Here is a 57,671-nt window from a genome sequence, read left to right as displayed (position 1 = left end):
ACAAAAAGAACAGTCATTCCCTCGCCAAAATCACCGCATTAGTATATACGTAAACCAGAAACCATTGAAAAATCCGATTACCATCCGTCAAATGCTTCCTACCGACATCCCGTTTGGCATGCAGCTGGTACAACAAGCAGGCTGGAATCAGCTGGAAGCCGACTGGCACCGCGCGCTCGCACTCCATCCGGAAGGCTGCTTCCTCGCCGAGCAGGTCGGCGGGTCCGCCGCCGGTACTGTTACCACCTGCATTTTGGATGGCCGGCAGCCCGGTGGCCGGCACTCCGGTGACCGGCAGCCTGGGGCGGTTGCCTGGATTGCGATGGTACTGGTGGATGCCTCCATGCGGAACCAGGGCATTGGTCAGCAGCTGATGGAACGCGCGATCGCGCATTTGGATGGCATGGGCATAGAAACGGTACGACTGGACGCTACGGTTTTCGGCAAAGGATTATATGAAAAACTTGGCTTCCAGGAGGAATACGAGGTGGTGCGCATGAAAGGTGTTTCCAAGATGCACGAGCGCCTGGACGACGAAGCCATGCCGTGGACGCCGGAGACGTCGGTTCCCCCTGTTCTCAATCTCGATTTCCGCATAACGGGCACCCATCGGGAGGCGTTCCTGCATTCATTGCTCCGCTCAAACACATTTTACTATTCGATGTTCGAAGACGACCTCGCCTACGCGGGCTCGCGTAAGGGGCGCAATGCGGTCCAGCTCGGTCCGGCCGTCGCGTCAACACCCGAAGCCGGCCGGCAGATCTGCGATGCGATGCTGCATCATTTCCATGGTCTGCCCGTTTTTATCGACATTCCGGTTCCTAACAAAGCGGCATTGCGTTGGGCAAAAGCCAATGGCTTGGAAGAACAGCGGCGGTTTATCAGAATGTACAGAGGTAAAAAAATAGATGATAAACCGGAACTGATCTGGGCCAGTTCGGGCCCTGAAAAAGGTTAGGAAACAGGCTTTGCAAAGAGCCAATAATCATTGTTGGTAACCGATCCAAACCGTTCGATAATATTCCATTTGTATTCGGACAATTGGCAAAAAATAGTCACGAGGTTTCACTTACTTTAAGCAAATCCATGTTTATTTGTTGACCTCAAATTAGTTTGATGCAGCATTCATGATGAAGTTTAAATCCTCTGTGAAAGACCTGTTCCAAAACCCGGCGCAATGATTTATTTTCCAACATTCCGTTTTCTTCGCAGTGGACTACTGGCTATTATACTATTGATCAGCCAATTATCCAAGGCTCAATCATTTTACGCGGTGCTCGTTGCGGATACCAAAGATCCTTCATTAGGTGCGAGTTGCGAAAAAGACCTGGAAGAAATGTCGGGGATGCTGCGGAACATTTCCAAAAAAATCGAATACAATTACCAGGAGCTGATTTGCAATCAGGACAAATTCGGGAAAGGCGGCATTCAGGAAGCTATTTCCAAAATACAATGCAAACCGGAGGACATCATTTTCTTTTATTATACCGGCCACGGAATCAATACCAGCACCGAAAAAAGCAACTTCCCTATTCTTTATCTGAAAGACGAAAATATGGAACTGGAAACGGTTCACCGGTTGCTAAAAAACAAAAAACCACGCTTTTGCCTGACCCTGGGCGATTGCTGCAATAACCTGTTTCCGGGCAGGCGCGGAATGCGTTCGGCCACGCCCGTTCTGAAAGGGATCAGCGTGACGCAGGATACCAAAATCCTCCGCAAGCTCTTCGTGGAAGCCAACGGCGATTTGCTCATCAGCAGTGCAAAAAAAGGCGAAAGAGCCACCGCACATCCCAATGAAGGCAGTTTTTACAGTAATACATGGATGCAGGCGATGGCCTATGCCGAAAACCACAATACGCATGTGTCGTGGGAAACCCTCCTCGCCGATGCCGAAAACCGTTTACAGGAAAGCCTGAAAAGCCTGCCGGATTCCCTGAAACACCATTCGCAATGGGTGCGCAGCTTTCCCGAAACGGTATTGCCGTGCCCGGAATCCAGCTTTACGGAAATCAATCGGTTCCTGAATGTACTTGCCGACGAAAAACTGGGCTTCAATGAACGTAACAAATTGCGGGCTCTGGGGCAAAAGGGCTTTTTCGGCCCTTCGGCACAGGTAAGCATCTACATGAGCGACCCTGAGAAGCCGGTGGAAACCCAGCCTATCGACCTCTTTCTGAAAAGGATCGTGAACACCGCCCCGCTGATCGACGAGTTCAATTTCGTGGAGCGGCTTTCGACCCTGGGAAGTGGGTGTACCTACGACCTGGTGACATTGCAGGAGATCCGTAAAACGAAGTAACCCATTTACCCGCCCCTACCATGATGAAATACATTTACATTTTCCTGCTTCTTTTTTCCGGCATCGGGCGACTGCATGCGCAACCCGAAATGGATCAGAAAAGATTGGCAGAGTTTCAGAAACTCACTCAGCAGCGCGTCAACGACCTGCAACTTTATATTTCCCTCATTGCTGACAAAAGTCTCTCGATCGAGCAACGCGAACAAGCCGTGGAGCTGGCGGTAAGCCTTTTCGAAAAAGATTATATGGTGAATGGGAAAAGGCGCACACCTTACGTGCAGGTATCCCGCCGGAATGGCACGATATCGTCCGTACCCGTGCGGATCTACTTCAAAAATCTGATGAATGTGAAGTTCGACAAGGTGGAAATCACCTATTACGACGCTGCGGTCGTGTCGGAGTTTGAGAAAGGTACCGACGGTAATTACCACGCTACCGCGACGTACTACCAGCAGTTTAAGGGGATGGACAAAAAGGGCAACCTCATTTACGGTAGCCGCGACCGCAAGGACATCCGCGTGACCGCGCAAAGCGCCGCCGTATACGCACAGGCGGGTAAGGAGGATTTGAAGATATTCTTCGGCGATATCACCGTGAGGGATACCGTCCCGATTCCGGGTTTCTGATGGCAACCAGCATGACCAACCTTTGGCTATTTACCCTGCTCGTTCCCCTTTCGGAACTGCATGCACAGGTCGCTGCTCCGCGGGCTGATACGATAAAAATCAACGTGCGGAAAGGGCTATCAGAAAGTTATATGAATGGGCAAATCAAACATGTAAGCGATTTTATAAATCGTTTCAATGCGTCGACAAGTGATAATGCAGGAGGAATGCGCATGTTTGAATTGTTTAATGAAGATGACCAGCGGCTATCTGTCTCAGGAAGAATCCACGATGCGTATGGCTACAAAGTCAACCTATTCATTCAAACAGTAACCGAGAAACACACAAAGATGCCGAAACGCGGGCCTGTAACTGCGAAAATCGGACTCAAAGTGGGCTACAATGGCACGTTGGATACGCTTACCGTGCATTTACGCAAGGATTATACCGCCGACAGCGCCGCCTATTGGCACGTAACCAGGGTAATAGCCCCTGCCCAATTACCAGAAGAGAAACTGAATACACGCAAAAGCCACTCAGCAGAAAACAAGGTGGAGCTGCCGCCCAATGCCCACGAGGTGAGTTTCGTGCCGCTGCTGCGCGGGTTGGACGATTACCAGAGCCTCGCGCCTTTTACACCCTGCCTGGAATGCCGCGATGCTGCATGGCGGAAAGTCGAAAACGCATTGCAAAGCGGCCGCATGACTGCCGAAGCGGTGGTATCCAACAAAATTTACCTGGCTGCCGGAGATTGGGAAATCGAACTGAGCGAGTTTATACGGGAAAAGGAGAATTCAGGCTGGCTGATCAGCGACCTCATCGAAAAAAATGCAGTTATGAAGTGATAAGGTTTTGTATGCCGGGAGGATTAAGTTACAAAACCTTTAAAATAAACGCTGATGAAAAATAGTCCGATTTTAAACCTGATGTTCAGAACCTTGTTCGTAGCGATGTTCGCGTGGTCTGCGGCGGCTGGAAGCCCGGCGGCCGAAGCATCGGAACGCCTGGGCTCGTTAATCGACCTTTCGGCCAGAGCGAAAATCGACACGGCACTGGCATTCATCGGCAAGCTGCAACATCGTGTATCAGACAGCGAATTCATACGGCTCCGCGACCAGAGCGATTCCCTTTTTACAACAAGCGGATATATCAATCTCGAAACCTCCGACGGCCAGCACCTGCGCCTCACCCGCGGCGAATTCCTCACCCGCGCCCGCGACCGCCAGGCTACCTACAAACTCAAAAAAGCCACATTGGTATTGAACGACCTGTTCCGCAAAGGCCCGAACGACCGCTGGTATTGCCGCAGCACCACTTTCCACGAAGTAAGCCGGTTTGACGGCGACTATCCGATCCCCGAAAAAGTCACGTCGGTGAAACGAAAACCGGTACGTGAACGGGCAGCGTCCGAAAGCTACTGGCAGATCATCGAGCTCACATTAACCGAAAAGTAACCTGACTAAATCCATATTTACCGTAATCCAACTATCAGAAATGAGATCCTCCATTAAAATTGCCGCTTTATCCATGCTCGCATGGGCCGCTGTTTTCCCAGCATCCGAATCCCTGGCCCAAACCCGCCGGATGGGATTAAAAATGGACGACGCCAAATACCTGCGCCTCCCGCGCAAATCGTCCAATGTCAGACTCAAAGGCGCTATGCCCGCATCGTACAGCATCCGCGAGTTCCTGCCGGAAATTGCCGACCAGGGAGCGGACGGAACCTGCGTGGGATGGTCGGCCGCGTATTACATGCGCACGGCCATGGAAGCCGGCAAGCAGGGACTGAGCAATCAACCGGCCAAAATCGCGACAACGGCATTCTCCCCCAGCTGGTTGTACGGACAGGTCAAATCCGGCCTTGACAATGGCTGTGCAGAAGGCGTTTTCCTGGAAGACGCCCTGGAAGTGATGAAAACCAAGGGTACCGCACTCCTGAGTTGTGCACCCGCGGATTGCGACGCCAAGTACGACCAGTGCGATGAAAAAGCGGCTAACTACAAAATCGCCGATTATGCGACGCTCTTCAATCCGAAAGACAAGGATGCGACGCCTGAGCAGCGTATCAATGCGATCAAGTCCGCACTCGTGGAAGGTAAAAACGCCGTACTGATCGGGATGATGGTGCCGCCTTCGTTCATCGAGGAGGCTACCGAACACTGGCAGGCAGCACCCGGCGAGAGCGTCGACAATACCGCAGGCGGCCACGCTATGGCCATCGTAGGCTATGACGACAGCGTGAAAGGCGGCTCGTTCCTCATTGCCAACAGCTGGGGAAAAAACTGGGGAAGCAACGGCTACACCTGGGCCAAATACGACGACCTCGTCCGTTTTACCAGAAATGCCTACCAGATCTTCCCCGAACCACCAGCCAAACCTCAGCCACAGACCATTACATTGAAAGGCAATGTCGACTTCTCGATCGGAAGCGGCGGCATGGCTGTGCATTCCATGGTTTACAAGGGAATCCAGGTAACACCCGACCAACCAAACAGCAAAACCGAAATGATCACTTATAATATGAGCCAGCCGTATGCATCGGGCACGCGCTTCAAAATGATGATCAGCAATACAAAACAATCCTACGTGTACATCCTCGGCTCCGACCAGGAAAATCGTGTGTCGGCGCTGTTCCCCTACAACTCCGAGGAAGTGGTAACCAGCGCCATGGTACCCGCTAACAGCACCGTACTGATGCCATCGGCCAATACCTCGTTCACGCTCGACGAAGTGAAAGGGGAAGATTATTTCGTGGTATTCATATCTCAAAACGAGCTGAACCTCGACGAGCTGGCCAACAAAGTCAAAAAGGCGGAGGGTACCATCGTACAAAAGGCTTATGCGGCATTGGGTGAAGAATTTATATCTCCCAAAGAAATCGCCTACGAATCGGGTAAAATCGCTTACGAAGTAAAAGGAGATCCCAAAGGAAGTGTGGTACCTATTCTTGTGAAAATAGTACACCAATAATAAATGATTGATTATTTTTAAATCAAATTCTCACTATCAATCCCCTTCGTTTTGGACAAGTCATTCTCTACCAGTCAAAATAAAGGCAAAAAGACAGGCAACGACGGAAATACTTTCTTCCTGAAAGCAATTGCAATGCCCGCTTTGACGGTACTTTTTTGCGTTTTCTTTTCCTTCACAGCCAACGCACAGGACAAAATCATTCAAAAAAACGGAAAGGAAATCAAAGCAAAAGTTTTGGGCACCGATTCCCAATACATCCGCTTTAAAAGGTATGACAATCCCGGCGGTCCCGACTATTTTCTTTTTCGAACCGATGTACTGCGAATCGAATATGAGAATGGAAAAACGGAGCCCAAAACCGAACCGGAAAAAGTAACGCAGGAGCCGGCAAGAAACACGCCGGTGAATACGGAGGCGCTGGAACGCAAAATTGCAAAATACCAGAAAAGAAGCATGACGTTCCTCACCGCGGGCAGCGTGGCCATTGTAGCCGGAGCCATTACGATACTAAAATTGACAGGCGACTATAACAAATACAAAACGGCCGTTCAGGGCACCAACGACTCGTACACAACGTGGTACCAGACGAATTACAAAACCGCACCGCCTGCCGCCGACCTCCAAAAACAGGAAAGCTTCTCTGCATTTGCCTCGCCCGGTATTTACGGCGGGGCAGCCGCGTTGATCGGCGGCCTTGCGCTGGACTTGATCGGGCTTAGAAATATGCAATTAGCTCAAAAAACCCGGACGGAGCTCGCCGGAAAACAGAAAGAGCTTTCATTGCAGCCATTCTACGATGCATCCTACCAGACGACCGGTCTGAAAATCGCGCTTTCGTTTTAGCCCTGCCCTGTATTACCTTTTACAACGTTCCATGAAACACATTTTTACCCTTTTTGCCCTCACCTGTTCGGCGTTATGCCATTGGGAGCCGGCCGTTGCGGGCGACGCCGACACACTTTACTTGCGCACGCGTGAAAAGAAAGTGGTGGAAATCAAGGAGGTTTATCCCGACCAGGTAAAGTACAAATCTGCGAATGGAAAGGGCCTCGTAACCGTGCCCGTCAGGGATATTGCCGAAATTGTGTACAACAATGGCATCAAGGATGTTTTCAACGCCTTCCATGCCGCTGGAAAGCCGGAGATCAAATGGCTGAGCAATATTGCTTACAGCGACAAGCCCGAGGTTAGGCTGAGTGCCTGTGTAGCCAACGAGCCCGAAAAAATACAGATCGAAGTAAATGGCGCACTGGCCCCGGTTGCCACGCGGTCATTCAAAACGGTGAAAGAAGAGGGCTGCTCCGGCGGCGTGCAGATTTCACAGCAAATCGCATTGAAAGAAGGGAAAAACAACATCAGACTGATCGCCAGCAATGGATCGGGTGCCGGCCAATCCGAAACCCTTTCCATCTTATATGAAAAAGCCAAAAAACGCATTGCGCTGGTGGTGGGCAATTCGAAATACCAGTCGGGCAGCAAATTACAGAACCCTGAAAATGATGCGAAAGCCATCTCCCAAAAGCTAACCGGGCTCGGTTTCACGGTCATCGAGCGGATCGATGCCAACCAGGGCGACCTCCGGGCTGCCGTAGCGCAGTTCGGCAGCAGCGTGCAAAGCCAGGATTTCGAAGTGGCGCTGTTCTATTATGCCGGCCATGGTATTCAGGTGGCTGGAAAAAATTACCTGATGCCGGTGGACATCAGCCCGCAATCCGAAATGGAGCTGAAAGTGCTGGCCGTTGCCGCCGACGAGATCCTCGACCAGATGTCCGCCAGCGACGAAAACTCGCAAAGAACGAACATTATGATCCTGGACGCCTGCCGCGATAACCCGCTGAGCCGCACCTGGACACGCAGCTCGGGCACGAAAGGGCTCGCAAGCATGAGCGCGCCTCCGGGCACACTCATTACGTTTTCGACCAAACCCGGGTCGACTGCATTGGATGGTGACGGCAAAAACAGTCCGTATACATCGGAGCTGTTGAAAGCCCTGGACGTGCCTGACCTGCGCCTGGAAGATATTTTCCGTACCGTGCGGGTGCGGGTCATGGAACTGACCAACCGGCAGCAGATCCCGATGGAAAACAGCCTGCTCACCCGTGAACTGATCCTTAACCGGACCAGGTAACATTTTCGTTCAGTATGCTATGAAACGGTTCCTGGCCGCCCTGTTCTTTGTTTTACCGCTGCATTGTTCGTTTGGGCAAGAGCTGAGCCCGTATTACAAGATCAAAGCGGCCGACCGGGTGAAGCAAGTCCTGAAAGACTTCGAATCGGCATTCGGGCTATTGACAAACCCATATATTATTGATTCCGAGGAGCGTGACGAGGCCACGTATCGCATGCGCGCAAGCCTGCGCGACGATGCCCGTTTCGAAAATGACCTCGTACCCGACAACAAGGGCACCAAAACCATTGACTTCAACGAATACCAGCGAATCGCGTTCATCAGCTACAAAAAAAGCGGACTCACCTACCATGCCGACTGGGAAGAGGCTGAGTTCAAGGCCATTCCCGAAGGTTATCTCGTACTGTTTTACGGTTCCAAAACGCTTTTCGGCAATTATCAGGGTGCGAAACGCCTGCAACTCGAAAACGTACCCTGCCGCGCCGGGGTGTTTATCAAAGTCGCCGAAAACCAGGTTACCGAAGCCCGGATCGGGTTCATGGACACCGATTGGAAAGATAAAGGCAAAGGGACCATTTCGCTCACCGACCAGCGTAACCCACTCGAATTCATAACCCTGCCCGAGGTGATCGACAAGCTATCGGGACAAGTGGCGCGTGCCATTCCCAAAAGCGGCGTCACCAGGCTGGTGATCGAGGAGATCACGTTCCAGGGCCTGGGCGTGTCCAATGATTTTTCCAAACAACTCACCGGCACATTGAAATCGGCCCTGACGCGCGCGAACAGCGACATTCAGATCGGCCTGGGCACAACACGAAGCCTCGATGCATTGCTGAAACTGAAAGGCGGTTATCAGAAGGCCGGCAACTTCCTGAAAATCGGGGTGCAGCTGTTTGACGGGCACGACCAGCCGGTGGGCAATGAATTATTGGCCGAAATTCTGCTGCTCAACATCCCGAATGCGGAAATCGAGCCAGCCGAACAGCTCGTACGCGAGGCGCAGCGCATGCGGGAGATCACCGATCAAAAAACGACAAACAGGGAAACAACAGCGCCCGAACTCGTGCTTGAAGTGAGTACCGACAAAGGGTATGGGCCTCAGTCCTACCGCGAGGGGGATATTATGCGTTTGAAAGTAAGGGCCAACAAACCCTGCACGGTTCGGATGATTTACCGTGATGCGGCCAAAAATATCGTGCGGCTGCGCAATGACGATTTCAGGATTGCTGCCGATGCCGTTGATAAATGGATTGAAATACCTGAAAAATTTGAATGCGCTGCGCCTTTTGGATTTGAAATGCTGCTCGCTTATGCCACCGAGGGGAATTTCAAGCCGATTGAAAAAACACAGGAGCAAAATGGTTTTACCTTTATCCTCGACGACCTGAAAAATGTGGTGGATATTACCGCTTCCGGTAATGAAAAAGAAAAGATTGCCAAATGCACGATTCCGATTACCACGCAGGCGAAAAGAAAAGTGTTTTGAATGAATTGAAATAAATAAGTTAATGTCGATTTGAATGACGGATTCCTGCAAACGCTATCGTGATTCTGACTTAGTATTTTACGAAGAACTGCTTCATGAAAAGCGCGAAGCATTTTCTTGTTTATACATGCAAACCTATCAGCAATGCATTCCCTATGTGCTGAAACGCGGTAGCAATCAGGAGCAGGCCGAGGATCTTTTGCAGGAATGCCTGGCCATTTTTGTGAGTAAGGTACGCGACGGCAGTTACGTACACCAGGAAGGCAGCCGGATCACGACCTATTTTCACCGGATTTATATTAATCAATGGAAAAAAAGCCTCGATCAGCTCACGCGCCGCGCCGAGGTTAGACTGGAAACCCGACTGGCGGCAGACGAAGACGACGAGGAAGCCTACAAAGGCGCCACCGGCGGAGCGTTCCGGATCGCGGGTGTGGACGACGAGGGAAATGCATTCAGCGCAGACCTTCCCGAAGCCATTTCCCAGGCCTACGACGAAGATGAACGCAGCTGGATATTCAAAAAGCTTGACCGGGCGTTTCAACTGCTGGCGGAAGACTGCCGGAAAGTACTGAAATGGTTTTACGTCGAAGATCGCTCCTTACGCGACATTGCCGGCGAATTGGGCATGACCGAAGCCTCCGCCACTGTAAAGCGTTTCAAATGTGCCAAGTACCTGAAAGAGAAATTTCATTTGTAATGATAAGAATCGGCGGAAACGCGTATCAATCTAAAAAGTACTACCAGCGAATCACGATTTGAGCATATGGAATTATCGGAAGAAACCTTTGATGAAATCCACCAATACCTGAGCGGCCGGGGTACGCCGGAAGGGCGCGCCGCATTCGAAAACCGGATGAATGCCGACGAGGCGTTGGCAAGTGAAGTCGCATCCCAGCGACGCATCCGAAATGGCTTGAAAGCGAATGAATACAAGGCGCTATTCAAGGACATCCATGCTCAATTGCAAAGCGAAGGGGCTCTACCTGCCAACTCACAAAACGAAAACGACGATACCAAAATCCTGCCGCTCACTCGGGATAATACGAGGACGAACGCGCGCTGGCCATACCTGGCTGCTGCCGCAAGTGTGTTGATTGCCGTCGGGCTGGTTTGGTATTTCAATTTCGGTCCGAAAGATACCCAGATAGCTTCCGATACGCCTCAAACACCGGTTATTAAAGATACCGTCACGCAAATCCAGCCTGAGAAAAAAACCGACACAGCAAAAACCACCGCACCGGTGCAGCCACCCGTCGAAAAGGCTCCGGCCAGTGTCAATACCAGTGAATTTTTCGCCGCCTATTTCGATTCGAATGCAGTGTTCGAGAGTCCTTTTTCCAAAGACAAGTTGGGTATAAGCCCCTCTGCCCTGGCACAATGGCGCTCGGATACGGCAAATGTGCAGCAGGGTATCCGCCATCTTGCCAAGCGTGAAACCGGGCAGGCTTTGGAAGCACTCGGGCAGGTTGAAGCAAGCCGGTACCAACAGCTGAAAGGCGTAGCCGACTGGTACAAAGCCCTCGCCTATTTGCAGCGTAATGACCTCAAAAACTGCAAAGAACAACTGAAAAAGGTCATTGCTGATCCTGAAAACACCTATAACAAACAGGCCGGGGAATTACTCGCCAAAATCCAGTAGTCTATATCTCACCTTCCACCGATATGCATTCAATGAAGCGATTTTTAGTTTACACACTCCTTGCAGCGACCACTTTCGGTTGCCACATCGACATGCCTCTGAAACCGGTGGCCAAGTTTAAATTCACACCGGAAAACGGCTGTCAGGCACCTTGTGAAGTTACATTTACGAGCGAGTCGGAGAATGCCGCTGGCTTGCAATGGGATTTCAACGACGGAAGTCCGTTGCAGACCGCATCAGGAAACGAAATTAAACACACATTTACATCGGGGAAAGTTTATGAGGTTAAACTGATGGTCAAAGGCGTCGACGGCGGCACGAGCGGGGAAACCCGGTCGGTTAAGATCGACGCCGCGGCAGCATCGGCACCGGAAGCTGATTTCAAATACACTATTACGAACGACAGCATCGCTCCCGCGACGGTTACATTCAATAACCAGTCGAAAAACGCTACGACTTATACCTGGGACTTTGGCGACACCGGTTCTGATACCAACACCAGCACGGCTCAAAATCCCGTCCACACCTACTCCAATGCAGGCAGCTACGTGGTTACTTTGACGGCCAAAAACGACGAAAATGCGACCGATACCCAATCTTATACGATCGTAATCAAAGCACAGGTACCGAGCACCAATGCGGTCAGCATTTCAAATGGAAGCAGCTTTACAACGGATATTTTCGTGGATGGCAGCGGTAACATCTACATCTGTGGTGAAGCCGCGGGCACGATCCAGTTGGGTAATGGTAAATCCTACACATCACAATCCGGCTCCCGGGACTTCTTTGTGGCCAAATACAACAGTGCCATGCAATGTCAATGGGTAACCGGCGGTGGAAGCATAACCGATGACCACGCTAACGGCCTCGCAGTGGATGCCAGCGGCAATGTGTTCGTAACAGGTTTCCTGGCAGGCGCACTCGTGGGGGAAAGCATAACCCCCAAAGGCGGCCTTGACGGCTTTGTCGCCAAATTTAACGGTTCGACTGGCCTCCGTCAGTGGATCAAAACATTTGGCGGCTCCGACAAAGACCAGGGACGCTCTATTGCCTATTTCAACAACAAAATATACCTGACAGGCTTCGTCACCGGCAATATTGATTTTGGCGGAGCCACGTCATCGGCAAACGGTACTGACGGCTTCCTCGTGTCAGTGGATCCATCCACCGGAGCATTCGCTCAGCCGACGATATTCGGAGGTAGCAATGAACAACAGGTTGAAGATATGGCTTTCGATACGGATGGCAATATCTATCTCACCGGGGCATTCGCGGGGTCGATAGCATTCCAGGGTATTGCGCAGCCTATTTCCGCGCCGGCAGGGTACGATGTATTTGTAACTAAATGGGCCCCAAATTCCGGTCAGTTCCAGTGGGCAAAGCGGGCAGGTTCCGGCGCCGACGATTTTACCTACGACATTGTGGTCGATGCTTCAAAGAATGTATACGTGACGGGCATGCACGATGGAAATATCACCGAACTGAGCTTGCCGGCCTCTACATTTAAAAATGTGTACCTGGGAAAATGGAATGCTAACGGAGAAGTACAAAAAGCAAAAAATGGTTTCAATGAATTGAAGGACGATTTCCACGGCGGCATTGCGCTCAGTACCAACGGCAATATCCTGCTCGCCGGCTCATTTGAAGACAAAGCTCGCTTCCCGATGGCGACAGGTCAGGAGAAAATTGGTATAGGGAACATTGACATCCTCATTACCGAAGTTGATCCCACGGAACTCAATGCTACCGGCCGGTTCATGGTGTCGGATGGCGGCACCGGGAACGACCGTGTGAACAGAATTTGCGTCGCCTCAGGTTATGTTTACGCGACTGGCTGGTTCAGAGGTACCGCTACCTTCAACAATGTCCAGTTAATCGGCGTCGCCGACATAGACAACACCTTCATCGTCCGCTACAAGCTGTAAAACACTTTCCGTTTTTGAAACACTAAAAAAGAGCAGACGAAACGCCTGCTCTTTTGTTTTTGGATGTGAAGCCGTTGCTTACACTTGACAATGCGTAGACGACCGGCTTGCGTTTTTGTTGCAATCCGGTTTAATTCAGATTGCATTGTCCCCGCCACGACAGCCCGGTCGTCATAGGGGAAATCAAACCAATAGCTATCATGAAAGAATTTGCATTGATCTTCCGGCTCGACAACCAGACCGACTTTCGCCCTACGCCCGAGCAGATACAGGAGCGTATGAACTGGCTCGCGGGCATTGCCGCGCAAAACAAGCTCGCCGACAAGGGTAACACGCTGTCCAATGAAAGCGCCAAAACGGTATACGCGGATAATGTGGTTACCGACGGCCCTTTTACCGAAATCAAGGAGTTTGTAAGCGGCTATGTGATCGTCAGAACCGAGACGATCGACGAGGCCGTGGAGCTTGCGAAGGCCAACCCGATATTCAAAATCGGGGGAAATATCGAGGTGAGGGAAATCGTACAGCGTAAATAGCTTTCGCAATGGCTGAAAACCCCGAAATACTGCCCGGCCTTTTCAGAAAAGAATACACCAAAATGACGGCGGTACTGTGCCGTCATTTTGGATTAAAACACATTGAAATCGCGGAAGATATCGTCAGTGAAACTTTCCTGAAAGCGAGCGAAACCTGGCCATTGCAAGGCGTACCGGACAATCCGACCGCCTGGCTATACACCGTGGCCAAAAACAAAACGAAGGATTATCTCAAACACACGCGGATCTTCGAAACGCAGGTCTCTCCTGCCCTGCTGCGCAGCACGGGCGAATCCGAGCCCGCATTCGACTTTACAGCCGAAACGATCGCAGATAGCCAGCTCGCCATGATATTCGCAGTTTGCAACCCGGCCAATTCCCCTGAAAGCCAGATTAGCCTGGCGTTGCAAATCCTCTGCGGTTTCAGCATTAGCGAAATCGCAGACGCGTTTCTTTCCAAACCCGAGGCCATCAAAAAGCGGCTCCTGCGGGCACGCGCCAACCTGCGGAACGATCAGTTCCGGATAGGCCCGCTATTGCCTGCCGATGTACAGGCGCGGATCGATGCCGTGCTGCGCACCCTGTACCTGCTTTTCAATGAAGGCTATTTTTCCAAATCCGGCAATATCCTCATACGCAGGGATCTGTGCGCGGAGGCCATGCGCCTTGCGCACATGCTGACCGAAAACCCGCTTACCAACTCACGCCAGGTGGAAGCTTTGCTTGCATTGATGTGTTACCAGAGTTCCCGGTTCGAGGCACGGCTGAACGATCATGGCCATACGGTTCTCTTCGAGGCGCAAGACCAACGCATGTGGGACAGGGAGCTGATCGACCGCGGCCATTACTACCTCGTCAATGCCTGTTCGGGGAATGCAGTATCCAAGTACCACATCGAGGCGGGCATTGCCTACTGGCACACCACGCCACCCGGCACACCGAAATGGGAGCACATTCTGCACCTATATAATCAGCTGATCATCATCGAGTATTCGGCTACGACGGCCCTCAACAGGACGTTCGCATATGCCAAAGTACATGGCCACGAGGCGGGGTTGACGGAAGCGCAAAAGCTCGGGCTGGAAAACAATACCTACTACCATTCATTGCTCGGCTACCTCTACGCCCCCATTTCCGCGAAGCAAGCCGCTGAACACTACCGCCGGGCCATCGACCTCTCCAAGTCACCGGCAGAAATACGGACGCTCGAATGCGAGTACGCAAAACTGACGGCCGCTACGCGATGATTTTCGCTTCCAGCACACCGTCGATCACCTCATCCAAAGCCTCATTCAATGCTTTGGGTGATTCGAGCATCGGGTAATGGCAGGTACCGGCGATTTCGATCAATGTGTAACCATTCACTGCATGCTTCTCCAACGCATCCACGTTCGTAGGCATGTAATTGACGTTGATCAGGTTCAGTTTGGGTTTGAGCAATGGTAGAGCCGCCCGCTCGATCCGGTCCATCACGAAAAATTGCGGCAGAGTTTGCTGGCCCATGGGCTCGTAAGAATTCCGGAATGCATTTACGACCTTATCAGTAATCCATAGCGGTGTTGCAGCTGACACGAGTACCATCCGGGCGTATTGCTCATTGGTGTCGGCATAGGCAGTTTTGGAGCTTTCAATGATTGCCTCCACCTGACTGTCGTATTCAGCGGGGAGCGGCGTGGCGAGATTTTTAAAATTGTCGATGGCGATAAAACCGATAATCGGGCCAGGATAAGCGGCCGCCGCCATCAGGCTCAGGTTCGCGCCGAGGGAATGCCCAATCAGGATCACGTCGTCGAGGTGCAGCTCCTTGATGAGGTTGACCACGTCGTCGGCCATGCTTTGGAGCGTCCATTCGTCGCGGTTCGTTCCCGACTCGCCGTGCCCGGCCAGGTCCATCGTCACGACCTTGTATTTTTCTTTGAAAAAAGAAACCTGTTCTTTCCAGTAACGCTGGTCGATGAATGAGCCGTGGACAAAAAGCAACGTAGCCGGGCCGTTGCCGTACAGGTTATAACTAATTGGGGTCCCATTGCTGATGATCGTGTTCATAGGGTTGTTGTTTGAAGTGAATATTAATTTACTTCAAATAAACCACACCCGATTGACAACCTATTGTCAGGAAGGGTTCAGAAAATTCGATTATGTTGATCGTCAGAATTGGTGTTACATGCCTCCGGCATTTTTAATGATTTTGGAAATGCCGCAAGCTACCCATATTACATCGCTAACGCGATTGGGCGTCCATGATAGTAGTGCCGTCAGGCACGCAACATGGGTAGAAGATAACGGCAGGGGTGCATTGTAAAAATCCCGTAGAGATGTAACAACAATCACAATACGCTACAAAATCTTCATAAACGCAACCAGCGCTTTCTTCTCGGAGTCGGACAAACTCAGTTTATCAAAAGGTAATGTCTGGTTTTCCAGATTAAACCCCAATCCATTCCCGCCGCCGCGATCGTAGAAATCCACCACCTCTTCCAATGTCTTGAAAACACCATTGTGCATGTAAGGCGCGGTGAGCGCCACGTGACGGACGGTGGGTGTTTTGAATGCGTAACGATGCGGCTCGCGTTTCGTAAGGACAAATTTGCCGACGTCCGGATCGACGATTTTGCCCTCGGCGGTAGCAGGCGTGCCAAGCACCTCACTCTCCGTTTCAAGATAAGCAGGCGGCACCGTCCCGTTGAATAGCGGAAAGAAATGGCAGGTAGCGCATTTAGCCTTCCCCATAAAAAGGTTAAAACCGGCTTTTTCCTCGATAGTCAATGCATTTTCCGAACCACGGAAATGGCGGTCGAGGCGTGAATCGAGCGACGACAGCGAGCGGATGTAGCTGGCGATCGCGTTTTTGAGGTTGCTTTCTGTCACCCCATCAGTATAGGCCTCTTCGAAAAGCTTGCGCGACGCATCCTGCTTCCGCAATGCCGCCACGGCGTCGGGTAAAGAGCCGTGCATTTCATCGGGGTTGCGGATCACGTCGCTCGCCTGGTCTTCGAGGAAAGTTACGCGGGAATCGGCAAACTGGGCGGCCTGGAAAGAGGCATTCAGTAAGGTAGGCGCATTGCGGCTGATCCGCTGGCCATTGAAACCAACCGCAAAGCTCTTGGGCTCACCATCGGTAAACGCTCTGTCGGGCTGGTGGCACGTGGCGCACGTACGGCCGGAGTTCCTGGATAGTACCGGACTGAAAAACAGCATTTTACCCAATGCAATGCGCTGGGTAGTCATGGCTTGTTCTTCAAAGTTGATGAAGTAATTGGCATTGAATGCTCCGGAGTCCGTAAGCGTGCGTGCCGACGGAGATAGCAATCTTTTGTCTGTAAAAACGGGGATTCCCAGCGCCTTTTGCGCATCGAGCAACCTGCCGCTGAGCGGATTGGCATATTCCCGGATAAAAACCAACCTGTCGAACGCATTGAAGTCCCGCGCGTTGCGTACGTAGGCGATGGCAACATTGAATGCGCTGTCAAGCTGTGCTGCTAGTGCATTGTCAGCATTTTGGGAAGTATAATGTACCAACTGCGCCTGCACGCCCGCGAGCGCCGAGACTACTTCGGGCAGGGAGTGAAATGCAACGGGCGAATCGAAACCGGTGATGCCCATTGATACAACCCGGAAAATTTCCAGCCGCATGGCATCGAATACATGGCTGTCTGTCAGCTCGTTGGTTTCTGAAATCTTGCGCAGGCGGTTCACGTTGGCACGAATCACATTAGCGGCATGCAGCATGTCGGGGTAAGCATCCGCCGCGACTTCGGGAAATACCATTTCTTCCAAAACCTGAAAACCCTGCGGCTCATTGATGCGCAGATCGTCATCGACTTCGGGGATATTGGGGCCGTTGAGGGCCCGGGTGGTTTCGGGGCTGTAATAGGCCGAGATGAATTCGACCCGCTTGTAAGCAATGCGGGCACGTTTGAAAGATTCCTGAACGTCCGCGGGACGTTTTCCGCGGATATCGGCCTGCAAGCGGCTCACGGCGCTGTCGAGTGCCGTGATGTTTTGCATAAAAGTATGTTTCACCGCCTTCGCAGGCGCTTGTTTCGACACCGGGCCTATCAGCCACCAGATCAGGCACACGATCAGCGGAATGACGATGATCAGGAATAGGGAAAAGAGCAGCCTCCTGTGGCGGTAGATCAATGAATTGGGGTTACGCTCGAATTTCAGCATGTTGCAGGAGTGGGTATTAATGCAAAAGGAAAACTCCTGACCCGAAAATTCCGGCCAGGAGTCTGAAAACTATGTAATTAACGAGGCAGACCTTCAATGAGGATGAGCTGGCTGGCCTGGTTCTCCGATTTACGGATAGAACCGCCGTCGACACCTTTATATTTATCACCGCGCCATGTGTGCGCCTGAATGCCGAGCATGAATGTGTTCGGACGGCCTGTGACATCCGACACGTCGATCATCCCGCTGCTTTCCCATGAACCGAATGCAGAAGTACCGCCTACATTGTATTTGGCCGCATCCGCCTCCGTGCGACGGTGGTCGATTTCGAGAACCGGGGTCAGTTGTTTGGTATTCAGATTGTATTGGTACACATAACCGTCGTGTTTTTCGTCACCATAACCATTCGGGTCTTCCATGATATACACGTAATCGAAAGTGGCGCAAACATTGTCCGGGTTCTGGAAAGTTTTGGCGATACCGTTGCGGTCGTCACCGTCGAGCAATACTTCCAGTTTACCTTTAAGCGGATCGTTCGCATCGAGTGTAACACGGTAAATGCGGCCATATTTTGAGCGCACATAATCCGCATTCACACCTTTGTCTTCCTGGCCTGTTACCGCAAAAATCACCTCACGGCCTTGCGCGGCTCCGCCCTTGCGGTAATCCACGTCTTCCACGCGTCCGAATTTGATGGCTTTCAGATCATTCACCTTTCCGTTGATCTGCGCACCGGTCAAAGTTTTGTGGTTATCGATTTTCACAAACTCCACATCATAGGTAGAGCCGGTTTTCATATCCATTTCCTTCTGATTATCGTCAGCGCGTTTCAGCATGTAAAGCGACCCGTTGTCGAGGTCGCCCACGGTATTCGACAAATACATCGCCACCTGGCCGCCGTTCACATCCGAATCGTCGTCACCGATCACGATCACGGTTTTACCCGGATAGGCCGTTTTAGGAAGCGGGACAGCATTTTCCGCGCTCCAACGGCCAAGGCCGGCTACTTCGCGGGAGATATTCGCCTGGCTTACGTTCGCATCCACGTTGAGCGCATGCGTGCGGGACTCCTGGCCGCTTTCACCGGAAGTCAGGAACACCGGACCGAAGCCATGCTCGGCGGGTGTTACCAGCGTAGCAGAGCACAAACGCCACGTTCCACCATCTGAATTGAGCACATACTCCCCTTTTACCGGCTTGAAGCCCTTGTCGAGCGTAATGCGCGATACGGAGAAGTTATCTTCATTATTCACCAGGATTGTGTAGTTGCCATCAGCATTCTGGAAAAGTCCCGCACCATCAGCCGATCCGCCGAAAACGTAGGCAGGTGATTGTTCAAGCTGGTCGTCACTGCTCAGGAGTGAAAAAAGCTTCACATTGCTTGCCGCAACGCGTCCGGAAGTAGCGCCGGGGAGCAATTTGGCCAACACGGGTGTTACCGAGCGGTTTTGCAGGGTAATGTCCGGGCTGTTAGGATCGCGGTGGTCGGTACACGCACCGAGCGCAAGCAAGCCTGCCAACGCAGAATAAGTAAATAAAGGCTTCATGGTGAACATAAACTGATTAAGTGAAATAGTAGCACAAAGAACAGCCATTCACTTTTCGCGGAGTTTATGCATTTATTATGAGTTTGTTAAGAAGGGCCTGCGGTCGGCGGTCAAAAACCCTCGCCACGCCATTGCATACCCGCCTCACCGCCCATATCTTTGCGCGCTTACCATCAATCCTATGCCGACACTTCAAAAAACAATTGTCACAACACTCATCGCGGGAGCGCTTCTCACTCCATTTGCCACGCAGGCGCAAAATAAACCGAGAAAACTACCATTCGTTCAGCAGGAATGGTCGAAAGACTACCGGCCGTTCCGCATTGCCGGAAACCTTTATTACGTAGGGACTTACGACCTGGCTTGCTACCTCATCGCCACGCCGAAAGGGCACATCCTGATCAACACCGGCCTCGAAGAATCGGTACCGCTCATCCGCAAGCACGTGCAGGCGCTGGGCTTCAAGTTTGAGGATATCAAAATCTTGCTGGCCACACACGCACATTACGACCACGTTGCCGGTATCGCGGCGATCAAGAAGGCTACCGGGGCCAAATTCATGATCCAGGAAAAAGACGCCAAAGCCATGATCGACGGCGGTGCTTCCGACTACGCATTAGGCAGCCATGGCGCTACTTTCGAACCGGTCCAGCCCGATCAACTGCTGAAAAACGGAGAAATCATAAAGCTCGGCACCATGCAGGTGAAGTTGCTGCACCACCCCGGCCATACGCCCGGTGCCAGCAGTTTTTCATTTACGGTAAGGGACGAAAAACGTGCCTACAAGGTACTGATTGCCAATATGCCGAGCATTCTCGACGAAACCAAGCTCTCCGGGATGCCCGGCTATCCCGAGGTGGGCAAAGATTACGCAAAAACGTTGGCTGTGATGAAAAACGAGCAGTTCGACATCTGGCTGTCGTCCCATGCGAGCCAGTTTTCGCTGCACGAAAAACACAAGCCGGCTGACCCGTACCGCCCCGAAGCATTTTTTGACAAAGCAGGTTACGATAAATCCCTGGCCGGATTAAAAAAACGTTACGACGAGAAGTTGAAACAGAAATAATGAATACGCCTGCTCAGGCCGGAGAGAGTGAATCGACATTCTCTCCGGGCAGGAAAATGTAGAATGTAGTGCCGCTCCCCTCCTCAGTTTTAAACCAAAGCTTGCCGCCGTGCGCTTCCACGATCTGTTTGGAAATATATAATCCCAAACCAAAAGCCTGTTCCCCGGCCGTACCAGGTCGCCTGGAAGCCGTAAAAGGATCGAAGAGGTTGGGAATGGCCTCTTTGGGAATGCCCAGCCCGTGATCCTCCACGGAAATCGTGATACCCTTATCAGACTCCGTCATTTTGACCCGGATTGTCTCTCCATCCGGACTGAACTTGATGGCATTCACGATGAGGTTATTCAAAACCCGCAACAGCTTGTCGGGATCAGCATTTACGACCGCCTGCGAGGGATCGTCCAGAATGAGCTTCTGGTTCTTTTCGGCGGCGCGAAATGTCAGCAAGGTCACGGCGTGGTCCAGGAAAACTGGTAAATCGACCGGCTTTTTGTGCAATTCGGTTTCTTTGAAATCAAAATCCGTTTGCAACAAGTCGCTGATCATGTGCAGACACGTCGTGCTCGATTCCCGGATCAGCTCTACATACTGTTGCGCCTCCCCGGCCGTAGTGTCCTCGTCTTGCAGCAGCGAACACAATGCATTAATGCCCCCGATCGGGTTGCGGAGGTCATGCGCCAGAATCTTGATCAGCCGCGCGTAGTTCTGGTTGCTTTGTTCCAAAGCGTCGGTGGTCGATTCCAGTTGCCGGAACTGCATGGTCAGCACGCGGTTGGTCTTCTTGCTCAGCTTCCAGTTTCGCCAGAGCACTACAATGCTCAGCAAGGTCAGCACACACACCGCCACGGCCAGCGTCAGCATCTGCGCATTGTACTGCGATTTCAACTCTGCCGAAGCCAGCTGCTGATCCTTGACGGCATATTCGATGTAATCGATACCCGATACCCGGTCGATCTCCGCCTGCTCTTCGAACAGTTTCAGGAGTTTCTGGCTGTAAATGAATGCTTCCGCATTCTCCTTCCGGCTCGCATAATAGTCGTACAGCTTTTTGCATACATCGCGCGCGTACAGGCGATAGTTTTTCTGTTCGGCGAGTTCCAGTGCTTTGTTGTAAAACTGAATAGCCCGGTTCCGGTCTTCCGCTATATAATGATCGCCGAGATCGAGTAAAAGGTCCATACTGAGGTAATTCAGCTCCAATGCCAGGGCTTTGTTGAGCGTTTCCTCCAAAAATGCCAGTCCTTTTCCCCGTTGCCCGGTGTCGATGAGTTCCGCCGCTCTCAGCTGGTCGATCGCCAGTTCGAGGCGTACGTCCCGGTACTTTTCGGCAATCGTGTATGCGCGGTCGATAAGCGCCCGGCGGCGGGTGCTGCTGAATTTCTGAGGGTACAGCAGCATGTAATTGTAAATCACCAACGCCGTAATGGAATCGTGCTCGATGCGATCGCCCAACGCCATTGCCCGGTCATAATTGGCCTGCGCCTTATCATGCCGCCCGCTGATATTGTAAACCGAACCGATATTCATGAGCGTCTGCACGATATTCGAAGAATCGCGCAGTGTAACATACTGGTTATACGCATCATTATAATAGCGCAGCGCCAGCTGGATATTACCTTTGATATCAAAAACCACTCCCAGGTTATTGGTAGCGTCCGCCCGGCCTCTTTCATAGTCGTTGCGGTAGGCTATTTGACGCGCTTTCAACGCATAATAGAGCGTGCTATCCGCATTTTGTTCATAAAAAAGTAGGGAAATCCGGTTTACAACATCCACGTAGTTCGAACTATCACGGATGGCTGGCAGGCTCATTTGCAGCTCGCGGATCTTGCTAACCTGCCCCCGAACGGAACAGGACGGTCCCAGGAACGCCATCAAGCAAATGAAAACACCTCTGATGTAACAAGTTAGCGTCATAATTAGTCCTGAATCACTCCGAATAAATATTACAAAGTTTCGATATAAATGCAAGAAAAATAAAAAATGCGCCCTCGGGAGGCGCATCCACCGTCTGGGGCGCAGGATTGATCCTGCCGCCCCTTGTAACGGTGTTCTGTCATCGGTTTTAGTTAAGATCTGATCATCAATCTTGTCTGTCGATTCAAATCGACGGGATTGATTCATATTTCTAATCGTCTATTCATATCCGTCGACTCAAGTCGACGGGAATTGATTAAAAGTCAATCGTTTAATTTCTTATCCGTCGACTCAAGTCGACGGGAATTGATTAAAATTCAATCGTTTAATTTCTAGCCGTCGACTCAAGTCTACGGGAATTGATTAAAATTCAATCGTTTAATTTCTAGCCGTCGACTTAAGTCGACGGGAATCGATTGGTTGATTAATAGCCGGGGTTTTGTTTGAGCTGCGGCGACGAGTTCAGTACCGTTTGCCCGATCGGGAATATCTCAGTATGGTTGTCGGCATCGGATGTTTTGTCCCACCAGGTACCCTTATTGAATACGCCCCAGCGGATCATGTCGGTACGCCTGCGGCCTTCCACGAGGAACTCCCTGCCCCATTCGTCGAGCATTTCCTGGTCGGTAAGCTGGCTTCCGTCGGCTTTGTAAAGGCTTGGCGAGCCGGTCGGGTAGTTGCGCTTGCGGACTGCATTCAGCAATGCGGCTGCACCAGCCTTATCACCCGCACGGTACTTGCATTCAGCCAGTGAATAGTAGATTTCCGCGAAACGGATCTCTGCATAGGCCGAAGCAATCTTGTTCAGGTCGTCGCTTGGGTAGAACGGATACTTCACCGGGAAAATCCCCGAGTTGTTATCGGCATTGTTCATGTTAGAAGTCTTGTCGGCAATCGGAGTGCCCGGTTTTGCATCAAGAAACTTGCCTACCTGGTCGCGGAAATACAATGCATATGGCCCTTTGAAACCACGGACGGTGTCGGGCTTGCCTGCCGAATTGGTGTAAGTCAGGTAGCCGTGCAGGAACATTCCCTCGCGCTTACTGTTACCCAGGTTTTTGTATTTTTTCAAGCGGACATCATCCGGGTATTTCCGGAATTTCACGAATGGCTTGCCCAATGCATGCGGATACTCCTTTCCGTCCACATCAAGGCCCGGCTGCATGGCATATTTAGGGTTGGCATTACCAAAATCGGTGAAGCCAAAATAGTTCGGCGCCAGGTTGGGCAGCATCCAGAAGTACATTCCGCCATCATATTGCCAGTGGGTAAGCCCGAAACTACCCGGGAAACCGAATACCGTTTCTTTGGAAGTGGCATTGTTATAGTCAAACGGCGCATCCCAGCGCGATTCGAGGGCATAAGTACCATATTTGCCGTCGATCATTTCCTGGGAGAGCTTGGCGCAATCAGCAAAACGGTCGGTACCGGTATATACTTTCGAATTGAGATATAACCGCACCAGCAACGATGCCGCGCCGCCCTGCGTCCAGCGACCTACCGCATTGGCGCCGAGGCTTTGTACCGTCGGCAGTTTCGGCAGCGACTCTTTCAGCTCCTGCTCAATGAATGCAAATGCCTCCTGGGGCGTCACTTGCGGTCCGCCGGTGGTTTCGCCTTTCACCTTCGTCACGATTACGATATTGCGGTAGAAGTCGAGCAGGCGGATGTTCAGCCATGCACGAAGCGTGCGCAGCTCGGCGATCATCCCGTCGAGCTCCGCCTGAGTCATGTCGAATTTGGAAGGATCGGTGATCCCCTGCAAATCTTCGAGGGAGTTGGTAGCGAGGGTCACACCTCCGTACAATGCATTCCAGGGATCGGCGGTGAAGCCGTCGTTGGGCGTCCAGGTGTGGTAATGCACGCGCTGGAACTGCCCGCCGTCGAACCAGTCGCCCTGGCGGTTGGGAGTCATGATCTCGTCGGAGCTGTTTTCCTGCAACATGAACGTGTTACCGCCCTGAATGCTCCAATAGCTGTGCTCGAATGCGCGCAGGAAATCGCGGGTTACATCTTCACGGGTTTGGAGGAAATTGCCGGACGTGATCCGGTCGTACAGTTCCTCATCGAGGTTGGTACAGCCTACCGTGGCCAGCATCAGCACGCCTGCTCCGATAAGCGACCATCCGGTCCGGGTTTTATGTTTGAATATATTAATGCTTTTCATTGTATTTCAAAATGTTAGAAGGTAAGCTGAACGCCCAGCAGCAACTGGGTTGTCGACGGATAATAGTTGAGCGTACCGTTGTTGTCGCTGTTTTTGTTCACGCCGGGGTAAAGGCCGTTCACGTTGATCAGGTCGGGGTCCCCGCCGGTAAACTTCGTGAAAGTGGCCAGGTTACGGGTCGTCGCATAAATCCGCACCGATTGCAGGAATTTCGTCTGAACCGGCTGGGTATAACTCAGCGTCACATTGTCCACTTTCAGGAAGCCGCCCGGTTCGAGGAAGTAATCCGACAGGGACGAATAGGTCGCAGGGCTCGTCAGTTTCGAATATTTGCTGCCGTCGTAAGCCGATTTCAGCACATTGGCATTCTCCTGCGTCGCAGGCGTTCCCAGGTAAAATGCATACGTATTGAACAGCTTATAGCCGAACGCACCGCGCAGGAATACGCTCAGGTCCCATTTTTTGTATTTGAAATTATTGGAAAGACCCATCGTAAACTTCGGCAGACCGTTTCCTACAAACTGCTTATCGTCGTTCGTCGCCTGGTTGCCAGGGATCACTTCACCCTTTTTGTCGTACACCAGCAACACGCCCTGCTCGTTTACGCCAGCCGATTTGAGCGCGTAGAAGCTCCCGATGCGGGTGTCTTCCTGCAAGCGCTGCAACGTACCCGGGCTACCCGGAGCCGGCATGCCTACGACATCGATGTACTTTTGCCCTTGGAAAAGCGCGTTGGAAAACGATACGAATTTGTTGTTGTTGTAAGCGCCGGTGAAGCCCAGGTCATAAGAGAAAGCGCCTTTGTGGAGTACCGAGGCATTCAACTGCAACTCGATACCGGTGTTACGCATGGTACCCACGTTTGCGAAGGTCTGCCCCTGAATGTTCGGCGGGTTGGATACATTGTAATTGCCCAACAAGTCGCGGTTGGTACGGATATAGTAGTTCAAGCTACCGGAAACCTTGCTGCCGAAGAGCTCAAAATCCAGACCGGCATTGAAGTTCGCCGCCTTTTCCCACCGCAAATCGTAGTTGGTGTTCTGGCTAGGGCCCCAAACCTGGTAGTTGATGCCGTTGTACAGATAGTAGCCGTAGCCACCGTAGGTATCGAGCGAAAGATAGTTACCGAAATCCTGGTTACCCGTCTCCCCGTAATCCGCACGCACTTTCAGTTCGTTCAGCCAGGGAATATCTTTCAGGAACCCCTCCTGGGTAGCACGCCAGGCTATGGATGCCGCCGGAAAGTAGCCCCACTTGTTGGAATAGCCGAATTTCGAAGAACCCTCGCGGCGCAAGCTGGCCGACAGGTAATATTTCTGGTCGAAATCGTAGTTCAAACGACCGAAGAACGCGATCAGCTTAGAAGAGTTTTTATAAGAACCTACATTATTAATGCCCTGCTGCAAGTTCCACAATCCACTACCCAGGTTATTGTAGGTCAATACATTGGAAGGGAAATTTTCGTTTTTCGCATTAAAACCCGAAGATGTGAAATACTGGAACGAATACCCGCCGAGCAACTTCACGGAATGCTTGTTGAGGTCAAGGTAATAGTTGCCGATCCATTCGAAGCTCTTCTGGTCGTTTTCCTCCAAAATCTGCTCCCCCGTGTTGCGTTTGCTGCCATTGATAACGGTTGTCAGCGTCGAAGGCGTAAACAAATACCTTCTCATCGAAGAATTCACTTCACCGATCGTCACCACGGTGTTCAGGTTTTCGAGGATATTGATTTTCGCGGAACCGTTCATATCCAGGAGCTTGTACTCGCGGTCCGATTTGACGCCCTTTGCGACTTCAACCGGGTTGTTGGCAAAAAATCCGGATGTCAGATAAGCATACTTGCCGGCTGAGTCGCGTACGGAGAGCGTCGGGTTCAGGGTCAGTGCGTAATTGAAACCGCTGTAATCGGCATCGCTGTTTTTGGTATAGCGTGGCGCAGCAGTAAATGCCAGCTCGACGAGGTTATTGGCCGTCTTGTGGTTGATATTGATCCTTCCGCCGTACTCGCGCTTGCTCGAACGGAGGTCGAGGCCGTTCGCATCGCGGTAATCGAGGGAAGTGAAGTAGTTCGTTTTGCCATTACCGCCCGAGAATTGGAGGGTATGCTTGTGCGAAAACGACGGGTTTCGCTTTACTTCGTTCATCCAGTTGGTGTTACCCCCGAAATCTACGCCGCGCTTGTGGGCCAGGAAATCGTCTTTCGAAAGTACTTCCAGCTGGTTGGTAGCCCAGTCGAAAGTGGTATAACCGTCATAGAATATACGCGAGCTTTCCGAACCCTTTTTGGTCGTGATCACGATCACACCGTTGCTGCCGCGTGTACCGTAAATGGCCGATGCCGCGCCGCCTTTCAGGACGTCGATCGACTCGATCTCGTTCTGGTTGATGTTGTCGATATTACCGCCCGGAACGCCGTTGATCACAAACAATGGCCCCAGACCCGCACTGCGCGACGAAGCCCCGCGTAACTGGATGTTAGGCGAAGAATTCGGATCGGCAGCCGCCGTATTGGTCACCGAAAGCCCCGCTACCTTACCCTGAATGGCCATCAACGGGTTATTGCCGCCCACACGCAGCAAATCCTTGCCCGAAAGGTGCGTAATGGCGCTGGAAACCTCCTTTTTATTCAAAGAGCCATAGCCGATCACGACTACTTCGTTCAGGGTTTTCTGGTCCTCGGCGAGATTTACTTCCAGGTAAGTCTTGCCCGCGAGGGCTATTTCCTGGGTTACATAACCTACATTGGAGATCACCAGCGTAGCATTCGCATTGCTCACTTCCAGCTTAAATGTTCCGTTGGCTTCGGAGACGGTCCCGTTGTTGGTACCCTTCTCCAAAATAGCCACGCCGGGCAAAACGTCCTTGGAATCCAAAATTTTACCCGAAATTTGCACGGTGTTCTGTGCGCTGGCTTGCCAGGCCGAAAGTATCAGCAGCAGACAGCCCAGCCATGCGGTTGCCCGCGCCAGGGAATGCCCGACCGGCAGCAGGCGTCTGCCCTGGCCGGTAGATTTGTATAATTTCATTTTCATGAAGGATAGTTAGGTGAAAGGCTCCGCAGCGTTGTTACTTTTTAATTATAATATTGGATTAATTAAGACCGCTGCGAAGTTCCGGGTTTAGCAGATAACGGAATGATCGTTTTGTCTCAATTTTGAATCAAAATGTCTCACCCCTGATTTTTATGATTTAACTAAGATTTTAGTGGATATCTTTACATATTGGTTGTGTCGGGTCGTGTGTTTATATGTAGCTTAAATTGGTGAGAATACTTATTTCCATCCTGCTGTTCCTCTCCGTGGCCACGCAGGCCATCGCGCAGGATATTCCGTTCTATTTCAGGAATTACCAGGTCTCCGACGGCCTTTCGGGCAATGCCGTGGGCAAGATGGTGCAGGACAAAAAAGGCTTCATGTGGTTTGCGAGCCGCAATGGCCTCAACCGCTTCGACGGCCATAATTTCCGGATTTTCCAGAGCATTGCAGGGGATTCCCTGAGTATCGGCAGCAACTCCATTTTTGCATTATATGAAGATGCCTCCGAAAAACTCTGGGTAGGCACGCACCGAGGCGTATACCGCTACGATCCAGTAGCCGACCGCTTCGACGCCTTCAAACTGATCCCTGCGGGAGAAGTGCTCGAAATCCGGGGCGACCGCAACGGCAACATCTGGATCGTCTCCGATCGCACATTGTACCGCTATCACATACGCACAGGCCGCGTCGCGCGCATTGACCTCGGTGGCGACCAGCCTGTTTCTCTGCATATATCGCCTGCCGGAGCGGTGTGGGTGGCATGCAGCAATGGCGTTCTGCGGCATTACCACCAGGATACCGGGCGTTTCGAGGCGTTCAACCTGGAAGAAATGTCGGGCATCAGGGATGTCTACGGTTCCACCACTGTGCATGCCGTGGGCGACACCGCGCTGCTGATCGGCACGATGAAGAAAGTCCTGCTGCTGAATTTTGCCAAAAAACAGGTCCGTAACCTTTCAGCTGCCGGTTTGCCGGACGGCGACGTGCAGGTGCATACCATTTTCCAAAAAAACGACCGCGAGTTCTGGCTCGGTACCGAATCGGGACTGCACATTCTCGACCTGATCTCCGGCCGCTCCCAGCACATCGTGCGTGAGCAATTCAACCGCTACTCCATTACCGACAATATCGTCAACTCCATCCTGCGCGACCGCGAGGGCGGAATATGGATTACGACGCAGTTTGGCGGCATCAATTACTATTCGACCCAGTTCAACAACTTCCGCAAGTTTTTCCCAAAACCCGGCAACAGCATCAGCGGGAGCATTGTGCACGAGATCACCAAGGATCAAAACGGCCATTTATGGATCGGTACCGAGGATGCGGGACTCAACCGCCTCGATGTTCGCACGGGGCAGTTCAAAGCATTCCTGCCCGATGGTCGGCCGGGAAGCATTGCCTACCGCAACCTGCACGGAATGGTGGTCGACGGCGACGAGCTTTGGATAGGCACCTACGAACACGGGCTCGACGTAATGGACCTGCGCACCGGGCGGGTGGTACGGCATTATAATTTGACGTCCAGCCCGCGGTCATTGAGCAGTAATTTTATAGTGACCATCTACAAAACACGCTCCGGCGACATTCTCGTGGGCACCTGGGGGGGCCTATGCCAATACAACCGCGATACCGACGATTTTACACGGCTGCCGTTCTTCAACACACAGGTTCAGAGTATTCACGAGGACGACGAAGCGACGATCTGGACGGCGAGCTACGGAGGCGGGGTTCGGTATTTCAACCCCAAAACACTGAAAAAGGGGTATTTGCGATACAGTGCCGATCAGCCCGGCGGCCTGCCCGACAACTACGTCAACAGCATTTACCAAAGCTCCGACAAGAGCATCTGGCTTTGCACCGAGCACGGCCTATCGCGCTATAACCCCGCTACCGGGCAATTCCGGAACTACCGCAAGACCAACGGCCTGCCCGATAACCAGGTTTTCCGCATCCTGGAAGACAATGGAGGTAATTTTTGGATCACTACCTCACGCGGGCTCGCGAAGCTCGACGGTCGCACCGACCACTTCACCAATTTCCACATGGGCAACGGCCTGCCTACCGACCAGTTCAACTACAACTCGTCGTACAAGGACCCGGACGGCACCCTGTATTTCGGCACCGTGGCGGGAATGGTGGGCTTCAAGCCGTCGGAGTTGCTGCGGAATGCATTCGTCCCACCGGTTTACATTACCCGGTTGCAGGTCAATAACCGCGATGTCGACGTACGGCAGGAGGATGCGCCGCTGAAACAGTCGATCATGTATGCCAGCGAGCTCACCCTGCCTTACCAGAGTTCGAGCCTGAGTTTCGATGTGGCCGTGCTGAGCTACGTTATCCCCGGGGAGAATTCTTACCAATACCAGCTCGAAGGCCTTACCAAAGAATGGGTGCCGTTTCACGGCAGCCGACGCATCCATTTTTCAAAGCTGCCTCCGGGCGATTATACCTTAAAAATCCGCGGCGCCAACAATGACGGCCTTTGGAATAACCGCGAAACCAGGCTGCGCATTACCATTCTGCCGCCCGTTTGGGCGACTGGCTGGGCCTACCTTTTTTATGTGGTGCTGGTTGTGAGTATTATTGTAGTGATTTTCCGTTATTATTTCCTCGCCCTCCATGAGAAGAGCCGGCGACAGATCGAGACAATCGAAATGGGTAAAGAGCGGGAGATTTATAATGCCAAGATCGACTTTTTTACCAATGTGGCGCACGAGATCCGCACGCCGCTCACGCTGATCAAAATGCCGCTCGACAAGCTGCTGGCGACCAGGAAGTCGGATCCCGAAATGATTGAGAGTCTGAATATGATTGATAAAAACACCTCCCGACTGATTGACCTGACCAACCAGCTTCTCGACTTCCGCAAAGCCGAGGCCAACAATTACAGCCTTAATTTTACCAAAACCGACATTAACGACCTGCTGAGCGACGTTTTCTCGACGTTCCGTCCGGCGGCCGAGCAAAAGCAATTGCAATACAAACTCGAACTGCCGCGCATTACCTTACAGGCATTCGTGGATGAAGAAGCCTGCAAAAAGATCACCAGCAACCTGGTGAATAATGCGATCAAATATGCCGAGAGCAACGTCAAAGTGAAGCTTTCGCCGTTCAACAGCGACGATTTGCTCTTCCACATCGAGTTCACCAACGATGGCCCGCTCATCGGCTACGACGACCGCGACCGTATTTTCGAGCCATTTTACCGTGCCGAGGGCAACAGCAAGGAGCAAGGAACCGGCATAGGCCTCCCGCTCGCACGCTCCCTCGCGGAGTTGCACAAGGGTACGCTCGAACTGAAACGCTCTGAGCTCGACCAAAACACTTTCCTGCTTTCGATACCCATTCACCAGGATTACGAGCTGGATTTGAACAGGGAATCCGACGAACCCGCTGACGCCGATAACGCTCAAATGGCCGAACAAGCGCCAGCCAGTCCCAACAAACCCAATGTGCTGCTGGTAGAAGACAATACTGAAATCCTGGGCTATCTGGGGCGGGAGCTGGCCTTGGAATACAACATTTTCAGGGCCGGGGACGGACGGCAGGCCATCGACCTGTTGCAGGAAGAGAATATCCACCTCGTGATCAGCGATATTATGATGCCGGTAATGGACGGCATTGCGTTGTGCCGGGAGATGAAAAACGACGTCCGTTTCAGCCACATTCCTATTATTTTACTGACAGCCAAAAACTCGATCAGCTCGAAAATCGAGGGCCTGGAAGTGGGTGCGGATGCCTATATCGAAAAGCCGTTCTCGCTCGATCATTTGTCGGCGCAGATATCCAACCTGCTGCAAAACCGCGATATCATCAAGGATTACTTCGCACGCTCGCCGCTTACGCATATCAAGGGTATTGCATTCTCCCGGGCAGACAAGGATTTTCTAGAACAGCTCAATGCGATTATCACGGCTCACATCGCCGACAGCGACCTGGACGTGGATATGCTTTCTTCCAAAATGAATATGAGCCGCCCTACTCTTTACCGGAAGATCAAGGGTATTTCCGACATGACGCCCAATGAGCTGATCAACCTTTCACGCCTCAAAAAAGCGGCCGAGCTGCTGGCAGAGAAGAATTACAAGATCAACGAGGTGGCGGATATGGTGGGATACAGCGTGCCGACCAACTTCTCCCGCGATTTTCAGAAACAGTTCGGTGTAAGCCCGTCGGGTTACGTGAATGCGTTGTAAGTTATCCGATTTGTGATACATTTGTGTATTATTTGAATTAAGTCTAAATAGTGATCAAATGAATCATCACTCCTCTCCGGACGATGAGCAGCCTTTGCGGGAATACTTTTGCAACCTTTATGAGCGGTTCTGGCAGCGGATTTACCGCTATTGCCTCTCGCACCTCCGCGATGAGGAACTGGCCAAAGAAGTAACGCAGGAGATTTTCTTCGCGCTCTGGGAAAGGAGGCATTCACTTGCAATACGCGGGCAGGAGGAAAACTACCTCATCCGCGCCGCCAAATACAAGGTCTTCGATCACTACCGCCAGCAGGCCCACGAGGCCCCGCACGAAACAGCTACCGAAACGGCATACGCCGAAAATCTCACGGAGAATCAGGTGTATTTCAATGCATTGGTCAGTAAAATCAACGAACTGGTGCTGTTTCTGCCCGGCCAATGCAGGAAAGTGTATGAGCTAAGCCGTGAAAACGGGCTCAGCAACAAGGAAATAGCTTCTTCCTTACAAATATCCACCAAAGCCGTAGAGTACCACATTACCCGAGCGCTCCGTCACCTGCGCGCGCATCTGCCCGAATATTCCGAACATTTTTCCAACCGGACTTAGGGTAACGCCCTTCCCTCCCGACTATCTCAGTGAAAAGCATTCACTGAATCATGGAAATCACTCCCGAACTGCTTCGGAAATACCACCGGGGCCTGTGCAATGCCGCCGAACAGGCGGCCGTCAGGCAATGGCTCGAAAGCTCCGAATTCGAACCGCACGACGACCAGCCGTCCGAAAACGAGCCGATCGCCGGTTTTGAAATATGGACACGGCTGGATAGTCAGATCGATGAACGTACCGAGACAGGCGGGCAGGAAACCGCCCAAAGTGGTCGCCTGCTTTCCTACCTGAGCGCCGCACTCGTGGTACTGGCCATTGGCGCCGCGTTGTATTTCTTAAACCAGAAACGGGCGGTCAGGGCAGTAGCGCAGCACAAGACAGCGCTCCAACCGACGCTCATCACCATTCGTACCCGCGCGGGCGAGATCAGGAAGCACCACCTCCCCGATGGCTCTACCGTTACGCTGAATGCATCGAGCCAGCTCACCTACCCGGCACTTTTCCCGGATTCAATCCGCAGTGTGCGGCTGAGCGGCCAGGCATTTTTTGAAGTCGAGCGCGACACGGCAAAGCCATTTGAAATAGAATCCTCCGGCTACATTACCCGGGTACTCGGGACCGCATTCGATTTGAAGGCTTACGCGGGTGAACCTGCGAGCCTGCTCGTGCGCGAGGGGAAAGTGCGCTTTTCCACTTCTTCCCAAAAGGTGTTTCTGACTGGCGGCGAAGCGGTGTTGGCCGTTGGCAAGAAACTGAGAAAAACCGAAGTTCAAAACGGCACGGCCGGTGCCTGGATGGCACAAAAGCTGATTTTCGACAACGAGCCGCTCGGTGAGATTGCCCGCGACATCAGCCGGCGGTACGGCGTAAAAGTCGAGGTGCGCGACCCGGAAATAGCTGCGCAGCTGTTCAAAGGAAAGTTTCAGAATCCTTCCTTAAAAGTGCTGTTAGACGACCTCGGCTATGTCCTGAATTTCAGGTACACAATCAATGGCAATACCGTGGTGATCTACTGACGAGTGCCCTGTTCCAAGCATTACCTATCCATGTACATAAAAAACCCGATGCGCAGTCGCCAAACCTGCATCGGGAAAATTTAACCGCTTACACAAAACGATTAACGCTTTTAACAAAAGTATGAAACATTTACGAAGACGCTCCCTCCTGTTGCGCGCCTGGTTGCCCCTCCCGGCATTACTGACTGCCTCGCTGCTATTCCTGGGGCACATTGCATTCGGCCAACAATCCGTACTTGACAAAAAGGTGAGCCTCCATTACCAACAAACCAGCCTGAGTTCCATCCTGGAAAGCATTGAAAAACAAACCGGTTGCAGCTTCTCCTATTCCGCAGACCAGCTCGATACGCGCAAGAGATACAGCATTGACGCCGAGGGTAAAACGCTTGGCGCCGTGCTGGAAGAGTTACTCGGCACCACCGCCCGTGCCATGAAGGTACGCGGTGAGCAGATCATGATCCAGTCGCTGCCCAAAACCGGCAAAGGCTCCGTAAAAGGCAAGGTGCAGACACCGGACGGCAAACCTGTGGAATTCGCCAGCGTGGTGATTAAAGGAACCGGAAAAGGTGCCCAAACCGACGAAAACGGCTTCTTTACCATTACCGACGTTCCCGAAGGTGCACACAGCCTGTTGGTAGAGCACATGGGTTTCAGTTCTGCCGAGCAGCCGTTCACGGTGCGGGCCAATGAACAGACCGCGTTGCAGACGGTGACCATGCAGGAAGGCGATAAAAACCTGGCCGAAGTGGTCGTTTCGGCGGGGCGCGTACGTGAGAGTCTCAACTCTGTACCGGCCTCGATTGCCGTCCTGAAAGCCAAGGAAATTCAGGAGCAGGCTACAATCAACAATTCCATCGCCGCGATCCTCGGCAATACCATTCCCGGCCTGGGTATGCCGAACAACAAAGCGACCAACACCGGCCAGACCCTCCGCGGACGCAGCCTGCTCGTGCTCGTGGACGGTATCCCGCAATCCACCCCGCTCATGAACGGTAACCGCGATATTCGTTCCATTGATCCGGCCGTACTCGAACGCGTCGAGGTCGTGAAAGGTGCAACGGCCATTTACGGCAACGGCGCCGGCGGCGGGCTGATCAACTACATCACCCGAAAACCTACTGAGAACAAGGCCATTGGCGGCATTACGCAACTGGGTACGCATGGCAATGTCTTTCATATGGCCGACACGCCCGGCTACCGCATTTCGCAAATGCTGCAAGGAAAAATCAACAAATTCTCGTACGTCGTGAGCGGCCTGCTCGACCGCACGGGTGTGTACAAAGACGGCGAAGGAGACGTAATTTCGACCTCCAACGGCCTGGGTGAAACGCGGCTCTACAATGCCTATACCAAGCTTTTTTATGATTTCAATGCCCGCAACGAGCTCGAATTTTCCTTCAACCTGTTCAGCAGCAGGCAGTATACCAAATATGTGAATAAGGCGGGCGTCTACGGTGAAACCCCTACCATTGCTGTGCCTGGCGAAAGCCCCGGTGACGCGGAAGGCACGCCGTTCAACTATAATCTTTCCCTGCGGTACCTCCGCCGCGAACTCTGGGGTAAAACGAGCATGGACGTAACGGCTTATATGAACGGTTTCGAATCGATGAATGCCTACACGGCCTCCACCACCGGATGGTACGGTCCGGGGCAAACGCAGATCACCTCGCGCAAAAAAGGGCTGCGGGCCAATTTTTATACTCCATTTAATGTAAACCCCAATTTCGGCGGGGGCGTAACCTACGGAATCGACATACTGGGCGATGTGACCAACCAGGTTCTCACGGACGGCCGCGTGTATGTGCCCGACATGAATATGACCAGCATTGCGCCCTACGTGCAGGTAAAGCTTGATATTGTGAAAGACCTGACGCTGAAAACCGGTGCGCGTTTTGAGAATATCGGCATCGACGTGAACGATTACAGCACGCTCGCCAAAGGCCCGAACGGCGAAGGCGCCGTGGCCGTAAAAGGCGGCAAGCTGGATTACAAGGCATTAAATATGAATGCCGGTGTCCGCTATTCGAAATACAGCCTTTTCAATCCGTTCTTCAACTTTTCACAGGCATTCGGAATCAGCGAGCTGGGGCGCATTCTGCGCTCAGCGACTACCAATACCATTGCCAACCTGAATACAAAACCCATTATCGTGAACAACTACGAAGCCGGGTTCAGCAGCCAGTACAAGTTTGTTCAATTTACAGCGGCCTATTTCATCAGCACTTCCAAACTGGGTGCGGACATGGTGACCGTTAATGGCGTCATGACGCCGCTTCGTTTGCCGGAGGAAATCAAAGGCTATGAATTCACCCTCGATTTTCAACCGACGGATAAATTGTCATTCGGAGGAAGTTACTCTTACGTAGAGGGCAAAGCCGACCAGAACGACAACGGCCATTTCGACGACGCTGAAGACCGCTACCTCACCGGAGCGCGCATTACTCCGCCCAAAGCCACGGCATTTGTCAAATACCAGCCCACCGACAAGCTGAACCTGAACCTTTTCTGGGTTTACTCCGGCAGCCGGAAGCGTTTCAACAAACAGGCCAACGGCAGATACGGCAACGGCGAAGGCCCGGTAGATGCCTACGATCTGATCAACCTGAATGCTTCCTACGAGTTCAGCAAGCACATCCGCGCCGCCGTCGGGATAGAAAACGTGCTCAACAAGACTTATTTCAACACCGTGAACCTGTTCAGCGGGCAAGATCTGGAATATACCCGCGGCAACGGGTCGCGGTTCAGTCTGAATTTGTATTACAATTTTTAGAATTACGGGAATGTATTGGGGAAAAGGCCTGCCGGTTGAGCAGGCCTTTTTTTGTGCGACCGGCTTCGGTTGAAGTCACCCTCGCGCTACTTAGGGGTATGATTTGAAAATTGCTTTCTATCCGTTCATCAACGATCCTATGTCCCTATCCGACCTGCTCCTTCGCTATTGCAGCCAGAACAACATCCGCTACGCCGGCAAGCGCATTGTAGTGGCCCTCCACCTCGACCAGCACAACGACTACACCGACGGCGACAGCCTCTGGCGCTCGCTACGCACCAGCGGCGTGAAGATCAGCCCGGCTACGGTGTACGAGGCATTGAATTGGTTGGAGAATGCAGGGTTTGCGGAACGGAAGATGGTAGATGGGAGGAAGAGTTTGTTTCGGGTCAAAATTTTAGGTACGTCCCTTTCATAGAACGAGTCGTTCAGCGACCAGGTTACGACAGCCGTGTAAAGTTCCATGGCCGGATCAAGCTTATAAGCTTTTGCTCATTACCTGTCCAGCTCCATGGGACGCCGACTGAATGGACGATGCTTCGCCCTTGCCCCTTACCACAAACCCCGGCGTACTCATCGAACCCGGAATGATGCCTAAAACACCCTCTCCGGCCGGAGTTGCGCCTTTTCGATGGACCATCACCTCAGTACCATCCGCAAGTCGCTCTTTCCAGGCAAAATTGTGGTGGTTCTCGATCCGCATCGCAGGCGCGACGTTCAGCGCCTCGGCGATCTTGTTATGGATTTCGTGGTGATTTGCCGAGGCATAGTCTCCTGCCAGATTCATTGCGAGCCAATATTCCTGCCCTTACGGGTCGTGCTCAATTTCGAGCTCGAACGCGAGTTGCTGGGCTTCGGAGCGAAAATCACCGTATTGGGCCCAAGGATTCTCAAAAAGCAGATGCAAAAAGAACTCACGCGGGCGGCGGAACAATATAGTGTACCAGTTTTCACAATTAAAGAAACATGCAGGGTAATATAACCGCACGATTCCAACATTAAAAATGGTTTATGCAGGCTGTAAAAACCGTCCAATGAATAAGTAGGAAACGGGCATATCCGCCTTTAAAATCCATACCGCTCTATCCAACATAATGTTCCGCTATCTCGAAAAACTCGCCTCGTACCATTCTGAACTCGGTGTCATAAAAGGCACTTCCTTTTTTATTGGCCGTGTTTTGCAGAGCAACCGGCGGATAAACCATCCGAAAGTCAAATTTCCGATTCATTTAAGACCTAAAACAACGGACGAAAAGGTATTTGTGCAGGTTTTCATTAAAAATGAATACGACGTCCCTCTGGGTTTTGTTCCGGAAACAATTATTGACGGCGGGGCCAATATCGGCCTGGCCAGCATTTTTTTCACTACAAAATTTCCGAAAGCACAAATCGTAGCCATCGAGCCGGATCCTGAAAATGCGGCAGCGGTAATCGGTAATACGAAACATTACCCCAATATTCACGTAAAACAGGCAGCTATATGGCCCCGCCAAACGGTTGCGAAAATTTCCGATAAATTCGGTGTCGGGAAATGGGGAATAGTCGTCGAAGAAATGGATGATTCCGATGGAGAAGAGGCTGGCGAACCCAATACCTGTACGATCGACTCGATTATGAAAGAATTTGGTTGGAACCAGATCGATTTACTCAAACTCGATATCGAAACCGCAGAGAAACAACTCTTTTCGGAGAATTATATGACCTGGCTACCCAAAGTAAAGGTCATTGTGATCGAGCTGCACGACTGGATGGTACCGGGCTGCTCAAAACCGTTTTTCACGGCAATTAACGAAGCATTTACACGCTATCGTTTCGCGCAGACCGGCGAAAATATCATGATCCATAATCTGGACCTTTTTTAGGCATTTGCATTGGGTCAATCAAGGAATTTATCCGGGATTGACCTTTGCAATGAGCAATATGCAGCCCGGGAGCTGCGATACCTATCCGATTACACCGGCTTCATGGGTAACCAGCTCTGCCACTTCGTGTTCACGCGTGGTAACGGTAATATCGGGTGTATGCTTCCACAGATTAGATAAATACCTCTTGTAAATCATGTACTTAACAATTTTACCACTCAAAATTGTATCCAATACCCGTTTTCTGACCAAGCCGTTGAACATTTGTTTGTAGCGCAGATCAAATCGCTCTTTCAGTCTTGAATCGCTGAAAAAATCGGACAGATTTACCTCCCTTGTTTTTTGATAGATACCATTTGGCGTGATCATAAAATCGCCGGTAACCCTGTTGAGAATCTCGATATCGCGCTTTTGAAGATGGATATACATAAATTCATCACGGTGTATATGCCCTTCATTTAAAAAATAGCGGTAAAGAACGCCATTTTCCCAGGCAAATATTTGGGAAGTATAATTATTATCTCCCAGGCGATCCATGCGGTATTGGAACGTATGAGGAGCCACATCCGCCATCCACGTTTGATTGAAATAGCATCTTAAACCGGCATTCTGACCTACGTAAGGCATGATGCGCTCGTCGGTACCCTGGTTCATATTCCAGTTAAGAACATCCCCTATTGTGGAATAATCAAAACATTTTTCATAAAGCCGGTTGCATGTTTCATTATTCCGGACCAGCGTAAGATGGCCCCAACGCTGAATAATATCATGTCCGTTCAGAATCTCAGGGGTAAGGAAGTTCGATAGTCTGCCAAAAAAGACATCCATATCGCAAAACCCCCAAAAATCGTATCCATCCAGGTAGTCCTCGAATATTGCACCGTACAATGGCCGGAAATCGCAAAATTTGTAAGCGCTGTTGATTTTTATTTTCAGATTCAGCTTAGCCTGAATGAATTTCGCCAATGCCGGAATGTCTTCAAAGTAAAAACAGCTTACGTTATCGGCGAGATTAGCAGGAAGATCATTATCGCCTACAATCAACCAATCAAATTCTGGGTTGGCTTGGCAGGTTTTCAGCCATAGATCGAAGTTGGAAGGTAGCTTACCGAAGTAAGGTAATATAAATACAATTTTCACGATAGCAGGGTTTATAGAGGATGAGTAGTTATTCTCTTAAAGAATATATTTGGGTAATATTATTGATAACCACAATTATATTTTCGAAAAGAATTAATGCTTGAAAAGTAGCTATTTTTTTCTAAATAAAATACTCACTTTCATATATAAGTTTTACAATTCCATGACGAATAATCAAACAACTTATTATACGGTATTGCGAAAGTGAATCCACATTTCAGCTCATCCATTTTGGCATGTTCCGGCACTTCCTGTAACCATCCCATAATTATGTAATACGGACTAAAAATTATGTAGCAAAACTGGCGGACAAACAATGATCTTTGTAGCGTTAAAAGCTGTCCGTCCCGCCCATGAAAGGTTGCATACTACTGGTAATCACGGTGTTTTGCCTGCTCGTTTCAGGCCGGCAGGGTTACGCATGCGGTAGCAAACACGCCTTCATTAAAAAAGAGACAAGGCATATACAACCTCCCAGGAACACCTGCCGTACCCACCATAAATCAGAAGATTGCAAGCAATGCATGCATCACTGCGGCGAATCCGGTTGCGATTGCGCACATCCTGCTACCGCTTTTGCGGTGAAAACGCAGCCTGTCCATCTCTTAGAAAAACCTTTTAACGGAGTGGAAAATAATATCTCCTGGTTTTTCCGGCAAGTCGCTCCAAAGCCCGTCTATCTCGCGCTTTGGATGCCTCCCAATATAAGCTGCTAGGCGCCTGACAGCCACAGGTGCGCCTGTTCGGGAATGGTCTCCGTTCCCACATCATTTTATTTTAACAGCTTAAACTCATTCCGATGAAATCAATAAAAATATTGATGGCAATGGTGCTATTGCTATCCGCCGTATTGTCACAAGCGGCAATCAAAAACGCAGTAACTGAAAATGTAAAAGTGAGTGGTTCCTGTGCGCTATGCGAAACGCGTATCGAATCGGCCGCATTTGAAAAGAACGTTTCCGAAGCAAGCTGGAATAAGGAAACAAATGTTGCCTCGGTAACCTACGATAGCAAAAAGACCTCGCTGGACGCGATTCTGAAAAAAATCGCATTAGCCGGCTTCGATAACCAGAGCTACCTCGCACCCGACAAGGCCTATGCAGAGCTGGAAGCATGCTGCCGGTACGAGCGCACGGGCAAAAGCGAACCCGCAGAGGCAAAACCAGCTGCGCATGCGCATCATGCCAGTACAACGGGCGACGCGGCACCCAAACCGGCAGAAGCCGATCCCCTGAAATCGGTATTGGACGCTTACTACGGAATCAAAGATGCCCTGGTGGCATCCGACGGCAATACGGCATCCTCGAAAGCCGCCACTCTGGTAAAGGCGATCAAAGAGGTGAAAATGAATGAGCTCGGCCAGGAACAGCATAATGTGTGGATGAAAGTGATGAAGGACCTGGATTTCGATGCCGACCACATTTCTGAAACCAAAGATGTAGGCCACCAGAGAGACCATTTCTCCTCGCTTTCGGAGAATATGTATAAAGTCATCAAAGCGGCGAAGCCTTCGCAGCCGGTGTACTACCAGCATTGCCCGATGGCGAAAGAAGGGAAAGGGGCAAACTGGCTGAGCCAGATACCCGCCATCAAAAACCCGTACTATGGCGCCCAGATGCTGAACTGCGGCAAAACCACCGAAACGCTCAAATAGTCAACGGCTGTTCCGGTAAGCATTGCCCGCCGACGCTTCCGGGACGGCTTTCTCTTCTTTAATCAACGCACCTGTTTATGAAGGATTTTCAAAAAATCCCGCGGATAGCGCCTGTATTGCTGTGGGCGGTTTTGCTGTCTGCTTTTTCCCACGCCTTGTTTGCCCAGAAAGTGGTACGATACGATTTATACGTAAAAGACACCACGGTCAACTTTACGGGCACGCCCAAACGCGCAATCGCGGTGAATGGCCAGATACCCATGCCTACGCTGACGTTTACGGAAGGCGATACCGCAGAAATTTACGTACACAACGAGCTCGACGAGGAAACCTCGCTGCATTGGCACGGATTGTTCCTGCCCAACAAATACGACGGCGTACCCAACCTCACGCAAATGCCCATCAAGCCGCACACGACGCATCTGTACCGCTTCGCCATTATCCAGAACGGAACGCACTGGTACCACAGCCACACCGAATTGCAGGAGCAGATCGGCATGTACGGTTCCATGATCCTGAACAAGAAGAAAGAACCCGACATACCGACCGTGCCCATTATCCTCAGCGAATGGACCGATATGAACCCGAACAACGTGCACCGGATGCTGCACAATGCCAGCGACTGGTTCGCTATTAAAAAGGGCGCAACGCAAAGCTATTCGGAAGCCATCGCACAGGGTTATTTCAAAACCAAAATAGGGAACGAGTGGAAGCGGATGACGGCAATGGACGTGAGCGATGTGTATTACGACCGCTTTCTGATCAACGGGAAGAACGAAAGCCAGCTTTCCCAGTTCAAACCGGGGGATAAGGTGCGGCTGAGGATTTCCAACGGTGGGGCCTCCACTTATTTCTGGCTGACTTACGCCGGCGGCAAGATAACCGTGGTCGCCAATGACGGCAACGACGTCGAACCGGTGGAAGTGGACAGGCTGATTATCGCCGTTTCGGAAACCTACGACGTAATAGTCACCATTCCGGATGTGAAACCCGGTGCTGCGCCAGTCGCGTACGAATTTCTGGCTACGTCGGAAGACCGCACGAAATCGGCCTCGCTTTTTCTGGGAGAAGGAGTAAAACAACTCGCGTCGCCGCTGCCCCGGCTCAAATATTTCGAAGGGATGAAAATGATGAACGGGATGATGAAAATGGACGGCAACCTGGACGATATGGGCATGAAAATGAGCCTGAACCAGATGGATATGAATGTGGTAATGTACCCGGAAATCACAGGCCCTCAGAAAAGCCGGAAAAAGGACGCCGAAATGGACCAAATGCAAATGGACAAGCCGGAAACGAACGGCGGCCACGACCATGCCAACATGTACAACAGCAATGCATTGTCGTCGATCACCACACTGAACTACGCCATGCTCAAATCACCGGAAAACACCTCGATCCCGAAAGACGCACCCGTGAAAGAGCTGCGCTTTACGCTCACGGGGAACATGAACCGCTACGTGTGGAGCATGGATAACAAGGTAGTTTCGGAACGGGATAAGATCCTGATCAAAAAAGGTGAGAACGTACGGATGATCATCTACAACAATTCGATGATGCGGCACCCTATGCACCTTCACGGGCACGATTTCAGGGTGCTCAACGGCCAGGGAGCCCATGCGCCGTTGAAAAATGTGATCGACATTATGCCTATGGAAACCGACACCCTGGAATTTGCGGCTACGGAAAGCGGAGACTGGTTTTTTCATTGTCATATTCTGTACCACATGATGAGCGGAATGGGCGGAATATTTTCCTACGAAAATTCACCTGCCAACCCCGAAATACCGAACCCTAAGCTCGCGCAACGCAAACTGTTCGCCGACGACCGGATGTTTCACTTCATGGCCGAAAACGACATCGCTACCAACGGGAATGACGGCCAGGCAATGGTGCAAAATACCCGGTGGAGCATCGGCTCCGAATGGCGACTGGGTTATAACGATCACCACGGTTACGAGGTGGAAACCCACCTGGGCAGGTACATCGGCAGAATGCAGTGGCTGATGCCCTTCATAGGCTTCGACTGGCGGTACCGGAAAATGGGGATGGATGAAGTGGAGAGCAACCTTTTCGGCCAGCGAAATACCAAAGACCGCAGAGCGCTGTTCAGCGCCGGTGTCAATTACGTGCTACCCATGCTGGTGACGGCCCAGGCAGAGATATTCACCGATGGCAATGTCCGTTTTCAGCTTGAAAGAATGGACATCCCCGTATCGCGGCGCCTGCGGATGAACCTGATGGTCAATACCGATAAGGAATACATGGCAGCGCTTCGGTATATTTTCACCCGGAACATCGGCGCCACGGCGCATTATGACAGCGACATGGGATTCGGCCTCGGGCTTACTTTGAACTATTAATATCCCGGTTCCGCAAAAAGCGCCGCGCCCTGCTCTCCGGTAACATCCGGAAAGCAGGGCGCGGCGCTTTTACTTTCCATGTTATCCCACAGATACGACACGCTGGGCTTCCACCGAACGGGTATTCAATTCGATGTTTTTCACCTCTTTGTGCTTTCCGTCAATCAGGACCACTTTATAGGAGCCGTCGGGTAATTGGCTCAGGTCAAATTTTGTACGGGTAGCCGCGTCTTCTTTGTCGATGACCTTGGATGCCAAGGTATGTCCGAATTGATCCAGGACATTTACGGAAACTTCTTTTTCAGCCTTGATGACATTGACCTCGATTTTACCATTGGCTGTGATTACGACCCAAAACCGGGTTTCAACCCCTTCTGCGGTGAGGTTGGAAGCCGCTGTCCCGGACTGCGCAAATCCTGTTGAAGAAAAGGCCAGAGAGGCGGTCAAAAATAGCGAGGCGATGAACGTTTTCATGGTTGCTTATATTTAAATGTGATTGTTTAACAGTGTCAGGGGCAACGCCGCTCCCGACTTCCGATACAATGTTAAGCACCCTGTTTTCCCCTCCAAAACGGATTCGACAGATAGACACAGAACAACGACAAACCAGCCTTATATGGCTTTAAATGACAGAAAATAAGACACTTAACGACAAAAATCCCAATTCATAGAGCAAAACAGGGAGTTTGTAGAGCAGCAGCGGGAGTTCATTGAGTGAGATGGATTTTGGTTACATAACGAAGCAAGAAAATAATTCTAACAATGGCATAATTATTAGGTATTGTATGTTGGAATCACGGCAGATTGTAGATACATTCAATTAACCATTACTATTCCGCCTCCTCAGTGGTGAGTCAGACAGATATTACTCATTCATGTAAACATCAACTGATCATGGAAAACGTGAAAGCGATTGTGAAACAGGTTGTAAAGATCTGGCGTCTTTATAAAACCCAGCAACTGGTACTGACAGCTGCGATGCGCGAGGAAATTCCTTTCCAACTAAGAACATTGCTGAGTCGGGATTATATGATCTGCTCACTGCTGAAAAAGGAGATGGCCAATTTTTATGATGGCCTGCGATGTTGCATGGGCGATATGTTCCGTCCCGACAGCGCCGGAAGCATTACGACGGCCAGGGAACGGGACATTCACGCGACCCTCGAAAGCATTGCTACTGCTCACCGGCAAATTATCGCCGAATACGATGTACTGCTCGATCTGGTCGAAGACTCGAATATCAACACTCAAATCATACACCAACATCGTAAACAAATAAGCAAAATGACCGATGAACTCCTGATGCATTTGGAAAAAATGCAGCCGGAAGTGAAGGAGCATGGCTATGTTTCTTTTTAAGCAACGGGCGCTAATAAAAATCGGGTGCGGATTCAAATGCATTTTGGTTTCCGGTTAATTTGCGGTAAAAAACCAGCATGCATCTCGATCTTCATCATCAAACTATCCTGAATTACCTGACGCAAACCGACAAGCCGATTTTCCTCACCGGAAGGGCGGGCACAGGTAAAACCACTTTTCTGCAACATATCCGCCAGCACCTGCCCAAAGAAATGGTCGTCGTCGCCCCGACGGCCGTAGCGGCCATTAATGCAGGCGGGGTTACGATTCACTCATTTTTCCAGGTTCCGTTGGGCCCTTTAATGCCCGGCATCCGTGGAAAGTTCCGGCCCCAGCCGGCAATCCGCTCTGTGAGCCCTGAGAAAGAAAAAATGCTGCGGCGCATGCAGCTGCTCATTATCGATGAAATCAGCATGGTGCGCGCAGACACGCTCGATTACCTCGACGCGCTGCTCCGGCTTGTGCGGGCATCTGCAAGGCCCTTCGGTGGGGTTCAGCTGCTGATGATCGGCGACCCTTACCAGTTGCCGCCCGTCACCAACAACGACTGGGACATATTAAGCTCTTTTTATAAAAGTCCCTATTTCTTCGACGCCCTGATTTGGGGCTATTCGGGTTTTCTCACCTTCGAACTGGCGCATGTTTACCGTCAGAGCGACCCGGTTTTCATTGATATTCTCAATAGCGTCAGGGATGGCAGGGTTACGGAAAATACGCTGTCTGCCCTGAACAAGCGGTATATTACGCAGCCGGATTTCGACCTGTCCGACTACGTCACCCTTTCTACCCACAACAACAAGGTTAAAGAGATCAACCAGCAGCGCCTCAATGACCTGCCAACGCCCGAGTACGTTTTCAGCGCATCGATTTCCGTGGATTTCCCTTCGGAGGCCTATCCCGCCGAACGGGAACTGGTCCTCAAAGAGGGGGCCTATGTGATGTTTATCAAAAATGACAGCTCCGGAAAAAAACAATATTACAACGGGCGTGCCGCGCGGGTCGCGAGTATCGAGAGCGGGCGTGTACACGTCAGATTTTTGGATGATGGGTCAGATTTTATTGTAAGCCCTGAAATCTGGCAAAATGTAAAATACGCTTTGTCTGAAACCGAAGGTAAAATCAGTGAATCGACTGCGGGAACCTTTACCCAGTTGCCTTTGCGGCTGTCGTGGGCCGTTACCATTCATAAAAGCCAGGGCCTGACCTTCGACAAACTCGTAGTTGACGTACGCACTGCGTTTGCACCCGGGCAGGTATACGTGGCCCTGAGTCGTTGCCGCTCGCTGGAAGGCCTGGTACTTCTTCAACCTGTGAATGCAGCCAATGTGATGGTAGCATCCGCTGTGAAAGCATTTATGCAAAACGCCTCGATAAATGCCTGCGACGATGCGGGCCTGGATGCCTTGCGGCACGATAGCGTGCGGGAAGCGGTTCTGGACCTGTTTGATTTTACTATTCTGGCAGAATGCTGGGAGCATGTGTTAGGATTTATCAGCCAACACGATCCGCTCAATGGCTCTCTGGGACAGGGTGCCGGTGCCATATCCAGGCTGATTCATACCGATCTGGTCAAGGTGGCGGTCAACTTTCGCAGGCAAGAACTATTGACGCTCCTCGATTCACCGGCAGAGCGGAGATCCGAAGACCTGCCTGAAAGATTAACCAAAGCTATTTCCTATTTCTTTTCCAAACTCAATGAAGCTGTGCGCGAGGCCGGCAATCTGCTTTCCCAATGGGATCAGCGCGCTCCGGATCCCGACTTTCATTTGCCGGCGGCTCGGCTAAGGTATTGTCTCGCGTTGAAAGCGGGCATCTTTTTAAAACTGTCGGAGGCCAAAAGCCTGGCCGAACTTGCTCCCGCGGCCGGAAGGGCGCTCAGTCAGCATCAAACAGACAAAGGAGAATCGAAATCAGACACGGGCCGCAAGAAGCAGCCGGTCAATGCGGCACTCTTCGACAAGCTTATCGAATGGCGGGCTAACATCGCCGAGCAGCGAAACACGCAGCCGTACACGATCGTGTCGGATAACGTGCTGACCCAGGTGGCCGTGAAAATGCCTCACACCTTAACCCAGTTGTCCCAAATCAAAAATTTCGGACAAGCCAGGGCTTCCGATTTCGGCCGGGACATTATCGGTATTATTCTGGCTAACAGCGGGGCTACCCAGCTTTTCTAGGAGTTGGTTCACAAGCTCATTCCGCCATCAACGAAGATATTCTGGCCGGTAATAAACTTTCCTGCCTCCGAAGCTAAAAGGAGGGCCATTGCGGCGCAGTCCAGTGGCTCTCCTACTTTTCCCAATGGCGTTTCCTGCCTTTTTATGATACGGTCTTCCACCTCCGGCACCGGCTCCTGGATCCGGGGCGTGTCGATCACGCCCGGCGCGAGGTTGTTCACGGTCACCCCCTTGTCGGCCAGTTGCATAGCCAGATTCTGGACCATATTGAGCACAGCGGCTTTGCTGGCCGCATACACCAGCATAGCGGGATGGGGCTTTACCTGTTGCACGCTCCCGATCGTGACGATCCGACCCCAGCCCTTTTCGACCATCGAAGGTGAAAAACGCTGTATCAGCAGCATCGTCGATTTCACATTTACATTCATCTGGATATCAAAGTCGCGCTGTGTAATTCGCTCCCAGGGTTTTGCAATCTGCAACGATGCGTTGATGACCAGGATATCGGGCCTTACTTTGCCCAGCTGCTTTTCGACGGATGCTACGCTGCCGGTTTTGGAAAAATCAGCGCGGATCACCGAGCTTTTCACGCCAAACTGCCTGATCTCGGCCAGCACGTCTTCCACCTGGTCCCGGTCCTCGCGGTAATGCAGGATTACATCAGCGCCATATTCAGCGAAAGCAAGCGCTATCCCCTCGCCTATCCCCTGGCTGGATCCGGTAATGAGGGCCGTCTTTCCTTTTAAACTGAGGTTTTCAGCAAGTTTCTTACTCATATTCATTGCCTGGTTTAAAGTCTTTCAGATCAAAAACGACAGAGTTCCTGAAATTGCAAACACATCGATTGACGAAGGAGCAATCTGTGACACGCTATTATTTATGGAGGATGATGGCACATTTTTTATGGTTTGACAACTCTCGCGCTGCCTGCACTAAAACCACGCCAGGCATTTGAGCTAACCTAAACATGCCCGACTATGCCCTCAAAGCTGATACACGATTGCGGTAGAATCTTAAAAGACCATGGGCTGACCATCGCGTTCGCCGAAAGCGCCACTGCCGGACGTCTTGCATCTGAATTTTCATTGTGTGCGGACTCGGGCGGGGTCCTGAAAGGCGGGCTGGTGTGCTATGATGCACAGGTAAAAGAAAATGTGTTAGGAATAGATCCGGACCTGATTCAGCAATTTACACCTGAATCCGAAGAGGTGACGAGGGAGCTGGCCTTCCGCCTGCGCAGCCTGATCACCTCGGATGTCCAGGTTGCCGTCACGGGCCTTACCACACCGGGGGGAAGTGAAACACCCCAAAAGCCCGTCGGGACCATCTTCATTCATATTCTCATCAAAGAGCGATCGATTGCCGTCCGAAACGTATTCTACGGAACTCCCGAACAGATCGTCTTGCTGGCCGCGGATTTAGCTGCGAAGACGATCATCAATGAGTTGGAATCCTCTGAAAGCGAGTGAAGCCATGTACTACTTAAAGCTGTACAAGTAAGGAGCCATATGCGCCTTTCCGGAGAAATGCTTCTCATGGCGGGTTAGTACCTCCGCCGCAAGCATCTTTCGCTGGAAGGTTGTCCTTCTAAGTTTGGTACCTAATATGGCTTCATATACATTTTGAAGCTCATTCATGGTGAACTTTTTGGGAAGCAAGTTCCCTCCCACCAATTTTCTGTCCAGATTATCCCGTAAAGTCTGAATAGCTCTCTCAACAATCTGCCTGTGATCCAGGATAAGCTCAGGCAGTTCGTTAACCGGGTACCATTCACAGGAATCCGAAAGCGCGTCGGGCCTTGGTGTCACATCTTCGTAGTTGATCAGCGCGTAATAAGCCACCGAAATAAACCGGTCCAGCATCCATTGGTACCCGTCATCGGGCCGGATACCGTTGGCTTCCAGCAAGGTGCGCATGACTTCCGGGTCAAAACGGCTGAAATCACCAAACGTATAGAACTGTTCGAGATAGATGTCCGTCAGGCCTGTCCGTTCATTCAAACCGCGAAGCACCGCGTCGTTCAGATTTTCCTGCAACTGCACAAACCCGCCCGGTAGTGCAAACAGACCGGTGTTGTGATACTCCATAATCAGGATTTTCAAGTCACCTTCTGAAAATCCAAAGATCACGGAATCGTAAGCAATATGAGGTAAATAGGCCGTTTGGGGCATTTCAAAAATTTTCCTCAAAAATAGTTAGCACTTCTGATAATTACCAATTACTATTGTCACAAACTGAGACAATGATGATGAAAACTTTCCTCTTCCTGGCGGCCCTGCTGTCGTGCATCATGAATAACACCAGCGTGTTCGCGCAGGGCAACAATGGATTTGCCGTACAAGCAAAAGTTGAAAACGGCACTATCGAGGGTCTGTATGACACCAAAACCGGCCTTCAATACTACCTGGGCGTTCCTTTCGCCAAACCGCCGGTTGGAGACCTGCGCTGGAAAGCGCCGCAAGCGCTCGGCAACTGGACGGGCGTAAAACAGACGAAGGCGTTCGGCCCGCGTGCCATACAAGCCCCCGTATTCGGCGACATGGGCTTCCGTTCAAATGGAATCAGCGAGGATTGCCTGTACCTGAACGTATGGACTCCCGCTAAACGCAACACGACCGGCCTTCCCGTTTTGGTGTATTTCTATGGCGGCGGATTCGTTGCCGGGGATGGCTCCGAACCTCGTTATGACGGTGCGGCGATGGCCAAAAAGGGCATTGTGGTGGTGACGGTTAACTACCGATTGGGCTTGTTCGGCTTCTTTGCCCACCCCGGGTTGAGCAAAGAAGCATCCTACAAAGCGTCGGGCAACTACGGATTGCTCGATCAGGCATTTGCCCTGAAATGGGTAAACAAGAACATTGCGGCATTTGGCGGTGATCCGAAGAAAGTGACCATCGCGGGCGAATCGGCCGGATCGGTTTCCGTGAGTGCGCAAATGGCGTCTCCGTTGTCGAGGAGTCTGATCGCCGGCGCGATTGGCGAAAGCGGCTCGGGAATGGGCGCACTATCGGCCGTGTCGCTGGCAGAAGCTGAAAAAATAGGGGCAGATTTTGCCCAAAAAGCTGGCTACACATCCCTGGCCCAGCTCAGGGCGGCCAGTACCCGCGAGCTGTACGAGGCATACACCGAATCCAAGCGTTTCGGCTTTCCTCCTGTAATTGATGGGTATTTTCTTCCCAAGCCTATGCTGGAAATTTTTAAAGCCAAAGAACAAGCGCAGGTTCCTTTGCTCGTGGGCTGGAATTCGGCTGAAATTCCGGGAACCGCATTTACCCAAGGTCCCATCAATGACGAGAATTTGGTCAAAAAGGTAAAAGAGGCGTATCCGAATGATTGGGAAGAGGTATTGAAAGTGTATCCTCACGGCAATGCTAAAGAAGTTGAATGGGCTGCTACGAACCTGGCCTCTGACCGGTTCATCGTTTACAGCACCTGGAAGTGGTTCGACGCACATCGCAAAAACAGCAGTCAGGCTGTGTACCGTTACCTTTACAGCAAATTACGCCCGCCTTTGGTTGATAAAAACCTGACATCCGGCCTTGCGGGCGGTGTGCAGCAAGGAGGTAATAAAATGCCGGCGCCCATCGGAGCTCCCCACGCTTGCGAAATTGAATATTGCATGGGAAACCTGGATTTGGTGAAAGATTACGCCTGGACCCCGGATGATTACAAGGTATCAGAAACCATGCTGAATTACTTCGCAAACTTCGTTATTAACGGAAATCCCAATGGCGATAAACTTCCCGAATGGCAGGCTGCGCAACCCAACGACGCAATGCCCCCAGTGATGATACTGGACACAGAATCGAAAGCAGTCAAATTCGATGATGCCCGGTATTTGTTTCTGGATCGTAGTAATAGGAGTAACTAGGCTTGTGCCATTTCGATCATGCCGAGCTGTTTCAGTAACAGCTCGGCATGATCGTCAAAAACCAGCAAATCCCATGCGATAAGACTCCCGGATGAGGTGCCCGTATTTCTCATACAATTTCCAGGAAATCTGAATGGTGCTTCCTTTCGGCTCTACCGGAAAATCCTTGTGCGCAGTTACCCATTGCCATTCCCATTGCACGATCGACTTTTCGAACGCCTGCCAGTCGGGCGTGCTGCCGGCTTGCAGGGCGCTTTCGAGCATGAAAAAGAACTTCTCCCAGCGTACCTTGTAAAAATCATTCAACAAACCACTCCACTGGCGATTGGAATACTCATGCAGCGGACTGTCCGCGTCGCCCCAGAGCGTGATCAGGTCGCGGGCGTTTTGTTCATAAAGCGCTTTCTCGGCAGGACTACTCCCCCATTTGCGCGCGGAGGCGATCCACGGGCCCAGCAAAAAGTCCTTTCGGGTTGCCAGCAGCATGTCCATATCGGAGATCAGTTCCAGAAATTCACGGCTGCGCTTTTGGAATGCGACCCGGTCGCCATTGCGAAATGCCTGCACCCATTGCTTCTGAACTACCAATGCATAATTGGCCAGTACTTGCCGGGAAATGTCTGTCAAGTCGTACAGGAAACCGTCTGTATGCGGCCCCTTCGACGCCGACAGCATAAAGAGATCCCAAGCGGGCATTAAGTCTGCGGGCGGATAGTTCAGTTTTGTCCGGGTCCACACGGTAGTCGAATCGAGCGTAGGCCGTCCCGTAATAATAGACTCGGCGCCGTCGCGAATCTCTTTGCCGTTGTAAACCGTCCTCCGCAGGATTTGCCATGCTTTAACCAATTGCAAATCATCCTTCCCGTAACGGTTCCTTGCGTATTTCGGCAGCCAGTCATCGAGGTCAATGGGCGTTGTGCGCCAGGTATGGTCCATCATTAATTCATAAATCACCGGGTTCTGCTCAATGGCCTCCATCGTTAGGCCAATGCCCTCCATCCGTTTTTTCGCGGGGTCGTTCCACGCAGCTGCCGGCCCCTGGGCCACGCCATCCATCCTGCCGAACAAGTTTACATTACCACCGAAGTTGTTGAGCATATTCCATATCCAGGGCTTTCCGTAAAATGCGCGGGTTCGCTTCCAGACAGGTTCGATTTCCGCAGCCAGGTCAAGCAAAATCATTTTATCATCGGGTACCGCTTTGAGCAATGCTTCGATCTGCGGCGCTTTCCAGAACTTCCGGTCACTGTAAAAAAGCCAGCCTTGCATTACCCAAACGGCGTCAGGATCAGCCTGGTGCATGCCTTCGTAAATGCGTTCGCTGAGTTTGGAAAGATAGGCCGGATCATCTGTCGGTGGCTCGTTTTCATTGAATGTGTCGGCGGAGTAGAGATGGTCGGTGCCATAGAGTTCCTTCTGTTTGTCCAAAAAACGCCTTCCGATGTCTGCAAACAGCGGGTCTTGCGAATCCAGGATGTAAGTATCACCGAAGCCATTAGTCCAGTTGGTCGCTTTCAGCTGCGCATTCGGGTATTTTTTACGGAATGCCGCCGGCACGTGACCGGTGAATGCGGGCAGCACCGGTTTCATGCCCAGCTCCCGCTGGCGGCGCAGGATCTGTTGCTGCAATGTTTTATGGCTCTCCATCCAGCTCAGCGGCAGCGGCCCGCCCCAGCCGTCGAGGTTACCCATCCAGAACCAGCCGAAATAGGCCGGACCGCTGAAAAAATCTTTGAGATCGTCTGCCGAGAAACCCATGTCCTGATAAACTTGCAGCCAGACATATTCCTCGCCGGTGATCGCCAGCGGCATGTTGATGCCGTGCAGAGCCATCCAGTCGATCTCCTTCTGCCAACGGTCCCAATCCCACCAGCTCATACTGTAATTGAATGTGCAATAGTTGAGGTTATAACGGTACGGATATACGGTCTGCCTCTGCACTTTGGCCGGAACAACGGGCAGTTTCGCGGGTAGCATCAGGTTCGTGCCGTTCCAGGTAATCTGGCAATGCGCATACTCGGTAAGGTAATGGTACAAGGCGGAAGCCACCGCCACGCCGCTCGTTCCGCGGAGGATGATTTTACCCGCTTTGCTTTCGATTTCAAATTCATCTTTGCCCGACTTCGAATGCAGCTCTTCTACCTGAAAATGAGAAGCGTGCGTTGGGATTACTCTCTTTATCAAGGAGTTTGATGAGCTAACAACTGTCTGCGCGACAGAAATCTTCGCGAGGACACTCATCAAAAAAATAAGACAAAACCGGTTGACTCTTCTCAGCCATCGGGGAGAAGAACCACCATTGTGGAAATGATTCATTTTAAAATACGGAATGATTGGCCTGTCACCAGCTGAATGCTGTGACCGGAACGATGTGAATAAAGACATTCTCCGCAGCCGAAATGCGGATACGGAGAATGTTATAAATCAATAGCCCGGATTCTGGACCAGAGCAGGATTGAGTTGCAGCGCCACCCTTGGTATCGGGAAGATGCGGCGAGTGATATCCGAATTGGTTTTGTAGCCCCATTTGCCCTCAAACTTCCCAAAACGGATCATGTCATTCCGGTGCCAGCCCTCCGAGGCAAACTCACGCGCTCTTTCCGCGTAGATAAATTCAAGATTAACACTCGTCAAAGCCGGCGACGTGGTCCGCTGCGCCCGCAACTCATTCACCAGCGAAAGTGCCGTATGGCCGAGCGTCGGACTTCCGCCGCGCAGTATCGCCTCGGCCTTCATCAGAACAATATCCGAATATCTGAACACGGGGATATCATTGTTTTGGTTCCGGTTGAGCGAACTTGCATCGGGGTAAAACTTCATGTTGCGGTATCCCATGTGCCAGGCAATTTCGTCGTTACCCGCGTCAAAAGATCCCACATCCTGGCGAAGTACCACCTCGGGCGTCAGTTTCACCTGGTAAGTGTACGGGCCCGACGGATTGTCCCCTTTGTAAAACTGGTCGTACCCGATGTTCGTAGTGGTAACGGTGAGCGGCGTGACGCCGTCGTTCATATACTGCAATCCGGTCAGCCATTGTTTGTTTCTGATATCCCCCTCATCATTGAAATTGGCATAAAACTCCGGCAATGTACTAGCACTTCCGGCAGGCGTGTAAGGCAGACTGAACTTCTTGACCATGCTTCTCGGAATGTCGTACCGCGCGCGAATGTTTACGCTTCTGAATGGGAAGGTATTGGTTTGCGCCGGATCGTAGGGAATCGCGAAAATAAACTCCTTCATCTGCGGCCCGTTCGTCGGATAAAACATATTCAGATAGCTGCTTCTGGGCTCCAATGCATACAATCCTGAACCGATCACCTTGTCGCAGGCGGCGATGCAGTCGTTATACCGGTTTGTACCGGTGTAATACTCGGCGTTCAGGTACATTTTCGCCAGCAAGGCATAGGCAGTCCATTTGTTGGGCCTTCCGTAGGTAGTCATGCCCGATACTTCGCTCAGATTCGGGATTGCTTCGAGGATTTCCTTTTCAATAAAACTGAAAACTTCTGCCCTCGGCGAGTTGGTTTTGGGTGCGAAATCACCGTAAGTCGTATAGATTGGCACATTTCCAAAACTATCCATCATCATGAAATAGGCCAATGCACGTACCATCTTAATCTCCGCAAGGCTCGTTTGCTTCGCTGCGCCGTCCGGCATTTTCTGTTCCAGAATGGAGAGCGTCTGGTTGGCGACGCCGATAATGGTCGATAACCACGTCCAGTGGCCGTTTACATAACCATTGTCCACCGTCCAGGTGTGCAGGTGCAGTGTCTGGTTTTGACCGCCGTCGTACCAGTTACCTCCCCGGGCAGGCATAATGCCCTCATCCGTGCTATATGCCGCGATCTGATAGGCTTCCGCTCCGAAATTGCCTCTCAATGCCACATAAACAGGCCCGGCTGCGGAAATGAATTGTTCATCCGTACTCGGGAATACGTCGGTCGTCAGTGCGGTCGTGACCGGCACGTCCAAGTCGTGGCAGGCAAACAGCGCGGTTGCCGCCAGCGTTGAGAAAAATAGTTTTATATATGAATTCTTCATGATTCTCCTTCGATGTTAGATGGATATGTTCAGACCGAATAGAAACGTACGGGTCTTCGGATAGAAGTTGTTGTAGTCAACACCCGGCGCAATCCCGCCCTGGTTCACCTCCGGATCAACACCCGTGTATTTGGTGATGACAAACAAATTGTTGACCGAAGTATAAACCCTCAGATTTTTGACAAATGGCCCCAGCTTCTTGAAGTTGTAGCCCAGCGTAGCATTGTCGAGCCTCACAAAACTTCCGCTTTCCATGAAACGCGACGAGTAAACGTAGGCATTGAAATCACTCACCGGTTCGTTGGCCACTTCCGCAAGAATATTGGCATACTGCGCAGTACTTGGCCTGAACAGGTCGGCGCGGGTCGCATTGAAGATTTTGTTTCCGAAGACACCTCTTACGAACACGTTCAGATCAAAGTTTTTATACCTCACGCTGTTCGTCCAGCCCATCATCAGCTTGGGTTGTGAGCTGCCCAGGTAGTGATAGTCTTTTCCAACCACCGGCGTGGTCGTCAGGCTGCCGTCCGCTGCCACGAATTGCGAAACCCCCGCTTCATTTTTTCCGGCATACTGGAAGGAAAAGAATTGTCCCAATGGGCGGCCCGCTTTCAGGATCTGGAGTGATCTTCCCGACTGACCGCCGCCCTCAGGACGCGACAACAATACGGAGTCGCCGCCCGCAAACAGAGGATTGGTAAGGCTGGTGATGACGTTTTTGTTGTGCGCAAGATTGATTCCGCTCGTCCAGCTGAAATTGGCCCGATCCACCACTTTTGCACTAAGGTTAAACTCAACGCCCTTATTGTTCACGCTTCCGCCATTCGCTACAATACTTCCGGATGGCACCAGGATCGGGTCCACCGTGTAGGAATAGATCATGCCCGTGGTATTCTTCTCATATACTTCCAGCGAGCCGTTCACACGGTTTCCCAGCACAGCAAAGTCGAGACCGACGTTGGTCGTAGCCGTTTTCTCCCATTTCAGGTCGGCGTTTTCAGATTTCGTAGGGCCATAAGCACCTGTGAGTGAGCCATTGTAATAATAGGTACCCAACGCTCCGGAGATAAATTGTGCCGTGTAGGCATTGAATCCGGTTGCATTACCAGTAACGCCATAGCTGGCCCTCAGTTTCAGGTCGCTGAATACATGCTGGTGCTCCATGAAACTTTCCTGGCTTACTCTCCACGCGGCGCCTACCGATGGGAAGTAGCCCCATTGATTATTGGCACCAAATACCGAGCTGCCGTCTCTTCTGACCGACCCTTGCAGCAGATACTTGCTTTTGTAGTTATAGTTAAATCTCGCGAAATCGGAAATCAGCTGTGTTTCCTGATAAACCCCATCCGGACCAAAGCCGATCTGGTAGCCTGCCGTCCCGTACGGATTGCTCAAAGCGAGGTTATTGTAGGTAATGTTATCGACCGGGAAATTGCTGGTGGTCACCTGAAAGCCTTGCCCTGTCTTGTTATTCTGCCACGAGTAACCCACTACCGCGTTGAGGGAATGATCGCCGAACTCCTTGTTCCAGGTCAGGTAAGTTTCCAGGATTTTACTGGTACTCTGGTACGAACTTCTGTTTGCCTGCCCGTTCTTCCCGAATGATTGAACCGCATGGAAACCCAAGCCCGGATCGGGATTGTCGTACATGTTGTTGTAATTATTCGTAAAATATTTGTTGTAGTACGTGCCCTGCAAAGAATTGGTGTTCAGGTAAGAAATATCCAGGTTATAAGTCAATCCGAAAGGCAGTTCCACCTGCGTTTTAAAACTTCCGATGAGATTGTTCGATTTCGTATTCATCTCACTGTTATTGATCATCGCCACCGGATTGTAGTAGTTGGTATTCTGAAAATTTTCAAAATAGGAACCGTCCTCTTTTCTGATCGGTGAAACAGGCAGGTAAGAAGTCGATTGCAGCAACACGGTGTTCCGGTATGGAATATCGTTGGCATTGCTATGGGAGTTCGTTACCGAGAAGCCGAATTTCAATTTGTCCTTCAAGGCACGCTGCTCAATCGAAAGGCGGCCGATTACGCGGGTCAGATCACTGTTCAACAGGATGCCGTCTTTCTTCACGTAGTTCAAACTTGCGGCGTAAGTTGTGTGCTCGCCGCCGCCATTGAAAGACAGGTTATGATTGGTGGACACCGCCGTCTTTTTCTGGATAGACGACTGCCAGTCTGTATCGGCCCCCTTGTCATCCGCCGGCGTGAAGCCGATGCCGTTTTTTTCCAGAAAAGCTCTCAGCTGGTTCGCGGTCATCATATCCAGCTTGTTCGAAACCTTCTCGATACCCACATAACCGTTGTAGGAAATCTGCATCGTCCCTGCTTTTCCTTTTTTGGTGGTGACCATAATGACACCATTGGCGGCACGGTTCCCGTAAATGGCCGTTGCAGCAGCGTCTTTCAACACATCGATGGAAGCGATATCATCCGGCGCAATAGTGGCGATATCGGCCCCCGGCACACCGTCGATCACGTAAAACGGCCCCTGCGCGCTGTTGATCGTGGACGCACCCCGCATCACCACCGCCGCCGGCTTGTTAGGATCCCCGCTGGCTGTGATGTTCAGTCCAGGCACTTTCCCTTGAAGTAACTGTCCCACATCGGTAATCGCGCCGGTATTGAGCTCCTCTCTTTTGACCGTACTAACCGCACTCGTCAGATTTTTCCGCGACTGCTGGCCGTATCCAACGACTGCCACCTCATTCAATGTCGTGTTACTTTCCGTTAATGAAACCGAAATGTTGGTTTGTTTGCCGACCAGGACCTCTCTTGAGTCAAACCCGATGTAGGAAAAAACAAGTACGTCTGTATCCGTTACATCGATCGAAAAATTCCCGTCGACATCCGTCACGGTCCCGAGCTTGCTGGCCTTCACAACGACGGTCACACCTACGAGCGGCTTTCCGTCCGAGCCCATTACCTGTCCCTTGATCAGCTGCACGGCTTTGGGGGCCGGGGGGGCTATCTTCAACTGCTTTTTGGGCTGCAAAACCACCGTTTTGTCCACGATGGAATATTCCAGCGGCTGGTTCGCCAGGCATTGGGCCAGCACATCTTCGAGCGAACGCTCACGGAGCGACACCGTCACACGGTCGGATTTC

At 51.5% G+C, this 57,671-nt stretch carries 41 protein-coding genes and 1 pseudogene (1 of these 42 only partly in view); 28 read left to right on the top strand and 14 right to left on the bottom strand.

Annotation, left to right across the window (positions count from 1 at the left end; all coding sequences use genetic code 11):
- Positions 1–64 precede the first annotated feature (64 nt).
- The 14 genes from CLV60_RS06570 (at position 65) to CLV60_RS06505 (ending at position 14,844) form a co-directional block, all read left to right on the top strand.
- Positions 65–958, top strand: coding sequence for a GNAT family N-acetyltransferase (locus CLV60_RS06570; protein ID WP_229210846.1), 894 nt, complete (start codon positions 65–67; stop codon positions 956–958).
- A 219-nt stretch (positions 959–1,177) separates the two neighbouring features.
- Complete coding sequence (locus tag CLV60_RS06565) at positions 1,178–2,302, top strand: caspase family protein (protein ID WP_106594584.1); 1,125 nt, start codon at positions 1,178–1,180, stop codon at positions 2,300–2,302.
- 20 nt (positions 2,303–2,322) lie between these two features.
- Positions 2,323–2,928: a hypothetical protein gene (locus CLV60_RS34475; protein WP_211302205.1), complete on the top strand. Its 606-nt coding sequence runs from the start codon at positions 2,323–2,325 to the stop codon at positions 2,926–2,928.
- Positions 2,928–3,752 (top strand): hypothetical protein, encoded by an 825-nt coding sequence (locus CLV60_RS06555; protein WP_106594583.1) that lies wholly within the window; start codon positions 2,928–2,930, stop codon positions 3,750–3,752. Before CLV60_RS34475 ends, CLV60_RS06555 begins: the two co-directional genes overlap by 1 nt.
- A 54-nt stretch (positions 3,753–3,806) precedes the next feature.
- Positions 3,807–4,361, top strand: coding sequence for a hypothetical protein (locus CLV60_RS06550; protein WP_106594582.1), 555 nt, complete (start codon positions 3,807–3,809; stop codon positions 4,359–4,361).
- A gap of 40 nt (positions 4,362–4,401) precedes the next feature.
- Complete coding sequence (locus tag CLV60_RS06545; RefSeq protein ID WP_106594581.1) at positions 4,402–5,877, top strand: C1 family peptidase; 1,476 nt, start codon at positions 4,402–4,404, stop codon at positions 5,875–5,877.
- A gap of 51 nt (positions 5,878–5,928) precedes the next feature.
- Positions 5,929–6,723 (top strand): hypothetical protein, encoded by a 795-nt coding sequence (locus tag CLV60_RS06540; protein WP_229210845.1) that lies wholly within the window; start codon positions 5,929–5,931, stop codon positions 6,721–6,723.
- A gap of 31 nt (positions 6,724–6,754) precedes the next feature.
- On the top strand, positions 6,755–8,008 hold the full coding sequence (locus tag CLV60_RS06535; RefSeq protein WP_106594580.1) for a caspase family protein: 1,254 nt from the start codon (positions 6,755–6,757) through the stop codon (positions 8,006–8,008).
- Positions 8,009–8,027: 19 nt separating this feature from the next.
- A complete protein-coding gene (locus CLV60_RS06530; RefSeq protein WP_106594579.1) occupies positions 8,028–9,494 on the top strand; it encodes a hypothetical protein in 1,467 nt (488 codons plus the stop codon).
- Between the two features lie 34 nt (positions 9,495–9,528).
- A complete protein-coding gene (locus tag CLV60_RS06525) occupies positions 9,529–10,194 on the top strand; it encodes an RNA polymerase sigma factor (protein WP_106594578.1) in 666 nt (221 codons plus the stop codon).
- 66 nt (positions 10,195–10,260) lie between these two features.
- The gene (locus tag CLV60_RS06520; RefSeq protein WP_106594577.1) at positions 10,261–11,136 is read left to right on the top strand and encodes an anti-sigma factor; all 876 of its coding nucleotides are present in this window, start codon (positions 10,261–10,263) and stop codon (positions 11,134–11,136) included.
- 32 nt (positions 11,137–11,168) lie between these two features.
- A complete protein-coding gene (locus CLV60_RS06515) occupies positions 11,169–13,061 on the top strand; it encodes a PKD domain-containing protein (protein ID WP_170118723.1) in 1,893 nt (630 codons plus the stop codon).
- A 200-nt stretch (positions 13,062–13,261) separates the two neighbouring features.
- Positions 13,262–13,597, top strand: coding sequence for a YciI family protein (locus tag CLV60_RS06510; RefSeq protein ID WP_106594575.1), 336 nt, complete (start codon positions 13,262–13,264; stop codon positions 13,595–13,597).
- 8 nt (positions 13,598–13,605) lie between these two features.
- Positions 13,606–14,844 carry an RNA polymerase sigma factor gene (locus tag CLV60_RS06505; protein WP_106594574.1) on the top strand — a complete coding sequence of 413 codons (1,239 nt, stop codon included), beginning with the start codon at positions 13,606–13,608 and terminating at the stop codon, positions 14,842–14,844.
- On the opposite strand, the gene CLV60_RS06500 is transcribed toward CLV60_RS06505, so the two are convergent.
- The 3 genes from CLV60_RS06500 to CLV60_RS06490 form a co-directional block, all read right to left on the bottom strand.
- Positions 14,834–15,643, bottom strand: coding sequence for an alpha/beta fold hydrolase (locus CLV60_RS06500; RefSeq protein ID WP_106594573.1), 810 nt, complete (start codon positions 15,641–15,643; stop codon positions 14,834–14,836). The two genes, CLV60_RS06505 and CLV60_RS06500, sit on opposite strands and share 11 nt — an antisense overlap.
- A 291-nt stretch (positions 15,644–15,934) precedes the next feature.
- On the bottom strand, positions 15,935–17,770 hold the full coding sequence (locus CLV60_RS06495) for a cytochrome-c peroxidase (RefSeq protein WP_106594572.1): 1,836 nt from the start codon (positions 17,768–17,770) through the stop codon (positions 15,935–15,937).
- A gap of 77 nt (positions 17,771–17,847) precedes the next feature.
- Positions 17,848–19,317 carry a hypothetical protein gene (locus tag CLV60_RS06490; protein ID WP_106594939.1) on the bottom strand — a complete coding sequence of 490 codons (1,470 nt, stop codon included), beginning with the start codon at positions 19,315–19,317 and terminating at the stop codon, positions 17,848–17,850.
- A 181-nt stretch (positions 19,318–19,498) separates the two neighbouring features.
- On the opposite strand from CLV60_RS06490, the gene bla reads away from it, so the two are divergent.
- On the top strand, positions 19,499–20,383 hold the full coding sequence (gene bla / locus CLV60_RS06485) for a subclass B3 metallo-beta-lactamase (RefSeq protein WP_106594571.1): 885 nt from the start codon (positions 19,499–19,501) through the stop codon (positions 20,381–20,383).
- Positions 20,384–20,396: 13 nt separating this feature from the next.
- Here bla and CLV60_RS06480 read toward each other — a convergent pair whose 3' ends face one another.
- The 3 genes from CLV60_RS06480 to CLV60_RS06470 all read right to left on the bottom strand — a co-directional run bounded on the left by CLV60_RS06480 (position 20,397) and on the right by CLV60_RS06470 (position 27,494).
- Complete coding sequence (locus CLV60_RS06480) at positions 20,397–22,259, bottom strand: ATP-binding protein (RefSeq protein ID WP_170118722.1); 1,863 nt, start codon at positions 22,257–22,259, stop codon at positions 20,397–20,399.
- 466 nt (positions 22,260–22,725) lie between these two features.
- Complete coding sequence (locus tag CLV60_RS06475) at positions 22,726–24,468, bottom strand: RagB/SusD family nutrient uptake outer membrane protein (RefSeq protein WP_229210843.1); 1,743 nt, start codon at positions 24,466–24,468, stop codon at positions 22,726–22,728.
- Between the two features lie 14 nt (positions 24,469–24,482).
- Positions 24,483–27,494, bottom strand: a complete 3,012-nt coding sequence (locus CLV60_RS06470) for a SusC/RagA family TonB-linked outer membrane protein (RefSeq protein WP_229210842.1) — start codon at positions 27,492–27,494, stop codon at positions 24,483–24,485.
- Positions 27,495–27,730: 236 nt separating this feature from the next.
- Between CLV60_RS06470 and CLV60_RS06465 the strand changes: the two genes are divergently transcribed.
- The 5 genes from CLV60_RS06465 to CLV60_RS06445 all read left to right on the top strand — a co-directional run bounded on the left by CLV60_RS06465 (position 27,731) and on the right by CLV60_RS06445 (position 36,510).
- A complete protein-coding gene (locus CLV60_RS06465; protein ID WP_229210841.1) occupies positions 27,731–31,699 on the top strand; it encodes a hybrid sensor histidine kinase/response regulator transcription factor in 3,969 nt (1,322 codons plus the stop codon).
- 58 nt (positions 31,700–31,757) lie between these two features.
- A complete protein-coding gene (locus tag CLV60_RS06460) occupies positions 31,758–32,306 on the top strand; it encodes an RNA polymerase sigma-70 factor (RefSeq protein WP_106594568.1) in 549 nt (182 codons plus the stop codon).
- 50 nt (positions 32,307–32,356) lie between these two features.
- Positions 32,357–33,322, top strand: a complete 966-nt coding sequence (locus CLV60_RS06455; protein WP_106594567.1) for a FecR family protein — start codon at positions 32,357–32,359, stop codon at positions 33,320–33,322.
- Between the two features lie 121 nt (positions 33,323–33,443).
- On the top strand, positions 33,444–36,092 hold the full coding sequence (locus CLV60_RS06450) for a TonB-dependent receptor (protein ID WP_229210840.1): 2,649 nt from the start codon (positions 33,444–33,446) through the stop codon (positions 36,090–36,092).
- A gap of 139 nt (positions 36,093–36,231) precedes the next feature.
- Positions 36,232–36,510, top strand: a complete 279-nt coding sequence (locus CLV60_RS06445) for a transcriptional repressor (protein WP_106594566.1) — start codon at positions 36,232–36,234, stop codon at positions 36,508–36,510.
- A 66-nt stretch (positions 36,511–36,576) separates the two neighbouring features.
- Here CLV60_RS06445 and CLV60_RS06440 read toward each other — a convergent pair.
- Positions 36,577–36,900: pseudogene (locus CLV60_RS06440) on the bottom strand (RtcB family protein); the annotation flags it as partial.
- Between CLV60_RS06440 and CLV60_RS35150 the strand changes: the two are divergent.
- Positions 36,832–37,074 carry a WCX domain-containing protein gene (locus CLV60_RS35150; protein ID WP_445438692.1) on the top strand — a complete coding sequence of 81 codons (243 nt, stop codon included), beginning with the start codon at positions 36,832–36,834 and terminating at the stop codon, positions 37,072–37,074. The pseudogene CLV60_RS06440 and the gene CLV60_RS35150 overlap by 69 nt on opposite strands.
- A 112-nt stretch (positions 37,075–37,186) precedes the next feature.
- Positions 37,187–37,954, top strand: a complete 768-nt coding sequence (locus CLV60_RS06435; RefSeq protein ID WP_106594565.1) for an FkbM family methyltransferase — start codon at positions 37,187–37,189, stop codon at positions 37,952–37,954.
- A gap of 81 nt (positions 37,955–38,035) precedes the next feature.
- Here the strand turns inward: CLV60_RS06435 and CLV60_RS06430 are convergent, their stop codons facing one another.
- Positions 38,036–39,094: a DUF6625 family protein gene (locus tag CLV60_RS06430; protein WP_106594564.1), complete on the bottom strand. Its 1,059-nt coding sequence runs from the start codon at positions 39,092–39,094 to the stop codon at positions 38,036–38,038.
- Between the two features lie 799 nt (positions 39,095–39,893).
- On the opposite strand from CLV60_RS06430, the gene CLV60_RS06425 reads away from it, so the two are divergent.
- Complete coding sequence (locus CLV60_RS06425; RefSeq protein ID WP_106594563.1) at positions 39,894–40,748, top strand: DUF3347 domain-containing protein; 855 nt, start codon at positions 39,894–39,896, stop codon at positions 40,746–40,748.
- Positions 40,749–40,825: 77 nt separating this feature from the next.
- Positions 40,826–43,111 (top strand): multicopper oxidase domain-containing protein, encoded by a 2,286-nt coding sequence (locus tag CLV60_RS06420; protein ID WP_106594562.1) that lies wholly within the window; start codon positions 40,826–40,828, stop codon positions 43,109–43,111.
- A gap of 81 nt (positions 43,112–43,192) precedes the next feature.
- Here the strand turns inward: CLV60_RS06420 and CLV60_RS06415 are convergent, their stop codons facing one another.
- Entirely contained in the window at positions 43,193–43,585 is a 393-nt protein-coding gene (locus CLV60_RS06415) for a T9SS type A sorting domain-containing protein (protein WP_106594561.1), read from the bottom strand.
- A 420-nt stretch (positions 43,586–44,005) separates the two neighbouring features.
- On the opposite strand from CLV60_RS06415, the gene CLV60_RS06410 reads away from it, so the two are divergent.
- Together CLV60_RS06410 and CLV60_RS06405 are read left to right on the top strand one after the other, a co-directional pair.
- A complete protein-coding gene (locus CLV60_RS06410; protein ID WP_106594560.1) occupies positions 44,006–44,470 on the top strand; it encodes a hypothetical protein in 465 nt (154 codons plus the stop codon).
- A gap of 77 nt (positions 44,471–44,547) precedes the next feature.
- The gene (locus CLV60_RS06405) at positions 44,548–46,647 is read left to right on the top strand and encodes an HRDC domain-containing protein (RefSeq protein WP_106594559.1); all 2,100 of its coding nucleotides are present in this window, start codon (positions 44,548–44,550) and stop codon (positions 46,645–46,647) included.
- Positions 46,648–46,655: 8 nt separating this feature from the next.
- Here CLV60_RS06405 and CLV60_RS06400 read toward each other — a convergent pair whose 3' ends face one another.
- Positions 46,656–47,423, bottom strand: a complete 768-nt coding sequence (locus CLV60_RS06400) for an SDR family NAD(P)-dependent oxidoreductase (protein ID WP_211302203.1) — start codon at positions 47,421–47,423, stop codon at positions 46,656–46,658.
- Positions 47,424–47,624: 201 nt separating this feature from the next.
- Between CLV60_RS06400 and CLV60_RS06395 the strand changes: the two genes are divergently transcribed.
- Positions 47,625–48,116, top strand: coding sequence for a CinA family protein (locus tag CLV60_RS06395; RefSeq protein WP_106594557.1), 492 nt, complete (start codon positions 47,625–47,627; stop codon positions 48,114–48,116).
- 9 nt (positions 48,117–48,125) lie between these two features.
- On the opposite strand, the gene CLV60_RS06390 is transcribed toward CLV60_RS06395, so the two are convergent.
- On the bottom strand, positions 48,126–48,818 hold the full coding sequence (locus tag CLV60_RS06390; protein ID WP_106594556.1) for an NUDIX hydrolase: 693 nt from the start codon (positions 48,816–48,818) through the stop codon (positions 48,126–48,128).
- Between the two features lie 77 nt (positions 48,819–48,895).
- On the opposite strand from CLV60_RS06390, the gene CLV60_RS06385 reads away from it, so the two are divergent.
- Complete coding sequence (locus CLV60_RS06385; RefSeq protein ID WP_106594936.1) at positions 48,896–50,518, top strand: carboxylesterase/lipase family protein; 1,623 nt, start codon at positions 48,896–48,898, stop codon at positions 50,516–50,518.
- A gap of 54 nt (positions 50,519–50,572) precedes the next feature.
- Here CLV60_RS06385 and CLV60_RS06380 read toward each other — a convergent pair whose 3' ends face one another.
- From CLV60_RS06380 to CLV60_RS06370, 3 genes are all read right to left on the bottom strand, one after another.
- Positions 50,573–52,702, bottom strand: a complete 2,130-nt coding sequence (locus tag CLV60_RS06380; protein WP_229210839.1) for an alpha-N-acetylglucosaminidase — start codon at positions 52,700–52,702, stop codon at positions 50,573–50,575.
- Between the two features lie 240 nt (positions 52,703–52,942).
- A complete protein-coding gene (locus CLV60_RS06375) occupies positions 52,943–54,559 on the bottom strand; it encodes a RagB/SusD family nutrient uptake outer membrane protein (protein WP_106594554.1) in 1,617 nt (538 codons plus the stop codon).
- A 15-nt stretch (positions 54,560–54,574) separates the two neighbouring features.
- A protein-coding gene (locus CLV60_RS06370; protein ID WP_106594935.1) for a TonB-dependent receptor crosses the window boundary here: on the bottom strand, positions 54,575–57,671 show its 3' portion. The gene runs 167 nt beyond the window's last position; the window shows 3,097 of its 3,264 coding nt (coding positions 168–3,264); its start codon lies off the right edge, out of view; its stop codon occupies positions 54,575–54,577.

Source organism: Dyadobacter jiangsuensis, from assembly GCF_003014695.1.
GTDB classification, from domain to species: Bacteria; Bacteroidota; Bacteroidia; order Cytophagales; family Spirosomataceae; genus Dyadobacter; species Dyadobacter jiangsuensis.
The sequence above is the reverse complement of the archived record's forward strand: the minus strand, read 5'-3'. Positions and strand labels throughout refer to the sequence as shown.

Excerpts from the sequence above, each read along its gene's own strand:
- CLV60_RS06565 (WP_106594584.1), top strand. The coding sequence starts at position 1,178 with ATGATTTATTTTCCAACATTCCGTTTTCTTCGCAGTGGACTACTGGCT.
- CLV60_RS34475 (WP_211302205.1), top strand. The coding sequence starts at position 2,323 with ATGATGAAATACATTTACATTTTCCTGCTTCTTTTTTCCGGCATCGGG.
- CLV60_RS06555 (WP_106594583.1), top strand. The coding sequence starts at position 2,928 with ATGGCAACCAGCATGACCAACCTTTGGCTATTTACCCTGCTCGTTCCC.
- CLV60_RS06550 (WP_106594582.1), top strand. The coding sequence starts at position 3,807 with ATGAAAAATAGTCCGATTTTAAACCTGATGTTCAGAACCTTGTTCGTA.
- CLV60_RS06545 (WP_106594581.1), top strand. The coding sequence starts at position 4,402 with ATGAGATCCTCCATTAAAATTGCCGCTTTATCCATGCTCGCATGGGCC.
- CLV60_RS06535 (WP_106594580.1), top strand. The coding sequence starts at position 6,755 with ATGAAACACATTTTTACCCTTTTTGCCCTCACCTGTTCGGCGTTATGC.
- CLV60_RS06530 (WP_106594579.1), top strand. The coding sequence starts at position 8,028 with ATGAAACGGTTCCTGGCCGCCCTGTTCTTTGTTTTACCGCTGCATTGT.
- CLV60_RS06525 (WP_106594578.1), top strand. The coding sequence starts at position 9,529 with ATGACGGATTCCTGCAAACGCTATCGTGATTCTGACTTAGTATTTTAC.
- CLV60_RS06520 (WP_106594577.1), top strand. The coding sequence starts at position 10,261 with ATGGAATTATCGGAAGAAACCTTTGATGAAATCCACCAATACCTGAGC.
- CLV60_RS06515 (WP_170118723.1), top strand. The coding sequence starts at position 11,169 with ATGAAGCGATTTTTAGTTTACACACTCCTTGCAGCGACCACTTTCGGT.
- CLV60_RS06510 (WP_106594575.1), top strand. The coding sequence starts at position 13,262 with ATGAAAGAATTTGCATTGATCTTCCGGCTCGACAACCAGACCGACTTT.
- CLV60_RS06505 (WP_106594574.1), top strand. The coding sequence starts at position 13,606 with ATGGCTGAAAACCCCGAAATACTGCCCGGCCTTTTCAGAAAAGAATAC.
- CLV60_RS06500 (WP_106594573.1), bottom strand. The coding sequence starts at position 15,643 with ATGAACACGATCATCAGCAATGGGACCCCAATTAGTTATAACCTGTAC.
- CLV60_RS06495 (WP_106594572.1), bottom strand. The coding sequence starts at position 17,770 with ATGCTGAAATTCGAGCGTAACCCCAATTCATTGATCTACCGCCACAGG.
- CLV60_RS06490 (WP_106594939.1), bottom strand. The coding sequence starts at position 19,317 with ATGAAGCCTTTATTTACTTATTCTGCGTTGGCAGGCTTGCTTGCGCTC.
- bla (WP_106594571.1), top strand. The coding sequence starts at position 19,499 with ATGCCGACACTTCAAAAAACAATTGTCACAACACTCATCGCGGGAGCG.
- CLV60_RS06480 (WP_170118722.1), bottom strand. The coding sequence starts at position 22,259 with ATGGCGTTCCTGGGACCGTCCTGTTCCGTTCGGGGGCAGGTTAGCAAG.
- CLV60_RS06475 (WP_229210843.1), bottom strand. The coding sequence starts at position 24,468 with ATGAAAAGCATTAATATATTCAAACATAAAACCCGGACCGGATGGTCG.
- CLV60_RS06470 (WP_229210842.1), bottom strand. The coding sequence starts at position 27,494 with ATGAAATTATACAAATCTACCGGCCAGGGCAGACGCCTGCTGCCGGTC.
- CLV60_RS06460 (WP_106594568.1), top strand. The coding sequence starts at position 31,758 with ATGAATCATCACTCCTCTCCGGACGATGAGCAGCCTTTGCGGGAATAC.
- CLV60_RS06455 (WP_106594567.1), top strand. The coding sequence starts at position 32,357 with ATGGAAATCACTCCCGAACTGCTTCGGAAATACCACCGGGGCCTGTGC.
- CLV60_RS06450 (WP_229210840.1), top strand. The coding sequence starts at position 33,444 with ATGAAACATTTACGAAGACGCTCCCTCCTGTTGCGCGCCTGGTTGCCC.
- CLV60_RS06445 (WP_106594566.1), top strand. The coding sequence starts at position 36,232 with ATGTCCCTATCCGACCTGCTCCTTCGCTATTGCAGCCAGAACAACATC.
- CLV60_RS35150 (WP_445438692.1), top strand. The coding sequence starts at position 36,832 with ATGGATTTCGTGGTGATTTGCCGAGGCATAGTCTCCTGCCAGATTCAT.
- CLV60_RS06435 (WP_106594565.1), top strand. The coding sequence starts at position 37,187 with ATGTTCCGCTATCTCGAAAAACTCGCCTCGTACCATTCTGAACTCGGT.
- CLV60_RS06425 (WP_106594563.1), top strand. The coding sequence starts at position 39,894 with ATGAAATCAATAAAAATATTGATGGCAATGGTGCTATTGCTATCCGCC.
- CLV60_RS06420 (WP_106594562.1), top strand. The coding sequence starts at position 40,826 with ATGAAGGATTTTCAAAAAATCCCGCGGATAGCGCCTGTATTGCTGTGG.
- CLV60_RS06415 (WP_106594561.1), bottom strand. The coding sequence starts at position 43,585 with ATGAAAACGTTCATCGCCTCGCTATTTTTGACCGCCTCTCTGGCCTTT.
- CLV60_RS06410 (WP_106594560.1), top strand. The coding sequence starts at position 44,006 with ATGGAAAACGTGAAAGCGATTGTGAAACAGGTTGTAAAGATCTGGCGT.
- CLV60_RS06405 (WP_106594559.1), top strand. The coding sequence starts at position 44,548 with ATGCATCTCGATCTTCATCATCAAACTATCCTGAATTACCTGACGCAA.
- CLV60_RS06400 (WP_211302203.1), bottom strand. The coding sequence starts at position 47,423 with ATGAGTAAGAAACTTGCTGAAAACCTCAGTTTAAAAGGAAAGACGGCC.
- CLV60_RS06395 (WP_106594557.1), top strand. The coding sequence starts at position 47,625 with ATGCCCTCAAAGCTGATACACGATTGCGGTAGAATCTTAAAAGACCAT.
- CLV60_RS06390 (WP_106594556.1), bottom strand. The coding sequence starts at position 48,818 with ATGCCCCAAACGGCCTATTTACCTCATATTGCTTACGATTCCGTGATC.
- CLV60_RS06385 (WP_106594936.1), top strand. The coding sequence starts at position 48,896 with ATGAAAACTTTCCTCTTCCTGGCGGCCCTGCTGTCGTGCATCATGAAT.
- CLV60_RS06375 (WP_106594554.1), bottom strand. The coding sequence starts at position 54,559 with ATGAAGAATTCATATATAAAACTATTTTTCTCAACGCTGGCGGCAACC.